General features: G+C 74.7%; 32 protein-coding genes and 1 pseudogene. 19 read left to right on the plus strand and 14 right to left on the minus strand.

Going from position 1 to position 44,429, the window contains the following annotated elements:
- On the plus strand, window positions 1–1,379 hold a 1,379-nt coding region (locus tag AB0E83_RS24465; RefSeq protein WP_362115674.1), incomplete at its 5' end, for a hypothetical protein.
- A gap of 30 nt (window positions 1,380–1,409) precedes the next feature.
- Here the strand turns inward: AB0E83_RS24465 and AB0E83_RS24470 are convergent.
- Window positions 1,410–1,988: a TetR family transcriptional regulator gene (locus AB0E83_RS24470; RefSeq protein WP_362115677.1), complete on the minus strand. Its 579-nt coding sequence runs from the start codon at window positions 1,986–1,988 to the stop codon at window positions 1,410–1,412.
- A gap of 147 nt (window positions 1,989–2,135) precedes the next feature.
- On the opposite strand from AB0E83_RS24470, the gene AB0E83_RS24475 reads away from it, so the two are divergent.
- Window positions 2,136–2,792, plus strand: coding sequence for a dihydrofolate reductase family protein (locus AB0E83_RS24475; protein ID WP_362115680.1), 657 nt, complete (start codon window positions 2,136–2,138; stop codon window positions 2,790–2,792).
- A 27-nt stretch (window positions 2,793–2,819) separates the two neighbouring features.
- Here AB0E83_RS24475 and AB0E83_RS24480 read toward each other — a convergent pair whose 3' ends face one another.
- A complete protein-coding gene (locus AB0E83_RS24480) occupies window positions 2,820–3,452 on the minus strand; it encodes a class I SAM-dependent methyltransferase (protein WP_362115683.1) in 633 nt (210 codons plus the stop codon).
- A gap of 149 nt (window positions 3,453–3,601) precedes the next feature.
- The gene (locus AB0E83_RS24485; RefSeq protein WP_362115686.1) at window positions 3,602–4,198 is read right to left on the minus strand and encodes a DUF1349 domain-containing protein; all 597 of its coding nucleotides are present in this window, start codon (window positions 4,196–4,198) and stop codon (window positions 3,602–3,604) included.
- Between the two features lie 328 nt (window positions 4,199–4,526).
- Here AB0E83_RS24485 and AB0E83_RS24490 point away from each other — a divergent pair, with 328 nt between their 5' ends.
- Both AB0E83_RS24490 and AB0E83_RS24495 read left to right on the plus strand, forming a co-directional pair.
- Entirely contained in the window at window positions 4,527–4,952 is a 426-nt protein-coding gene (locus AB0E83_RS24490; RefSeq protein ID WP_362115689.1) for a hypothetical protein, read from the plus strand.
- Window positions 4,953–5,069: 117 nt separating this feature from the next.
- A complete protein-coding gene (locus AB0E83_RS24495) occupies window positions 5,070–6,212 on the plus strand; it encodes a hypothetical protein (protein ID WP_362115691.1) in 1,143 nt (380 codons plus the stop codon).
- Window positions 6,213–6,312: 100 nt separating this feature from the next.
- Here the strand turns inward: AB0E83_RS24495 and AB0E83_RS24500 are convergent, their stop codons facing one another.
- The 4 genes from AB0E83_RS24500 to AB0E83_RS24515 form a co-directional block, all read right to left on the minus strand.
- Window positions 6,313–7,098, minus strand: coding sequence for an ABC transporter permease (locus AB0E83_RS24500; RefSeq protein WP_362115694.1), 786 nt, complete (start codon window positions 7,096–7,098; stop codon window positions 6,313–6,315).
- Entirely contained in the window at window positions 7,095–8,060 is a 966-nt protein-coding gene (locus AB0E83_RS24505; protein ID WP_362115696.1) for an ATP-binding cassette domain-containing protein, read from the minus strand. The genes AB0E83_RS24500 and AB0E83_RS24505 overlap by 4 nt, the downstream gene beginning before the upstream one ends.
- Window positions 8,061–8,144: 84 nt before the next feature.
- Window positions 8,145–8,987, minus strand: coding sequence for a DUF4097 family beta strand repeat-containing protein (locus AB0E83_RS24510; protein ID WP_362115699.1), 843 nt, complete (start codon window positions 8,985–8,987; stop codon window positions 8,145–8,147).
- A gap of 88 nt (window positions 8,988–9,075) precedes the next feature.
- Window positions 9,076–9,600, minus strand: coding sequence for a hypothetical protein (locus AB0E83_RS24515; RefSeq protein WP_362115702.1), 525 nt, complete (start codon window positions 9,598–9,600; stop codon window positions 9,076–9,078).
- Between the two features lie 318 nt (window positions 9,601–9,918).
- Between AB0E83_RS24515 and AB0E83_RS24520 the strand changes: the two genes are divergently transcribed.
- From AB0E83_RS24520 to AB0E83_RS24560, 9 genes are all read left to right on the plus strand, one after another.
- The gene (locus tag AB0E83_RS24520; RefSeq protein WP_362115705.1) at window positions 9,919–10,986 is read left to right on the plus strand and encodes a chitinase; all 1,068 of its coding nucleotides are present in this window, start codon (window positions 9,919–9,921) and stop codon (window positions 10,984–10,986) included.
- Between the two features lie 95 nt (window positions 10,987–11,081).
- Complete coding sequence (locus tag AB0E83_RS24525; RefSeq protein WP_362115708.1) at window positions 11,082–12,491, plus strand: amidase; 1,410 nt, start codon at window positions 11,082–11,084, stop codon at window positions 12,489–12,491.
- Between the two features lie 176 nt (window positions 12,492–12,667).
- On the plus strand, window positions 12,668–13,678 hold the full coding sequence (locus tag AB0E83_RS24530) for a LacI family DNA-binding transcriptional regulator (protein WP_362115711.1): 1,011 nt from the start codon (window positions 12,668–12,670) through the stop codon (window positions 13,676–13,678).
- Window positions 13,679–13,887: 209 nt separating this feature from the next.
- Window positions 13,888–17,259: a CARDB domain-containing protein gene (locus AB0E83_RS24535; RefSeq protein ID WP_362115714.1), complete on the plus strand. Its 3,372-nt coding sequence runs from the start codon at window positions 13,888–13,890 to the stop codon at window positions 17,257–17,259.
- Between the two features lie 204 nt (window positions 17,260–17,463).
- Complete coding sequence (locus AB0E83_RS24540) at window positions 17,464–21,750, plus strand: discoidin domain-containing protein (protein ID WP_362115717.1); 4,287 nt, start codon at window positions 17,464–17,466, stop codon at window positions 21,748–21,750.
- A gap of 209 nt (window positions 21,751–21,959) precedes the next feature.
- Entirely contained in the window at window positions 21,960–23,375 is a 1,416-nt protein-coding gene (locus AB0E83_RS24545) for an extracellular solute-binding protein (protein ID WP_362115720.1), read from the plus strand.
- Window positions 23,376–23,457: 82 nt separating this feature from the next.
- Entirely contained in the window at window positions 23,458–24,399 is a 942-nt protein-coding gene (locus AB0E83_RS24550; protein WP_362115723.1) for a sugar ABC transporter permease, read from the plus strand.
- 17 nt (window positions 24,400–24,416) lie between these two features.
- A complete protein-coding gene (locus AB0E83_RS24555) occupies window positions 24,417–25,292 on the plus strand; it encodes a carbohydrate ABC transporter permease (RefSeq protein WP_362115726.1) in 876 nt (291 codons plus the stop codon).
- A gap of 61 nt (window positions 25,293–25,353) precedes the next feature.
- A complete protein-coding gene (locus AB0E83_RS24560) occupies window positions 25,354–26,964 on the plus strand; it encodes a glycoside hydrolase family 13 protein (protein WP_362115729.1) in 1,611 nt (536 codons plus the stop codon).
- A gap of 40 nt (window positions 26,965–27,004) precedes the next feature.
- Here AB0E83_RS24560 and AB0E83_RS24565 read toward each other — a convergent pair whose 3' ends face one another.
- The 3 genes from AB0E83_RS24565 to AB0E83_RS24575 form a co-directional block, all read right to left on the minus strand.
- Window positions 27,005–27,256: an EF-hand domain-containing protein gene (locus tag AB0E83_RS24565; RefSeq protein ID WP_362115732.1), complete on the minus strand. Its 252-nt coding sequence runs from the start codon at window positions 27,254–27,256 to the stop codon at window positions 27,005–27,007.
- A gap of 568 nt (window positions 27,257–27,824) precedes the next feature.
- Window positions 27,825–28,724: a DUF817 domain-containing protein gene (locus AB0E83_RS24570; RefSeq protein WP_362115735.1), complete on the minus strand. Its 900-nt coding sequence runs from the start codon at window positions 28,722–28,724 to the stop codon at window positions 27,825–27,827.
- Between the two features lie 62 nt (window positions 28,725–28,786).
- Window positions 28,787–29,500 (minus strand): DUF2470 domain-containing protein, encoded by a 714-nt coding sequence (locus AB0E83_RS24575; protein ID WP_362115738.1) that lies wholly within the window; start codon window positions 29,498–29,500, stop codon window positions 28,787–28,789.
- Window positions 29,501–29,655: 155 nt separating this feature from the next.
- Here AB0E83_RS24575 and AB0E83_RS24580 point away from each other — a divergent pair, with 155 nt between their 5' ends.
- From AB0E83_RS24580 to AB0E83_RS24605, 6 genes are all read left to right on the plus strand, one after another.
- The gene (locus tag AB0E83_RS24580) at window positions 29,656–33,288 is read left to right on the plus strand and encodes a DUF4132 domain-containing protein (RefSeq protein ID WP_362115741.1); all 3,633 of its coding nucleotides are present in this window, start codon (window positions 29,656–29,658) and stop codon (window positions 33,286–33,288) included.
- On the plus strand, window positions 33,285–34,370 hold the full coding sequence (locus AB0E83_RS24585) for an AAA family ATPase (protein ID WP_362115744.1): 1,086 nt from the start codon (window positions 33,285–33,287) through the stop codon (window positions 34,368–34,370). The genes AB0E83_RS24580 and AB0E83_RS24585 overlap by 4 nt, the downstream gene beginning before the upstream one ends.
- A complete protein-coding gene (locus AB0E83_RS24590; protein ID WP_362115747.1) occupies window positions 34,370–36,721 on the plus strand; it encodes a DUF5682 family protein in 2,352 nt (783 codons plus the stop codon). Before AB0E83_RS24585 ends, AB0E83_RS24590 begins: the two co-directional genes overlap by 1 nt.
- Complete coding sequence (locus AB0E83_RS24595) at window positions 36,718–37,857, plus strand: VWA domain-containing protein (RefSeq protein WP_362115750.1); 1,140 nt, start codon at window positions 36,718–36,720, stop codon at window positions 37,855–37,857. The genes AB0E83_RS24590 and AB0E83_RS24595 overlap by 4 nt, the downstream gene beginning before the upstream one ends.
- Complete coding sequence (locus AB0E83_RS24600) at window positions 37,854–39,854, plus strand: hypothetical protein (protein WP_362115752.1); 2,001 nt, start codon at window positions 37,854–37,856, stop codon at window positions 39,852–39,854. The genes AB0E83_RS24595 and AB0E83_RS24600 overlap by 4 nt, the downstream gene beginning before the upstream one ends.
- Window positions 39,855–39,957: 103 nt before the next feature.
- Window positions 39,958–41,808, plus strand: coding sequence for a BCCT family transporter (locus AB0E83_RS24605; protein ID WP_362115755.1), 1,851 nt, complete (start codon window positions 39,958–39,960; stop codon window positions 41,806–41,808).
- A 61-nt stretch (window positions 41,809–41,869) separates the two neighbouring features.
- Here AB0E83_RS24605 and AB0E83_RS24610 read toward each other — a convergent pair whose 3' ends face one another.
- The 4 genes and pseudogenes from AB0E83_RS24610 to AB0E83_RS24625 all read right to left on the minus strand — a co-directional run.
- Window positions 41,870–42,460, minus strand: a complete 591-nt coding sequence (locus AB0E83_RS24610; protein ID WP_362115758.1) for a TetR/AcrR family transcriptional regulator — start codon at window positions 42,458–42,460, stop codon at window positions 41,870–41,872.
- 161 nt (window positions 42,461–42,621) lie between these two features.
- Window positions 42,622–42,867, minus strand: a complete 246-nt coding sequence (locus AB0E83_RS24615; protein ID WP_362115764.1) for a metal-sensitive transcriptional regulator — start codon at window positions 42,865–42,867, stop codon at window positions 42,622–42,624.
- A 101-nt stretch (window positions 42,868–42,968) separates the two neighbouring features.
- The gene (locus AB0E83_RS24620; RefSeq protein WP_362115761.1) at window positions 42,969–43,838 is read right to left on the minus strand and encodes a sulfite exporter TauE/SafE family protein; all 870 of its coding nucleotides are present in this window, start codon (window positions 43,836–43,838) and stop codon (window positions 42,969–42,971) included.
- Window positions 43,835–44,341, minus strand: a pseudogene (locus AB0E83_RS24625) (rhodanese-like domain-containing protein); the annotation flags it as partial. The pseudogene AB0E83_RS24625 and the gene AB0E83_RS24620, both read right to left, overlap by 4 nt.
- Window positions 44,342–44,429: the final 88 nt, after the last annotated feature.

Here is a 44,429-nt window from a genome sequence, read left to right on the forward strand (position 1 = left end):
TCGCGGGGCCGCGGGCGCGGGCCGGGGGGCCCGCGCGCGACATCGCCGGGTACGGCGCCCTCCTCCTGGCCCCGGGGGCCGACGGGGCCCGGCGGGGCCTGCGCGCCCGCCTCTCCCTCGGCGCCGCGGTCCGCCGCCTGGCGCTGCCGCTCGCCGTGGTGCTGCTCGCCGCGCCCGTCGGCGGCGCCGTCGCCTACGGCTCCGCCCACGCGGACGCCCGCGAGGAGGCCCGCCAGCAGGCCCTGCTCGCCCGGCTCGCCGCCGCCGACGCGCTGGTGGCCGCGCACGAGGGCCAGGACTTCGGGAGCTCCCAGGCGGACTACCGCAAGGCGCTGGAGGAGTACGAGGACCTCGGCACCCGGCACGCCGGCTCGCGCGCCGGGAAGCTGGTGCCGGCCCGGCTCGACGCGTACTACGAGGCGGTCGCCGCGCCGTACGCGCGCAAGAGCTACTGCGAGGCGCTGACCCCGCTCAAGCACCTGCGCGCCCTCCCCGGCACCGTCGACAAGGCCCTCCTCGGCGACCGCCCCGCCGGCGTCGAGGAGCCGCTGGCCCACTCGCTGTACGAGTGCGGCGCGGCCGCCCTCGGCCGGGAGTCCGCGCCGACCGCCGAGAGCCACCTCGGCGAACTCGCCTCGGACTTCCCGGGGTCGCCGTACACCGCGAAGGCCGGACCGGCCGTCCGGGACGCGGTCCGCACCCGGGTGGCCTCGCTCACCGCCGCCGGCGGCGGCGACCGCTGCTCCACCACGGAGCAGCTGCGCGTCCTGCGGACCACCGCCGGCGCGCTCGACGCGCTGAAGCTGGAGGCGACGCGGGCGGAGGCGGACCGGGGCGTCCGGCGGGGCGTCTTCGCCTGCGGCACCCAGCAGTTCGGCGACGAGCAGTTCGCCAAGGCCGCCGCGACCATGGACCGGTACCTCAAGGACTACCCGGACGACGACCGGGCGGCCCACGCCCGCGCGATCTCCATCGCCGCGCGGATCGCCGAGGAGGAGCCGGAGGCCGGGAAGAAGCTGCCCCCGGCGGAGGCGCCCGGCGGCGCCCGCATGACCATGGTGGTCAGCAACGACGCCCCGGACCCGGTCGAACTCCTCTACACCGGCCCGGTCACCGGGAAGATCACGATCCCGGCCTGCGCCGGCTGCCGCAAGTACAGCCGGCTCGACACCGTCCTCGCGGGCTTCAAGCCCTGCTCCGGCCCGTCCTCGAAGTACCCGAAGGAGACGCTCTCACTGCCCGCGGGGAAGTACCACCTGCTGCAGAAGCGGGCCGGCACCGGCTTCTCCACGGCCGGCGACACCAAGACCAGCAAGGCGACCATCGAGCCCGGCTACAGCTACACCAACTGCCTCTACGTGACCACGTTCCTGTACTGAGCCCCCCGGGACGGGACCCCGCCCCGGGGCTCAGCCCGCGAAGACGATCCGGTCCACGGCGGCGGCCACCAGGGCGTCGCGCTCCTCCTCGGAGAAGACGTCGGGGAGGGTCAGCTGCTCCACGATCAGCCAGTTCAGGGTGAGGATCAGCAGCTTGACGGCGGTGGCGTCGCCGGGGAGGCCGGACGCCTCGTGGAAGGTCACGTTCTGCTCGACGTCGGCCCGTACCCGCTCGGTGAGGATCGAGCGGAGCGCGGGCCGGCGGGTGGCCTCCAGGCGCAGTTCGAGCAGGGCGAGGTAGCCGGTGCGGAAGGCGGAGATCCGTCCGACCAGCTCCCGCATCAACCGGGTGTACGCCGCCTTGTCGTGCGGCGCGGTCCGGGTCCCCTCCACGGTCGCCTCGTCGGGCTGGAGCCGCTCGTAGACCCGGGCGCCGGCCTGGGTGAGGAGGTCGTCCCGGTTGGCGAAGTAGTTGGAGGCGGTCCCGGTGGGCACCCCGGCCTCGGTGTCCACCGCCCGGAAGGTCAGCCCCCGGGCCCCCTCGCGGGCCAGCACCTCGATCGCGGCGTCCACGAGCGCGGCGCGCCGTTCGTCGTTCCGTCTCGCCACAGGAGACCACTCCGTTCGTAGTACTACAGTCGGACCCCTTCGCGTAGCCTACCGGCGGACGGGAGAAATCTCCCCGGGCGATGAGTTCCGGCGGCCCGGACGGTCGACACTGGCATCGGAGCAACCGCCGTACGACCGGGAGAGCGCGTGACCACCCAGAAACCCCAGCTGCTGAAGGTCCAGAACTTCAACGTCTCCGCCGACGGCGTGGCCGCCGGCGAGAACCAGTCCCTGGAGCGGCCCTTCGGCCACGTCGACCCGGGCCGCCTCTTCGCCTGGGGCGGCGCCACCGCGAGCTGGCCCACCCGCACCGACCCCGGCGGCACCCGCGGCCTCGACGACCACCTCGTCCGCGACTTCTCGCACAACATCGGCGCCGAGATCATGGGCCGCAACAAGTTCGGCCCCCAGCGCGGCCCCTGGCAGGACGAGGAGTGGAAGGGCTGGTGGGGCGAGGAGCCGCCGTTCCACACCCCCGTCTTCGTCCTCACCCACCACCCCCGCCCCTCCTTCACCCTCTCCGACACCACGTTCCACTTCGTCGACGGCGACCCGGCGACCGTGCTGGAGCGCGCCAAGGAGGCGGCGGAGGGCAAGGACGTCCGCCTCGGCGGCGGGGTGACGACGATCCGGGCGTTCCTCGACGCCGGCCTCGTCGACACCCTCCACGTCGCCGTCTCCCCGGAGAAGCTCGGCACCGGCCTCAAGCTCTGGGACTCGCCCGAGGAGCTGACCGACCGCTACCACCTGGACGTCGTCCCCAGCCCGAGCGGGGTCACCCACCACCTCTTCTGGCGGAAGTGACGCCCGGGGCGCCGGGGGAGCGGGGCGTCAGGCGGTCCGGCGCAGCACCCGCAGCGAGTCCGTGACCGAGACCTCCTCGAAGGCGCCGGACTCCAGCGCGCGCAGGTAGATCCGGTACGGCGCCTGGCCGCCGTCCGCCGGGTCCGGGAAGACGTCGTGGATCACCAGCAGGCCCCCGGGGGCGACCCTGGGGGCCCAGCCCTCGTAGTCGTTGGTCGCGTGCTCGTCCGTGTGCCCGCCGTCGATGAAGACGAGCCCGAGCTCCCCGCCCCACACCCGCGCGACCTGCGGGCTCCGCCCGACCACCGCGATCACGTGCTCCTCCAGGCCCGCCTTCCGCAGCGTCCGCCGGAAGGTCGGCAGCGTGTCCATCACGCCGACCTCCGGGTCCACCACGGTCGGGTCGTGGTACTCCCACCCCGGCTGCTGCTCCTCGCTGCCCCGGTGGTGGTCCACGGTCACCGCGACCGTCCCCGCCCGCCGGGCCGCGTCCGCGAGCAGGATCGTCGACCGCCCGCAGTACGTGCCCACCTCCAGGAGCGGCAGCCCGAGCTTCGCGGCCTCGGCCGCCGCCGCGTACAGCGCCAGGCCCTCTCCGGCGGGCATGAACCCCTTCGCGGCCTCGAAGGCGGCGAGGATCTCGGCACTGGGCTCGGACATGGCGGTCTCCTACTGGCGAGTAGTACGTCGGTACGGGCGCCCATCGTGCCCTACGCGTCGCCCTCGAACCACACCGTCGTCCCGCCCCTCCGCTCTGCCGCCCCCACCGGTCCGCCACGCCCTCCACCGGCACGGGCCCCCGCCCGGCGTCACCGTCCGTCGAACAGGTGCGCCAGGGTCGTCGGGGTGAGGCGGAGGTGGTCGAAGTCGGCCCGGCAGCCCTCCCCGACGGGCGACTGCGCCCCGATCCCGGCCCGGACGGGACCGGGGGCGCCCAGCGCGAACTGCCGGACCAGGCGCCAGGCGTGGCCGTCCTCGGAGGAGTGGAAGGCGAACCGCTCGCCGGTCCGGCTGATCCGCAGCCACAGGGCGTCCGCCGCGACGGCGCCGGCGACCGCGTCGTCGGAACGGCCCCGGGTCACCACCGAGTAGACGCCCGGCGTCCCGTCGGGCGCCCGCTCGAAGGTGAGCTTCGCCCAGTGGTCGTCGCCGGCGTGCACGACGAGCCCGCCCGCGTCCCAGGTGCCGGCGAACCCGACCCGCAGCCGGGCCGTCAGCTGCCAGTCGCCGTCCGGCGGCACGGTCAGCGCGAGCGCCGCGTCCCGCCGCCGGGCGCCGTCCAGCGGGTCGGTGAACAGATCGGTGCGGGCGGCGGCGGTGACGCTCAGGACGTCGCCGTCGAGGGACCAGGAGGCGGGCGCGGTCACCCACTCCAGGGAGAGGGGAAGGGCGGCTTCGGCGTTCATCCCGCCATGATCACGCCTCGCCGGCCCCGGTGGCGCACCGCCGCCCGAGGATCCAACAACCCGCGCGGAAGTCCAAGCGGTCCCCGGTCCGCCCCCTGTTCGTCCGCCGGTCCGGCCCCGTCCGCCCCGGGTTCGCCCCGTCCGCCCCCGGCCCCTCCTCCTGTCTGTCCCCCGTCCGCCCCCGGCCCCTCCTCCTGTCTGTCCCCCGTCCGCCCCCGGTCCCTCCCCCTGTCTGCCCCCGGTTCGCCCCCGGCCCGTCCCTGTCCGTCCCCGTCCGGCGCTCCGGGGCTCGGACCGGGTGTCGGACCGGCGTGCGAGCATCCCGGGCATGAGCAGCCACCCCGACTTCGACCTGCCGCCCCTCGCCCCGCCCGGGACCCTCGCCGCGTGGGACGACCTGGCCGACCGGGTCTGCCGCGCACTGGTCCGCGCCGGACTGCCCGCCCACCGGGGCGACCGCGACGGCGGCCCGGCGTCCCGGCCCGGGGCGGAGGTCCACGTGGACCGCCTCGCCGGCGGCGGCGTGCACGTGGACTGGACGGTGGACGCCGGACTGCGGACCGCCGCGCTCGAACTCTTCGAGCGGGGCGTCGACTTCGCGGACCCGCCGCCGCTCCTGCGCCACCACGGCACCGTCCGCGCGCTCATGCGGGACGCCCTGTCGGGGATCCTCGCCTCGGCCGGCTTCGAGGTCGAGGAGCCGGACCCGCACACGTACGGAACGGCGGTGCACGTGAAGGGCGACCGCCCCTGACCCCCTGTCCGGCCGGCACGCCCCGCGGTCTCCGCACCCCCGAGCCTCCGCACCCCCGCCTTCCCCTCAGGTGTCGTTATCGTGGCACCACCCACTGACAACCCGGGGAGGAGCACCGTGAGCACGGAGGGGAGCGGGTCCGGCATACGGCGCGTCCTGCGCGGCCGAGGCGTGCGGACCGCCGTGGTCGCGGGGCTGGTCGGCGCCCTGCTGGGCGCCGGCGTGACGGCCTGGAGCACCGGCGCGCTCGACCGGGAGGCGGAGGCGGCGCCGTGCTGGGGAGCCCTCCGGGAGGAGACCCTCACCGCGCTCTTCGGCGAGCAGCGGCTCCGCTCCGAGGAGCAGGAGCTGACCCGGGGCCTCGGGGAGCTGACGTACGGCACCTGCCGGGTCACCGGGCAGCGGAAGCACGGCATCGGGCACCAGCTCACCGTCCGCGTCCACGAGCTCGACGGGCTCCACGGGACGGACGCCCACCGCTGGCCGGGCGAGTTCCTCACCCCGGACATGACCCCGCTCGGGAAGGACCTCCCGGGCATGGCCTCCACCGAGCGCGCCTGGCTGGCGCTGCCCCCCTCCTGCACGGGAAGGCTCCGCGGCACCGACGCGGCGACCGTCGTCGACCTGGCCGTGGGCCGGGCGGGGCGGGTGCGCGAGGGCATGCGGGGCACCGACGCCGAGCGCCGGAACGCGTTGGCCCGCGCCGTCGTCGACACCGCCGGGGCCGTGCTCCGGTCCTTCGGCTGCTCCGCCTCCCTCCCGGCCCCGCCCGGGGAACTCGGCCACGCCACCGTCGAGGACCGCGCGCCCGGCGCACCGCTGTGCGGCGTCGAGGGGCTGCGCCCGCCCGCGGCGTACCGGGCGGAGTCGTCCGGCGGGCGCGTGCCCCTGGCCTGGCACCGTACGAACGCCGCGGACGGCCCGGCCCGGGTGTGCGACGCGGGCACGCACGTCTGGGAGCCACAGGTGAAGCTGACCACCGTCACCCACCCCGGACTGGTGAGCGTCTTCTCCGCGAGCACCCTGCGCGGCGGCACGCGGGTCACCGGCTCCCGGGGCTTCGGCTCGGTGAGCGCCGACCGGGCCGCCTACCGCGCCGACTGCCCCTCCGGGCCGGTGGTCTTCCTGGTGGAACAGATCCGGAACGTCGACGGCCACCCCTACGACCTCACCGCCGCCCTCCTCCCCGGCTACGTGGCGGCCGAGGCGGAGCGGATCGGCTGCGGCCCGCTGCGGATCCGGGTCGGCGCGGAGGGCTGAGGGCCCCGGGAACGCCGGCGGGGCGGCGCGCTCCGGCGTGGTGCCGGAACGGGCCGCCCCGGGGGTGGGACGCGGGTGCCGGGGGCGGCCGGCACGGCGGCTACTTCGGATCCTTGGCGAAGGTCTTCGTCGACCAGACGTGGCCGAGGACGGCCAGGCCGGCGCACCAGGCCACGGCGAGCCAGCCGTTGTGGCCGATCCCGGTGCCGAGGAGGAGGCCGCGGAGGGTCTCGATGGCGGGGGTGAAGGGCTGGTACTCGGCGATCGGCCGGAACCATCCGGGCATGGAGTCGATCGGGACGAAGGCGCTGGAGATCAGCGGGAGGACGACCAGCGGGAGGGCGTTGTTGGAGGCCGCCTCCGCGTTGGGGGAGACGAGCCCCATGCCGACGGCGATCCAGGTCAGCGCGAAGGCGACCAGGGCCGTCAGCCCGAAGGCGGCGAGCCATTCGAGGGCGGTCGCGCCGGTGGAGCGGAACCCGATGGCGACGGCGACGGCGCCGACCAGGAGGACGCTCATGAGGCACTGGAGGACGCTGCCGGTGACGTGGCCGATCAGGATCGAGGGCCGGTGGATGGCCATGGTGCGGAAGCGGGCGACGATCCCCTCGGTCATGTCGTTGGAGACGGAGACCGCGGTCCCCACCACCGTGCCGCCGACGGTCATCATGAGGATGCCGGGGACGAGGTAGGCGATGTACGCGGCCCGGTCCGCGCCGCCCATGCCGGCGCTCATCACGTCACCGAAGACGTAGACGAAGAGCAGCAGCATCATCACGGGGGTGAGGAGCAGGTTCAGCGTGAGGGAGGGGTAGCGGCGGGCGTGCAGGAGGTTGCGGCGGAGCATCGTGGACGAGTCGCGGACGGCGAGGGAGAGGGCGCTCATCGGGAGACCTCCTGGGTGAGGGCGAAGAAGACGTCGTCGAGGTCGGGGGTGTGGACGGTGAGTTCGTCGGCCTCGATGCCGGCGGCGTCCAGCCAGTCGAGGAGGGACCGCAGTTCGCGCTGGCTGCCGCCGCTGGGGATCTGGAGGGTGAGGGCCTCGTCGTCCCGGGTGGCCACCTGGAGGGTCGCGACCGCGGTCCGGTACAGGGCGGGGTCGGTGAAGCGGAGGCGGACGTGGCCGCCGGGGATCTGGCGTTTGAGCTGGTCGGGGGTGCCTTCGGCGGCGATCTTGCCGCCGTTGAGGACGGCGATGCGGTCGGCGAGTTGGTCGGCTTCTTCGAGGTACTGGGTGGTGAGGAGGACGGTGACGCCGTCGGCGACGAGTGCGCGGATGATCTGCCACATGGTGTGGCGGGAGCGGGGGTCGAGGCCGGTGGTGGGTTCGTCGAGGAAGATGACGCGGGGGGCGCCGACCAGGGTCATGGCGATGTCGAGGCGGCGCTTCATGCCGCCGGAGTAGGTGGAGGCGGGCTTCTTCGCGGCGTCCAGGAGGTCGAAGCGTGCGAGGAGGTCGGCGGTGACGCGGCGGGCTTCGGCCGGGGGCAGGTGGTGGAGGTCGGCCATGAGGCGCATGTTCTCCTCGCCGGTGAGCAGGCCGTCGACGGCGGAGAACTGGCCGGTGACGCCGATGGCGGCGCGCAGGTGGTGGGGGTGGGTGGCCAGGTCGTGGCCGGCGACGCGGACCTGGCCGTGGTCGGGGGTGACGAGGGTGGAGAGGATCTTGACGGCGGTGGTCTTGCCGGCGCCGTTGGGGCCGAGCAGGGCGAGGACGGTTCCTTCGGGGGCGGTCAGGTCGATGCCGTCGAGGACGACCTTGTCGCCGTACGACTTGCGCAGACCGGACACCTCGATGGCGGGGGACGCGGTGCGGCCGGTCCCCTGACCGGGCACAGAACTGGACATGGGCATGACAGAAGAAGGCATGGGGGCCTCCGATCGAAGGCTGAGGTGGGCGGGGAGGGGAGGGGAGGGGTGGTGCGAGGAGGGTCAGACGCGGGCGCGGCGGATGTCGATGTTGCCGTGGCGGGTGCGGGCGCGGACCTTGACGGACTCCTCGGTCTCCCCCGGGGCGTCGGAGGGGGTGAGTCCGTTGCGGACCTGGCCGGAGCCCGAGTCGGCGTCGAGCCACGCGGCCGTGCCCTCGCGGACGCCGACGTCGATGGCGCCGTAGTTCGTCTCCAGCCGGACGGTTCCGCGCGCGACTTCGCCGATGCGCACGGTGCCGTGCGCGGTGGTGGCGGTCACCGAGTCCTCGGCGCGGTCGACCGTGATGTCGCCGTGCGCCCCGCTCACCCGCAGTTCGCCGGTGACGGCGCCGACGGTGGTGGTGCCGTGCGAGTTCTTCAGGACGCCGGTGCCGTCGATCAGGCCGACGCGCACGCTGCCGGAGCTGGTGGTGATCTCGGTCGGCCCCTCGACCCGGTCCACGCTGATCGACCCGTGCGAGGCGGTCAGGTGGAGCGGTCCCGTGGTGTCGAACCGGGCGTCGCCGGCGGAGGTCTTCACGCGGACCCCGCCGAGCCGGCCCTCGCCGAGGACCTGGGTCCAGGCGCCGTCCACCTCGACCCGCGAGCCCGCCGGCAGCTCGACCGTCACGTCGACGACGCCGGTGCGGCCGAACAGGTTCGACTTGGGCGTCCGGATGGTCAGGGTGCCGTTCGCGTACGCGACCTCGGTCTGGTCGGCCGTCCGGACGTCCAGGTCCTTCTTGGCGTTGCGCGGCAGCACCTCGACGGTGGTGTCCGCGCGGTCGCCGGCGACGAACTGGAGGGAGCCGGCCTCGACGCGGGCCGTGACGGAGATCGGTGCGGGAGTGTCGAAAGAAGGCATGGCTGTCCCGTCCTCTTGAGTCTCTGGGGCGTCCCCGCAGGTGGGACGTGGTGGGGTGGAACCGGGGTGGTGCGGGTGGCGGGCGGGGTCAGCGCACCCAGCCCGTGATGCTCTGTCCGATGGTCCGGGGCTTCTCCGCGGCGCGCGGCCGGGCGCCGCCGCCGTCGACCGCCGCCGACACCGCCCGTACCAGCCAGGCGTTGACCGACAGCCCCTCGCGGCTCGCGGCCTCCTCGGCCCGGGCCTTGAGGTGGGCCGGCAGCCGCAGGTTGACGCGGGCGACGGCGCCCTCGTCCCCTTCCGGCACCACCGGCGCCGGGACCGGCTCGGCCGGCGCCTCCGGCGCCACGGGGGCGACACCGCTGTCGGCGGGCGGCCGTGACACCACGAAGTCCGGGTCGAGGCCGCGGAGCCGTACGTCGACCGAGCCGGGGGCGAGTTCGCGGGTGATCTCGTCCGTCGCGGCGGAGAGCACGTTGAGCATGGTCAGGCGGGCCGCCGACTCCAGGGGAGCGGTGAGCCGCTCGGCCAGCTCGCGTGCCGCGTCGCCACCGGCTTCGGCGGCCACCGCGAGTTCGCGGCGGAGGCTGTCGACATACGGGGTGAGGTCCATGACGCCATCATGGCATCACTATGGCGCCATGCGCAAGTAGTGGCACCACTGAATGGCATCACGTGGCGTCGCGTGGCGCCACGGGTGGCACCTCGTGGCGCCTGAGGGTGTCCAGTGGTGCCAGAGGGGGGCGGAGGGGGCCGCGAGGTGCCGGGCGGCGCCGCGTGGCACCCTGCGTCGCCGCCTCGCCCCGCTCGCCCGGCATCACGTCATGTCCCGTACCGGGAAGGGATGTTGACGGTAGGTCTGGACCAATCTACGGTCTGCTGGAGCGCGCGCCACGCCCCGGACCGACCCCCCACGTCCCAAGGAGCACGCATGCCAGGCTCACGGATCGCCCGCGCCCTCGGAGCGGGCCTGACCGCCCTGCTCGCGGCCCTCGCCGCCGTCCCCGCCCAGGCGGTCCCCGTCCCCGCCGACGCCACCGCCGACACCTGTGCCCTCAAGCCCCGCCCCGCCGGCAAGGTGCTCCAGGGCTACTGGGAGAACTGGGACGGCGCCGCCAACGGCGTCCACCCGCCCTTCGGCTGGGCGCCCATCGACGACCCGCGCTTCGCCGCCCACGGCTACAACGTCCTCAACGCCGCCTTCCCCGTGATCCGCTCGGACGGCACGGTGCTGTGGGAGGACGGCATGGACAACACCGTCCGCGTCCCCACCCCGGCCGAGATGTGCCGGGCCAAGGCCGCCGGGGCCACGATCCTGATGTCGATCGGCGGGGCCGCCGCCGGCATCGACCTCAGCTCCCCGGCCGTCGCCGACCGGTTCGTCGCGACGATCGTGCCGATCCTCCAGAAGTACAACTTCGACGGCATCGACATCGACATCGAGACCGGCCTCGTCGGCAGTGGCAGCATCACCACCCTCTCCGCCTCCCAGGCCAACCTGGTCCGCATCATCGACGGCGTCCTCGCCCGGATGCCGGCGGGCTTCGGCCTGACCATGGCGCCCGAGACCGCGTACGTCACCGGCGGCAGCGTCGCGTACGGCTCCATCTGGGGCGCGTACCTGCCGATCGTGAAGAAGTACGCCGACAACGGGCGCCTGTGGTGGCTCAACATGCAGTACTACAACGGCAGCATGTACGGCTGCTCCGGCGACTCCTACGCCGCCGGCACCGTCGCCGGCTTCACCGCCCAGACCGACTGCCTCGACCGCGGCCTCGTCGTCCAGGGCACCACCGTCCGCGTCCCCCACGACAAGCAGGTCCCCGGCCTCCCCGCCCAGCCCGGCGCGGGCGGCGGCCACATGGCGCCCTCCCTCGTGGCCCAGGCGTGGAACCACTACGGGGGCCGGCTCAAGGGCCTGATGACCTGGTCGGCGAATTGGGACGGGTCGAAGAACTGGACCTTCGGCGACAACGTCAAGCGGCTCCAGGGCCGTTAGACGCACCGCGCGCCCGCCCGGCCCTCGCGTGTTACCGATGGGTACGTCATGATGACGGCAACCATCCACGACCGACCCCGGGGGCTGAGGCAGCGGTGACGATCGAGAAGCGGACCAGGGTGCACGCGTTCCGGGACGACTCCCTCGGGGAGCACGACGCCGTCGGCCTGGCCGAGGCGATCCGGCGGCGCGAGGTGAGCCCCGCCGAGGCCGCCCGGGACGCGGTCGCCCGCCTCCGGGCGGTCGGGGAACTGCACGCGGTCCAGACCCCGCTCGACCCGCCGGAGCTGCGCGGCGGCACCGACGGGGTCTTCGCGGGCGTCCCCACCCTGATCAAGGACAACACCGACTACGCGGGCCTGCCCACCGGCCACGGCAGCGCCGCCTTCACCCCCCGGCCGGCCCGCCGGCACGCGCCCTTCGTCCGGCAGTTCCTCAGCACCGGCGTCACCGTCCTCGGCAAGTCCCGGCTGCCCGAGTTCGGCTTCAGCCCGGCCACCGAGTACGAGGACGCCGAACCGGTCCGCAACCCCTGGCACACCGGGTACTCCGCGGGCGGCTCCTCCGGCGGCGCCGCCGCGCTCGTCGCCGCCGGCGCCGTCCCGCTCGCCCACGCCAACGACGGCGGCGGCTCCATCCGGATCCCCGCCGCCTGCTGCGGACTCGTCGGCCTCAAGCCCACCCGGGGCCGGGTCGTCGCCAACGACCAGAGCCGCCGGCTGCCCCTCGACATCGTCGCCGACGGCGTCGTCACCCGCACGGTCCGGGACTCCGCCGCCTTCCTCGCCGCCGCCGAACGCTACCGCCGCGACCCGAAGCTGCCGCCCGTCGGCCTCGTCGAGGGCCCCTCGGACCGCCGGCTGCGCATCGGCTTCCTGCTCGACTCCCCCAACGGCGTCCGCTGCGACGACGACACCCGCGCCGCCGTCACCGGCACCGCCGACACCCTCCGGCGGCTCGGCCACACCGTCGAACCCGTCGGCATGGACCTCGACCCCCGCTTCACCGAGGACTTCCTCACCTACTGGGGCATGCTCTCCTTCCTCCTCGGCGCCACCGGCCGCACCCTCGGCGCCGACTTCGACCGCCACCGCATGGACGGTCTCAGCCGCGGCCTGCGCGAGGAGTACCTGAAGCGCTGGCGGGACACCCCCGGCGTGGTGCGCCGGCTGCGGCGCACCAGGGAGGCGTACGCGGCGGCCTTCCGCGGCCTCGACCTCGTCCTCACCCCGGTCCTCGCCCACACCACGCCCCCGATCGGGCACCTCCGCCCGGACGTCCCGTACCCGGTCCTGGTCGGGCGGATCCTGGAGTACGTCGCCTACACCCCGGTCGACAACGTGGTGGGCACTCCGTCGCTCTCGCTCCCCAGCGGCCGCACCACCGCCGAGGGCCTGCCGGTCGGCGTCCTCCTCTCCGGCCGCCCCGGCAGCGAACGCACCCTCCTGGAGGCCGCGTTCGCCCTGGAGGCGGAGCGCCCCTTCCGCCGCGTCCAGGACGTGTGACGGGCGGACCCCCGGCGGCGGCGGGCGCCCGGCCGCGCCCGCGGCCCTCCCGTGCCGTCGGGCCGTGCGGGCGGAAGGCACGGCCCGACGGGACGCTCCGGCGCGGAGGAGCCCGCTTGCGCGGGAACTGCAAAGGGACGTCATTCTCTTGCGGTACTTGCGCTAGTCTTGCGCGCATGACGCGACGACTTGCTCAGGTGGCGAAGAAGGTGGGGGTCAGCGAGGCGACGGTCAGCCGGGTCCTCAACGGCAAGCCCGGGGTGTCCGAGGCGACCCGGCAGTCCGTGCTCACCGCCCTGGACGTCCTCGGCTACGAGCGCCCCACCCAGCTCAGGGGCGAGCGCGCCCGGCTCGTCGGACTCGTCCTGCCCGAGCTGCAGAACCCCATCTTCCCGGCCTTCGCCGAGGTCATCGGGGGCGCCCTCGCCCAGCAGGGGCTCACCCCCGTCCTCTGCACCCAGACCAAGGGCGGCGTCTCCGAGGCCGACTACGTGGACCTCCTCCTCCAGCAGCAGGTCTCCGGCGTGGTCTTCGCCGGCGGGCTCTTCGCCCAGGCCGACGCCCCGCACGACCACTACCACCAGCTCGCCGAGCGCAACATCCCGGTCGTCCTCGTCAACGCCTCCATCGAGGGCCTGGACTTCCCCTGCGTCTCCTGCGACGATGCCGTCGCCGTCGAGCAGGCCTGGCGCCACCTCGCCTCCCTCGGCCACGAGAAGATCGGGATGCTGCTCGGCCCCGCCGACCACGTGCCCTCCCGCCGCAAGCTCGACGCCGCGCGGGCCGCCGCCGAGGCGGCCGGCACCCCGCTCCCCGACGCGCACGTCGTCCGCTCGATCTTCTCCCTCGAAGGCGGCCAGGCCGCCGCCAACCGCCTCCTCGAACAGGGCGTCACCGGCATCGTCTGCGCCAGCGACCCGCTCGCCCTCGGCGCCATCCGGGCCGCCCGCCGGCGCGGCCTCGCCGTCCCCGGCGACGTCTCGGTGGTCGGCTTCGACGACTCGGCGTTCATGAACTGCACCGAACCCCCGCTCTCCACCGTCCGCCAGCCCATCGAGGCCATGGGCCGGGCCGCCGTCGAGCTGCTCTGCGCCCAGATCCAGGGCGTCCACTCCCACCCGGGCGAACTGCTCTTCGAGCCCGAACTGGTGGTGCGCGGCTCCACCGCCCCGCCGCCGGCCCGCTAGCGGAAGCCCGTACCGCTCCCGCCCCTCCAGGCACCGGTTCCTCCCGCTGCCCCGCGCGGCCGGGCGGACCGGTGCCTTCGTCATTTCTGTGCGCCCTCCGTTGACAAGACCGTCATCCGGTAGAAACCTGTGCCCGCAACGACCGCAAAACTTTGACTGAATCACTCAAAAACCATGCGAGTCCTGCGTCAGGCTCTTGGAGGGCCCCGATGACACCCCTACGCCACGGCCTGCGGCTGACGATCGGCCTGCTGATCGCCGCCCTGGTCGCCCTCGGGCTGCTGCCCGTCCCCGCGTCCGCCACCGCCGCGGCGGCTCCCGACCTCGCCCTCGGCAGACCCGCCACCGCCTCCGGCGCCCACGGCGCCCATCCGGCGGGCAACCTCACCGACGGCGGCCAGGCCAGCTACTGGGAGGGCCCGGCCGGCGCCTTCCCGCAGTGGGCCCAGGTGGACCTCGGCGCCGCCGTCGCCGTCGACCGCGTCGTCCTGAAGCTCCCCACCGGCTGGGAGGCCCGGGACCAGACCCTCGCCGTCCTCGGCTCCACCGACGGCAGCGCCTTCACCACCCTGGCCGGAGCCCAGGTCCGCCGCTTCGACCCGGCCGCCGCCAACGCGGTCACCCTCGACCTGACCGGAGGTCAGCTCCGTTACGTACGGATCCAGATCACCGCCAACACCGGCTGGAACGCGGCCCAGCTCTCCGCCGTCGAGGTGTACGGCGAGCCCGGCACCGCCGAACCGCCCGTCGAGGGCACCGACCTGGCCCGCGGCAAGCCGGTCGAGGCGACCTCGGTCACCCAGAACTACCAGGCCGCGAACGCCAACGACGGCTCCACCGCCACCTACTGGGAGTCGGCCGGCTTCCCCGCGGGCCTCACGGTGAGGCTCGGCGCGGACGCCGACCTCGCCGGCGTCGTCGTCAAGCTCAACCCCGACCCGGCGTGGGGGCCGCGCACCCAGTCCTTCGAGATCCAGGGCCGCCCGGCCGGCGCCACCGCCTTCACCACCCTGAAGCCGCGCGCCGACCACGCCTTCAGCCCGTCCTCCGGGCAGAACACCGTGACCGTCCCGGTCACCGCCCGGATCGCGGACCTCCGGCTCGTCTTCCACGCCAACACCGGCGCCCCCGGCGCCCAGGTCGCCGAGCTCCAGGTCCTCGGCACCGCCGCCCCCGCCCCCGACCTCGTCGTCACCGACCTCACCTGGACCCCGGCCGCCCCCAGCGAGACCGACGACGTCACCGTCCGCGCCACCGTCCGCAACGCCGGCACCGCCGCGGCCCCCGCCGCCACCGTGCGCGTCAGCGTCGAGGGCGCCGTCGCGGGCACCGCCCCCACCGCCTCCCTCCCGGCCGGGGCCTCCACCACCGTCGACCTCCCGGTCGGCCGCCGGCCCGTGGGCGCGTACACCGTGTCCGCCGCCGTCGACCCGGCGAACGCCGTGCCCGAGCTCGACGACTCCAACAACAGCCGCACCGCCGCCTCGAAACTGACCGTCGGCCAGAGCCCCGGCCCCGACCTGATGGTCACCGGCATCACCACCGCCCCCTCGGCCCCGGCCGCCGGCGCGCCGGTCTCCTTCACCGTCGCCGTCCACAACCGCGGCACCACCGCGGTCGCCGCCGGCACCGTCACCCGGCTCACCGCCGGCACCACCACCCTGAACGGCACCACCGGAGCCGTCGCCGCCGGCCAGACCGTCAACGTCGCGGTCCCCGGCACCTGGACCGCCACCAGCGGCGGCACCACCCTGACCGCCACCGCCGACGCCACCGGCGCCCTCACCGAGACCGACGAGAACAACAACGTCCTCACCCGCTCGATGGTCGTCGGGCGCGGCGCCGCCGTCCCGTACACCGAGTACGAGGCGGAGGACGCCCGCTACCGGGGCACCCTGCTCACGGCCGACCGGCTGCGCACCTTCGGGCACACCAACTTCGCCACCGAGTCCTCCGGGCGCGCGTCGGTCCGGCTCGACGCGAGCGGCCAGTACGTCGAGTTCACCTCGGTCAACCAGGCCAACGCCCTCACCGTCCGCAACTCGGTCCCGGACGCGGCGGCCGGCGGGGGAGCGGAGCACACCCTCAGCCTCTACGCGAACGACGTCTTCGTGCGGAAGCTGACCCTCTCCTCCAAGCACTCCTGGCTGTACGGCACCACCGACGACCCGGAGGGGCTGACCAACCGGCCCGGCGGTGACGCCCGCCGGCTCTTCGACGAGTCGCACACGCTCCTGGAGCGGTCCTACCCGCCGGGCACCCGCTTCCGCCTCCAGCGCGACGCGGGCGACACCGCCGCCTTCTACGTCCTCGACCTGATCGACCTGGAGCAGGTGGCCCCGGCCGCCGCGCAGCCGGCCGGCTGCGTCTCCATCACCGAGTACGGGGCCGTGCCCAACGACGGCCTCGACGACACCGACGCGATCCAGCGGGCCGTCACCGCCGACCAGAAGGGCGAGATCGGCTGCGTCTGGATCCCGGCCGGACAGTGGCGCCAGGAGCAGAAGATCCTCACCGACGACCCGCTGAACCGGGGGCAGTACAACCAGGTCGGCATCCGGGACGTCACCGTCCGCGGCGCCGGCATGTGGCACTCCCAGCTGTACACGCTGACCCCGCCGCACCAGGCCGGCGGCATCAACCACCCGCACGAGGGCAACTTCGGCTTCGACATCGACGCCAACACCCAGATCTCCGACCTCGCCATCTTCGGCTCCGGCACCATCCGGGGCGGCGACGGCGGCGCCGAGGGCGGTGTCGGCCTCAACGGGCGCTTTGGCAAGGGCACGAAGATCCGCAACGTCTGGATCGAGCACGCCAACGTCGGCGTCTGGGTGGGCCGCGACTACGCCAACATCCCGGAGCTGTGGGGGCCGGGCGACGGCCTGGAGTTCAGCGGCATGCGGATCCGCAACACCTACGCCGACGGCATCAACTTCGCCAACGGCACCCGCAACTCCACCGTCCACGACTCCTCCTTCCGCAACACCGGCGACGACGCCCTCGCCGTCTGGGCCAGCAAGTACGTCAAGGACACCTCGGTCGACATCGGCCACGACAACCACTTCCGCAACAACACGGTCCAGCTGCCCTGGCGGGCCAACGGCATCGCGATCTACGGCGGATACGGCAACACCATCGAGAACAACGTGATCGCCGACACCATGAACTACCCGGGGATCATGCTGGCCACCGACCACGACCCGCTGCCCTTCTCCGGCCAGACCCTGATCGCGAACAACGCCCTGCACCGCACCGGCGGCGCCTTCTGGAACGAGGACCAGGAGTTCGGCGCGATCACCCTCTTCGCGCAGGGGCCCGACATCCCCGGCGTCACCATCCGCGACACCGACATCCTCGACTCGACCTATGACGCCATCCAGTTCAAGACGGGCGGCGGGGCCATGCCCGGCGTGCGGATCAGCGACGTCCGCGTCGACGGCACGGTGAACGGCGCCGGGATCCTCGCCATGGGCGGCGCCCGCGGCAGCGCCACCCTCACCGGAGTCACCTTCGCGAACACGGCCGAGGGGGACGTCGTCGTCGAACCCGGCTCGCAGTTCACGGTGGACCGGGGCTGACCCGCCCCGCCGGAACGGCGGTCCGCACCCCGCGGACCGCCGCTCCGGCATGCCCGCGCGGCCCTCCTGACGCCGACGCGACCCGCTCCGCCGGGCCTGTAGACGGTCCGACGATCCTCTGGAACTCTCTGAGCGTCCCACGCAAGGAACAGACATTCCCGCGTGATTTCTGGACGTTCACCCTTTCGCAGAGAACGAGGAGCGATGAGCATCCGCGACTGGAGACCACGGTGCCTGAGCGCCGTGATCGCGACGAGCCTGCTGGCGCTGGGCGGTCCCCTGACGACCGCCGAGGCCGCCGGAGGCCCCAACCTCGCCCTGGGCGACACCGCCGGGGCGAGCAGCGCGCACGCCGAGTACGGCGCCGCGCACATCACCGACGGCGACCAGGGCACGTACTGGCAGAGCGCCGGCTCCGCCTTCCCCCAGTGGGTGCAGGCCGACCTCGGCACCGCCACCCGCGTCGACGAGGTGGTGCTGAAGCTGCCCGCCGGCTGGGAGAGCCGCAGCCAGACCCTCTCCGTGCAGGGCAGCGCCGACGGCACGAGCTTCACCACCCTGAAGTCCTCGGCCGCCTACGCCTTCACCCCGGGCGCCGGGAACACCGTCACCATCGCCTTCCCGGCCGCCCAGACCCGTTTCGTACGGGTCGACATCACCGCCAACACGGGCTGGCAGGCCGCCCAGCTCTCCGAACTGGAGGTGCACGGCGCCGACGGCGCCTCCCCGAACCTCGCCGCCGGCAAGACCCTCACCGCCAGCGGCCACACCCAGACGTACGCGGCCGCCCACGCCAACGACGGCAACCGCGCCACCTACTGGGAGAGCCCCGGCGGCGCCTTCCCGCAGTGGTTCCGGGCCGACCTCGGGGCCGCCCTGCGCGTCGACCGGGTCGTGCTGCGGCTGCCCGACGGCTGGGAGCCCCGCAGCCAGACCCTGAAGATCCAGGGCAGTACCGACGGCACCGCGTTCACCGACCTGACCGCCGCCCGGGCGTACGCCTTCGACGCGGCGAGCGGACGCAGCGCGACGGTCTCCTTCGGCGCCACCACCACCCGGTACGTCCGCGTCCTCGTCACCGCCAACACGGTGCAGAACGCCGCCCAGATCTCCGAACTGGAGGTCTACGGGCCGGCGGGCGGCGACACCCGGGCGCCCACGGCCCCCGCGGACCTGGCGTACACGGAGCCCGCCTCCGGCCAGATCCGCTTCACCTGGAGCGCGGCCACCGACGACACCGGCGTCACCGCGTACGACGTCTACGCCGACGGCGCCCTGCTGACCACCGTCGCCGGGGACGTCACCACGTACACCGACACCCGGCCCGCGAACCGGACGGTGACCTACAAGGTCAGGGCCCGGGACGCGGCCGGCAACCAGTCCGCCGACTCCAACGCCGTGACCAGGACCGGGGACACCGGCGACACCCAGGCGCCGACGGCCCCCGCGAACCTGGCGTACACGGAGCCCGGCTCCGACCGGATCCGGCTCGCCTGGACCGCCTCCACCGACGACACGGGCGTCACCGGCTACGAGATCCACGCGAACGGCACCCTGCGCGCCACCGTCGCCGGGGACGTCACCACCTACACCGACACCCAGCCCGCCTCCGCGACCGTCACCTACCGCGTACGGGCCAGGGACGCGGCGGGCAACCGGTCCGGCGACAGCAACGGCGTCACCCGCGTCGGCAGCGGCGGCACCGGCTCCGACCTCGCCGTGGCCAAGCCGATCAGCGCCTCGTCCACGGTCCACACCTACGCCGCCGCGAACGCCAATGACAACGACACGGCCACCTACTGGGAAGGCGCCGGCGGCAGCTACCCGAACACCCTCACCGTCCGGCTCGGCGCGAACGCCGACCTCGACCGGCTGGTCCTGAAGCTCGACCCCGGCACCGCCTGGAGCGCCCGGTCCCAGACGATCGAGGTCCTCGGCCGCGCCCAGGACGCCACCGGCTTCACGAGCCTCGTCGCCGCGAAGAGCCACACCTTCGACCCCGCGACCGGCAACCAGGTGACGATCCCGGTGACCGCCCGGGTGGCCGACGTGCAGCTGCGGATCACCGCCAACACCGGCGCCCCCGCCGGACAGATCGCCGAGTTCCAGGTGATCGGCGTCCCGGCGCCCAACCCCGACCTGCGGGTCACCGGGCTGACCGTCTCGCCCGCCTCGCCCGTCGAGTCGGACCCGATCACGGTCGCCGCCACCGTCCGCAACGACGGCACCGCCGCCGCCCCCGCCAGTGGCCTCGCCGTCCGTCTGGGCGGCACGAAGGTCGCCACGGCGGCGGTCGGCGCGCTCGCCGCCGGGGCCCAGACCACGGTCACGGCCTCGATCGGGGCCCGCGACGCCGGTTCGTACGAGCTGAGCGCGGTCGCCGACGAGGGCGGGGCGGTCGTCGAGCAGAACGAGACCGACAACACGTACACCAGCCCCACCGCGCTGGTGGTGCGGCCGGTGGACAGCTCCGACCCGGTCACCGACTCGGTCACCACCTCGCCGTCCAGCCCCTCGGCCGGCGACGCGGTCACCTTCAAGGCGGTCGTCCGCAACCAGGGCACCGTGGCCACCGCCTCCGGCGCCCACCCGGTGACCCTCACGCTCCTGGACGAGCGGGGCGGCACCGTGAAGACCCTCACCGGCTCCTCCACCGGGCCGCTGGCGGCCGGGGCGCGGACGGAGGTGAGCCTCGGGCCGTGGACGGCCGCCGACGGCTCGTACACCGTCCGCACGGTCCTCGCCGACGACCCGAACGAGCTGCCGGTGAAGCGGGCGAACAACACCGCCACCCAGCCGCTCTTCGTCGGGCGCGGCGCGAACATGCCGTACGACATGTACGAGGCGGAGGACGGCACCCCGGGCGGCGGCGCGACCGTCGTCGGGCCCAACCGCACCGTCGGCGACGTCGCGGGCGAGGCGTCCGGCCGCAGGGCGGTGAACCTGGACGCGACCGGCGAGTACGTCGAGTTCACCACCCGGGCCCCGACCAACACCCTGGTCACCCGCTTCTCGATCCCGGACGCCCCGGGCGGCGGCGGGATCGACTCGACCCTGAACGTCTACGTCGACGGCGTCTTCCGGAAGGCCCTGCCGCTGACGTCGAAGTACGCCTGGCTGTACGGCTCCGAGACCGCGCCCGGCAACTCCCCGGGCGCCGGCGGGCCGCGGCACATCTACGACGAGGCGCACCTGATGCTCGGCGGGACCGTGCCGGCCGGCAGCCGGATCCGGCTCCAGAAGGACGCCGCGAACACCTCCACGTACGCGATCGACTTCGTGAACCTGGAGCAGGTCGCGCCGGTGGCGAACCCGGACCCGGCGGCGTACGCCGTCCCGGCGGGCTTCGGCCACCAGGACGTGCAGAACGCCCTCGACCGGGTCCGGATGGACACCACGGGCACCCTGACCGGCGTCTACCTGCCGCCGGGAGAGTACCGGACGTCGGGCAAGTTCCAGGTGTACGGCAAGGCCGTGAAGGTGGTCGGCGCCGGGCCCTGGTACACCCGGTTCCACGCGCCCCCGACGCAGGAGAACACCGACGTCGGCTTCCGGGCCGAGGCGACCGCGAAGGGCTCGCTCTTCAAGGGCTTCGCCTACTTCGGCAACTACACCTCGCGGATCGACGGACCGGGCAAGGTCTTCGACTTCGCGAACGTGTCGGACGTCGTCATCGACGACATCTGGAACGAGCACATGGTGTGCCTCTACTGGGGCGCCGACACCGACCGGATCACCATCAGGAACTCCCGCATCCGGAACATGTTCGCCGACGGGATCAACATGACCAACGGGTCGACGGACAACCTGGTGGCCAACAACGACGCCCGGGCCACCGGCGACGACAGCTTCGCGCTGTTCTCGGCCGTCGACGCGGGCGGCGCGGACATGAAGAACAACGTCTACGAGAACCTGACCAGCACGCTCACCTGGCGGGCGGCGGGCGTGGCCGTCTACGGCGGCTACGACAACACCTTCCGCAACATCCACATCGCCGACACCCTGGTCTACTCGGGGATCACGATCTCCTCGCTGGACTTCGGGTATCCGATGAACGGATTCGGAACCGGACCGACGACCTTCGAGAACATCTCGATCGTGCGGGCCGGCGGCCACTTCTGGGGCTCCCAGACCTTCCCCGGGATCTGGGTCTTCTCCGCCTCGAAGGTCTTCCAGGGGATCCGGGTGAACCACGTCGACATCGTCGACCCCACCTACAGCGGGGTGATGTTCCAGACGAACTACGTCGGCGGGCAGCCGCAGTTCCCCATCAAGGACACGGTGTTCACCGACGTCTCGATCACCGGGGCGCGCAGGTCCGGTGACGCCTTCGACGCGAAGTCCGGCTTCGGCCTGTGGGCGAACGAGCAGCCCGAGGCGGGCCAGGGCCCGGCCGTGGGCGAGGTGACCTTCAACGGGCTGCGGATGAGCGGCAACGCCGTCGACGTCCGCAACACCACCTCCACCTTCAGGATCCACCTCAACCCCTGACCGCAAGGGCCCCGGTGAGGCCGGTGCGAGCCGCTTCGGGCGGTTTGCGCCGGCCTTACCCACCGACGTGATTGCGCTTCACTGTCGAGGTTTTACGAAATCAGCGCGATATCTTGCGTTCACTTGTCGGGGATGGTTGAGTGTGCCGCGCCCCGCCCGCGCAGCACCGCCGGGGCCACCTCCACGCCGATGCCCGAAGGGGACCACTCATGAGAAGTGCCCGGCTCCGCCGTACCCGCAGACCGGCCGCAGTCGCCCTCGTCTCCGCCCTCGCGCTCACCGCGCTCGCCGCCTGCGGCACCAGCAGCAGCGCCGACAACGGCGACGGGGGCGGGCGGAGCGGCTCCTCCGACCCGACGATCCCGCTCGACCCCGGGACGAAGGTGACGCTCACCATCGACTGCATGCCGCCCGCGGCGAAGGCGGCCGAGCTCAAGGAGTGGAAGGAGGACGTCGCCGAGTTCAACAAGACGTATCCGAACGTCACCATCGAGGGCCGCTCCACCCCCGGCCAGTGCCTGGAGCCCCCGCGCTTCACCGCGATGCTCAAGGCCAAGTCGCAGCCGGACGTCTTCTACACCTACTTCACCGACCTGCCGCAGGTCCTCGCCGAGGACGGCGCCGCCGACATCAGCGCCTACGTCAGCCCCAAGACCGTCCCGCTCCTCAAGGACATCGACCCGGACGTCCTCGACTCCCTCAAGCACCAGGGCAACCTCTACGGCCTGCCCACCAGCAACTACACGATGGGCCTGCTGATCAACCGCAAGCTCTTCAAGGACGCCGGACTCGACCCCGACGCCCCGCCGCGCACCTGGGAGGAGGTCCGCGCCGCCGCCAAGAAGATCGCCGCCCTCGGCGACGGCATCGCCGGCTTCGGCGAGTACTCCGCCGGCAACACCGGCGGCTGGCACTTCACCGCCCAGATGTACAGCCTCGGCGGCGACGTCGTCGACGCGAGCGGCACCAAGGCCGCCTTCAACGACGAGATCGGCAAGCGGGTCGCGAAGAACCTCCACGCCATGCGGTGGGAGGACGACAGCATGGGCAAGACCCAGCTGCTCAAGTGGGGCGACCTCCAGAAGCAGATCGCCACCGACAAGCTCGGCATGTTCCTCGCCGCCCCCGACGACATCGCCTACATGGTCCAGCAGCTCGGCGCGACGTACGAGAACTTCGGCATGGGCCCCATCCCCGGCGGCAGGAACACCCTCGCCGGCGGCAACAACTACATGGTCAAGAAGGGCATCTCGCCCGACAAGATCAAGGCCGCCGTCGCCTGGCTCAACTTCAAGAACCTCACCGTCGGCAAGGGCCAGTTCGACTGGGCCCGCGCCAAGGCCGACGGCCTCCCGGTCGGCGTCCCGCAGCCCAACTTCTGGATGAACGAGTCCAAGACCGAGGACGACGCCGCCCGCGCCCGGCACGCCACCATGCCGGTCGCCAACTTCAAGACCTTCATGGACAACCCCGTCCCCGGCAAGGCCGAGCCGCCGAAGGCCCAGGAGGTCTACAAGGTGCTCGACAACCTGATGTCCGGCCTCCTCACCGACGAGGACGCCGACATCGACAAGCTCCTGGCCACCGCCGAGACCCAGGTCAACCAGGTCCTGGCCGACCAGTGACCCGGCGGGTGGGGCGGACCGGCCCGGTCCGCCCCACCCGCCGGCACCCCCAGCAGCGGCAGCACAGCACCAAGGAGCGACGATGCCGGCCCTCACCACCGCCCCGCGCCCCACGGCGCCCCCTCGCACCGAACCGCCGGCCAAGACGGCCCCCTTCGCCACGGCCCTGCGGCGCAACCTGACCGCCCACGGCTTCCTCATCGGAGCCGTCCTCTGCTTCGCGGTCTTCTCCTGGTACCCGATGGTCAGGGAGTTCCTGCTCGCCTTCCAGAAGACCGAGGGCGGCCGCACCACCTGGGTCGGCCTCGACAACTTCCGCACCGTCGCGAACGACCCGGCCTTCTGGCAGGCGTGGGGCAACACCCTCCTCTACACCGCCCTCGCCCTGCTCCTCGGCTTCGCCGTCCCCTTCGCCGCCGCCCTCGTCATCAACGAGTTCCGCCACGGACAGGGCTACCTCCGGCTCCTCGTCTACCTCCCGGTGATGCTGCCGCCGGTCGCCGCCGTCCTCCTCTTCAAGTACCTCTACGACCCCGGCTACGGCCTCCTCAACGAACTCCTCCGCTTCCTCGGCCTGCCCGAACAGCAGTGGCTCCAGGACCCGGACATCTCGCTGCTCGCCGTCGTCATCGCCTCCACCTGGATGAACATGGGCGGCGCCACCCTGATCTACCTCGCCGCGCTCCAGTCCATCCCCGGCGAGCTGTACGAGGCCGCCGAGCTCGACGGCGCCGGCCTGCTCCGCAAGATCTGGCACGTGACGATCCCGCAGACCCGGCTCGTCCTCTCGCTGATGCTCCTCATGCAGGTCATCGCCACCATGCAGGTCTTCGTCGAACCGTTCCTGCTCACCGGCGGCGCCGGTCCCGAAGGGTCCACCACCACCGTCGTGTACCTCATCTACCAGTACGCCTTCAACTTCAACGACTACGGCGCCGCGGCCGCCCTCGGCCTCCTGCTGCTCGTGCTCCTCGCCGGATTCTCGGCGGCGTACGTCAAGCTCAGCCGCGCCGAGGACGAGTAGGACCGGGGGAGTCACACATGTCCACACGCACGCTCATCTCACCGGCCCGGCTCGCCCGGCCCCGCGGCAGGGCCGCTTACCGGGCCGTCCTCGTCCTGGTCCTCGTCCTCTTCACCCTGGTTTTCCTCGGCCCCCTCTACTGGCTCGCCTCCAGCGGCTTCAAGGACGCCCAGGAGGTCGTCCGGACCCCGCCCACCCTGATCCCCGGCACCTTCGAACCGGAGAACTACACCCGGGCCTGGGAGGTCATGGACCTCGCCACCCTCCTCCTCAACACCCTCTACTACGCCTTCGGCGCGCTCGCCTTCCAGCTCGTCCTCGACGTCGCCGCCGCCTACGCGCTCTCCAAGCTGCGCCCCGTGCTCGGCAAGGCGATCCTCGGCATGATGCTCGCCACCCTGATGATCCCGGCGACCGTCCTCGTCGTCCCCCAGTACCTCACCGTGCTCGACGTGCCGATCGTCGAACGCAACCTGCTCGACAGCCCCTGGGCGATCTGGCTGCCGTCCGTCACCAACGCCTTCAACATCTTCCTGCTGAAGCGGTTCTTCGACTCCATCCCCCAGGAACTGCTCTCCGCCGCCGCCCTGGACGGCGCCGGCCCCCTGCGGATCCTGTGGTCGATCGTCCTGCCGGTCTCCCGGCCGATCCTCGGCGTCGTGTCGATCTTCGCGGTCGTCGGGGTCTGGAAGGACTTCCTCTGGCCGATGCTCACCCTCCCCGACCCGGCGAAGCAGACCCTCAACGTGGGCATCTACTCGCTCTCCAACGGGGTCCCGGTCAACGTCCTCGTCGCCGCCCTCGCCATCGCCTCGCTGCCGACCCTCCTCGTCTTCCTGGTCTTCCAGCGCAACATCATGGGCGGCCTCACCGCCGGCGGCCTCAAGGGCTGACCCGCCCGCCACCCCTCCGCCCCCTCCCACCGCCCTCCTCCCCGCCCGAAAGGACCGTCACGTGGCAGCCCCCCTCCCGACCCGCACCGCCGACTGGTGGCGCGACGCCGTCATCTACCAGGTCTACCCGCGCAGCTTCGCCGACGGCGACGGGGACGGCACCGGTGACCTCGCGGGCGTCCGGGCGCGCCTGCCCCACCTCGCCGGACTCGGCGTCGACGCCGTCTGGTTCACCCCCTGGTACGCCTCCCCGATGGTCGACGGCGGCTACGACGTCGCCGACTACCGCGCCGTCGACCCCGCCTTCGGCACCCTCGACGAGGCCGAGAAGCTGATCGCGGAGGCCGCCGAACTCGGCCTGCGCGTCATCGTCGACATCGTCCCCAACCACGTCTCCGACCAGCACGCCTGGTTCCGGGAGGCGCTCGCCGCCGGCCCCGGCAGCCCCGAGCGCGCCCGCTTCCACTTCCGCCCGGGCCGCGGCGAGCACGGCGAACTCCCGCCCAACGACTGGCCCTCCCAGTTCTCCGGCACCACCTGGACCCGGGTGCCCGACGGCGAGTGGTACCTCCACCTCTTCACCCCCGAACAGCCCGACCTCAACTGGGCCCACCCCGACGTCCGCCGCGAGCACGAGGAGGTCCTGCGCTTCTGGTTCGAACGCGGCGTCGCCGGCGTCCGCGTCGACTCCGCCGCCCTCCTCGCCAAGGACCCGGAGCTGCGGGACTTCACCGAGGGCGTCGACCCCCACCCGTACATCGACCTCGACGAGATCCACGACGTCTACCGCTCCTGGCGGGCGGTGGCCGACGAGTACGGCGGCGTCTTCGTCGGCGAGGTCTGGCTCCCCGACGCCGAGCGCTTCGCCCGCTACCTCCGCCCCGACGAGCTCCACACCGCCTTCAACTTCGCCTTCCTCGCCTGCCCCTGGGAACCGGACCGGCTGCGCCGCGCCGTCGACGACACCCTCGCCGAACACGCCCCCGTCCACGCCCCCGCCACCTGGGTCCTCTGCAACCACGACGTCACCCGCACCGTCACCCGCTACGGCCGCGCCGACACCGCCTTCGACTTCGCGAAGAAGCGCTTCGGCACCCCCACCGACCTGGAGCTCGGCACCCGCCGCGCCCGCGCCGCCGCCCTCCTCACCCTCGCCCTCCCCGGCTCCGTCTACCTCTACCAGGGCGAGGAACTGGGCCTTCCCGAGGCCGACGTCCCGACCGACCGCATCCAGGACCCCATGCACTTCCGCTCCGGCGGCACCGACCCCGGCCGCGACGGCTGCCGGGTCCCCCTCCCCTGGGAGGCCGACGCGCCCGCGTACGGCTTCGGCACCCGGCCCGGCACGGACCCCTGGCTGCCGCAGCCCGCCGACTGGGGCCGCTACGCGGTCGACCGGCAGAGCGCCGACCCCGCCTCCATGCTCAGCCTCTACCGCACCGCCCTCCGCCTGCGCCGCGCCGAACCCGGCTTCGGCGACGGACCGCTCACCTGGCTCCCGGCCGCCGACGGCGTCCTCGCCTTCGCCCGCGACCACGGCCTGATCTGCGTCGTCAACCTCTCCGGCGGCCCGGTGGACCTCCCCGCCCACCGCGAACGGCTCCTCGCCAGCGGCCCCCTCGGCCCCGCCGGCACCCTCCCGCCGGACACGGCGGTCTGGCTGCGCGCCTGAGCCGCTCCCGCGCCCCGGACCTGACCCCGGGGCGCGGGAGTCACCACCCGAAGCGGCGGTCCACGACGGCGGCGAACTCCTCGAAGCTGAGGACCCGGTCGCCGTTCTGGTCCGCCGCGTCGAAGAGCGCGGCGGAGCCGTCGTCGCCGACGACGCCCCAGAAGGGGATCACGCCCCGCGCCGCCAGGGTGGGCCCCTTCTCCCGCAGGGCCCGGATGACCTCGGCGCGGGTCAGCGCGCCGTCGTGGTCGAGGTCGAGCGCGTCGAAGAGGACGCGGGCCTTGTCGCTCATCAGCTGTCCTTGGTCGGTCGGAGGTCGGAACCGGATCGGTACGGGGAAGGACGCCGCGACCGCCGTACGGGTTGCCTAGGCTCTCTCCCATGGCGACCCCTTCCTCCCCCGACCTGCTCGTCCTGCACGCCGTACGGCTGCGGGGCATGACCACCGAGACGGAGGCCGCGGCGCGCTTCGGCCTCGACCCGGACGCCGTCGGCGAGCTGCTGCTGGACCTCCAGGCGTACGGCCGGGTCTCCCGGAGCTCCTTCGCCGGCACCTCCGGCTGGAGCCTGACCGACGCGGGCCGGGCGGAGGGCGAGCGGCTGCTCGCCGAGGAGCTGGCGCGGACCGGGCTCGGCCCGTACGTCCGCGAGCGGTACGCCGCCTTCCTCGCGTACAACGCCCGCTGCCTGACGGCCTGCACCGACTGGCAGCTGCGGCCCGACGGCACCGGGCGGCTCGCCGTGAACACCCACGGCGACACGGCCTGGGACGCCCGGATCCTCGACGAGCTGACCGTCCTCGGCGGCGTCCTGGACACCCTCTCCGCCGAACTCGGCGTCCGGCTCGCCCGCTTCGCCGGCTACGGCGACCGCTTCGCCGCCGCCCTCTCCCGGGTCCGGCGGGGCGAGTTCTCCTGGGTGGACCGCCCGCGCGCCGACTCCTGCCACACCGTCTGGATGGAGTTCCACGAGGACCTCCTCGCCAGCCTCGGCATCCGCAGGGGCGAGGAGCCCGCCCCGTAGACCAGGACGAAGGTGACGGTGATCAGCAGCGACCAGGCGCCGAACTTGGCGACGGAGACGGGCTGCCAGCCGTCGAGCTGGTCCGGATAGCTCCAGGCGCCCGCGTAGGTGGCGGCGTTCTCGGCGATCCAGAGGAAGAAGCCGATGAGGACGAAGGAGAGGGCGAGCGGCATCCGGTGGTCCCGCTCGCCGACCCGGAAGCGGACCCAGGTGCCGGCGGTGGCGAGGAGCAGCAGCGCGGCGAGGACCCAGCGGGCGTCGGGCAGCCAGTGGTGGCTGAAGAAGTTGACGTAGACCGCCGCGGCGAGGACCGCCATGGCCCGGGGCCGGTAGCCGGTCAGGCGCAGGTCGAACAGGCGCCAGGCGCGGCAGACGTAGCTGCCGACGGCCGCGTACAGGAAGCCGCCGTAGAGGGGGACGCCGCCGATCTTGGTGACCGCCTCCTCCGGATAGCTCCAGGACCCCATCCGGACCTTGACCAGTTCGAAGAGCAGGCCGATGAGGTGGCAGACGGCGATGACCGCGACGTCCCGCCCGCTGTCCCAGCCGAGCCGCCGGGCCAGGACGGTGAGCGCGATCCCGTAGCCGAGCAGCAGGTCGTAGCGGGCGACGGGCAGTTCGGGCAGGAGCGCCGAGACCGCGATGCCGCCGACGAGCGCCACGGCGAAGGCGCAGCAGCGCGCCTCCAGGAGCGCGAAGCGCAGGAGCTGGCGGAGACCGTGTGTGATCCGGTTCATGGGGGAGGGGACGCCCCCGTCCGTCTGTTCGGTTTCCCGGCGGCCGCCGCCCGCCGGACCGGTCAGCGGTGGTCGTGGTGGTGGGCGCAGCGCGGGGCGGTGAGCAGGCGGCGGACCATGTCGCCGGCGGTGGCGGCGTCGCGGGCCTCGGCGGGGAAGAGGAGGCGGAGGTCGCAGTGGCCCTCGCCGTACTCGCAGCGCAGGGAGACGGCGTGCCGGTCCATGGCGAGCGGGAGGGCGCGGACGAGCCCGTGCGGGAGGCGGGAGCCGGCGAGGACGACCAGCTCCGAGACGAGGTCGGCGTGGGCGTCGGCGAGGTGGGTGAGGAGCGCGGCCTCGTCGAGGGCGAGCGGGTCGGGGGCGGCGAGGGCGTACGCGGCGGGGTCGACGTCCTCGGTCCCGGCGCCGGTGCGGAGGGTGACGCGGGCGAGGTCGAGGCGGAGCGCGCCGGGGTCGCCCGGGACGGCGGGGACGAGCCGGCCGGTGAGCGCGACCCGGGCGCGGACCCGGTCGCGCAGCGCGGTGGGGGCGATGTCGGTGAGGTCGACGCGGACGCCGGGCGCCTCGAACGGGGCGCGGGCGAGGTGTGCGGAGAGCGGGGTGTCGGCGGGCGGGTGGAGGGTGATCCGGCCGCGGGCGCCGACGGTGTGCGCGCCGAGCAGGTCGTAGGTCTGTCCGTCGACGGTGAGGGAGAGGGAGATGGCCCGGGCCAGGACGGAGCGGACCTGCTCCGCGGCGGTCTGCTGGGGCAGGGCGGGGGAGGGGGCGGCGCGCACGGTGACTCTCCTCGGTCGAATTTTAGGTAAGGCTAACCTAACCATCCCTGGCGCGGCGCTGTCCAGGACCCCGGAAGCGGAAGGATTTCGGGCGTTGTCGGTGGGCCCCGCTACTGTGCAGACCACTGATCGGACGAGGGACAACGGGAGGGGCCGTGCGCCGCTGGGAGCACGCCGGGGACGGCGCGGGGAAGTTCTGGGAGGCCGGTGCCGAAGGCACCGCGGTGACCGTCCGGTTCGGGCGGATCGGCACGGCGGGACAGACCCGGCGCAAGGAGTTCGACACGCCCGGGGCGGCGGAGGCGTACCTGCTCAAGACCATCGGGGAGAAGGAGCGCAAGGGGTACGCCGCGGCCGGCGCCGCCGCGCCCGCCCCCGCCGCGGCCCCCCGCGCCGCCGCGACCCCCGCCGCCGCGCCCGCCCCCGCCGCCGAAGTCCCCCTGGAGGAAGGGGCGGAGGGCCCCGTCGTCCGGCCCGACGAGACCACCTTCGTCCTGCCGGAGGCGTGGAAGCGGAACCTGCGGCCGCGCCGCGGCGGCACCCCCGTCCCGGTCGCCCCGCCCGAGCCGAAGGCCCCCGCCCTGCTCGCCGAGTGGCGCGCCCGGTTCACGGTGGAGGTCGACCGCGCCCTCGACGCCGCGCGGAGCGACGCCTCCCTCGTCGAGGCCGCCCGCGCCCACGACGCCGGCAGCCCCGACCCGATCGGCGCCGCCGTCCTCGCCGCCCTCCTCCCGTCCGAGGCCGGGCGGCGCACCGTCGCCGACGCCTGGACCGTCGCGCACGGACTGCCCTTCGCCGCCGTCGCCGCCGTCGAACTCCTCGAATGCCGCCGCGTCTGGGTCCAGGCCGCCCGGGGCAACGCCGTCGGCGGCATCGACATCGCCGCCGAGGACGAGCGGGGCTGGGAGCGCGGCGATTCCTACGCGGCCCTCGACCGGGTCCGCGCCCTCCTCGCCGTCACCGACGACGGGACGTACGCGGCCGCCGTCGCCGCCCTCGCCCGCCACCGGACCACGCCCCGCCGCCGCGTCGCCGTCTCCTACCTGGTGCCCACCGAACGGGCCTGGACCGACGCGTGCCTGGCCGACCCCGCCACCCGCGAACACCCCCAGGTCGCCGTCCGGGACATGCTGGTCTGCTCCCTCACCGCCGACCAGGCCGCCACCCTCACCGGCCGCGTCGACCTCGGCTGGCGCGGCTGGGGCGCGGCCACCGTCGCCACCGTCGCGGACGGCGCCGGCACCGCGCTCGCCCCCTTCCTCGTCGCCGAGACCGGCCGCCAGTACCTCGGCACCGACGACCTCAAGGCGTTCGCCGCCGCCCTCGCCGAACTCCCCTCCGACGAGGCCTTCCAGGGCCTCCTCGACCGCGTCGGCGACAAGCACGTCCGCGCCGAACTGGTCGCGGCCGCCCGCCGCTTCCCGGTCCGCGCCCTCCGGCTCCTCGCCCCCGCCGCCCGCGAACTCACCGGCGACTCCCCGCTGGTCCGCCGGATGCTCGCCGGCCACGTCGCCTCCCACCGCGCCCTCACCCTCGACGTCCTGCCCGAACTCCCCGCGGACGTCGCCGAGATCGTGGAGCCGCTCACCCGCGCCCAGGACACCGCCGAGGACGCCCCCCTCGCCGGCCTCCCCGCCCTCCTCACCAGCCCCCCGTGGACGGCGCGCCGCCGGGCGGCCGAGCCCCGCGTCGTCACCGGCCTCGCCGCGCCGTCCGGCACCCGGACCGTCTGGCGGGACGGGGAGCGGCGGAGCTGGGCCACCACCGAGTCCTGGGTGACCGGCTGGCAGCCGTACGAGCCCCTGGACGTCCTCGTCGACAAGCTCCTCGCCGGCAACCTGCACGGCTGGCACACCGTCGGCGTCCTCGTCAACGGCCCCGCCGAGCGCGTCCGCCCCTACCTCGCCGACTGGGACGGCATGGAGCACTGCTACGACGGCGCCGAGGTCTTCAAGCCGCTCGTCGCCGCCCACGAGGACGCCGCCCTGCCGCCGCTCCTGCGCATGGCGGCCCAGCACCCCGCCACCATGGCCGAGGTGCTGCTGCCCTACCTCGACGTCCGGGTGGCCCGCCTGATGGCGGACTGGCTGCACCGCCTCAAGACCGCCGGCCGCACCGCCCGCGCCTGGCTGCTGCGCCACGGCACCGAAGCGGCCCGGCTCCTCGTCCCCGACGCCGTCGGCCCCACCGGCCCCGAGCGGATCGCCGCCGAGGGCGCCCTCCGGGCGCTCGTCGCCGCCCAGGGCCCCGACGGCGTCCGCGCCGCCGCCGGGGAGTACGGCGAGGAGGCCGCGCGGGCCGTCGGGGAACTGCTCGCCACCGACCCGCTGGTGACCGCCCTGCCCGCCCGGATGCCGCAGGCCGCCGCCTGGATCGAGCCCCGCGTGCTGCCCCGGATCCGGCTGCGGACCGGCGGCGCCCTGCCCGTGTCCGCCGTCGCCCACGTCCTCACCATGCTCTCCGTCTCCAAGCCGGGCGCCCCCTACCCCGGCCTCGCCCAGGTCCGGGAGCTGTGCACGCCCGCCTCGCTCGCCGAGTTCGCCTGGGGCCTCTTCGAGGAGTGGCGGATCGTCGGCATGCCGCCCAAGGAGGCGTGGACCCTGCACGCCCTCGCCTGGTTCGGGGACGACGCCACCGTCCGCGCGCTCACCCCCGTCGTCCGCGCCTGGCCCGGCGAGGGCGCCCACCACCGGGCCGTCGAGGCGCTCGACGTCCTCGCCGCCATCGGCACCGACAGCGCCCTCCTCCACCTCCACGGCATCTCCCAGCGCGTCAAGTTCAAGGCCCTCAAGCAGCGCGCCCAGGAGAAGATCGCCGAGGTCGCCGACGGCCTCGGCCTCACCGCCGAACAGCTCGCCGACCGGCTCGTGCCCGACCTCGGCCTCGACGCCGACGGCAGCACCGTCGTCGACTACGGCACCCGCCGCTTCACCGTCGGTTTCGACGAGGCCCTCAAGCCCTTCGTCCGCGACGCCGAGGGCCGCCGCCTCAAGGACCTCCCCAAGCCCGGCGCCCGCGACGAGACCGAACGCGCCACCGCCGAACGCAAGCGGTTCCTCGCCCTGAAGAAGGACGTCCGCGCCATCGCCGCCGACCAGGTCCGCCGCCTGGAGGCCGCCATGGTCGACGGCCGCTCCTGGACCGGCGCCGAGTTCCGGCGGCTGTTCGTCGAGCACCCCCTCGTCCGGCACCTCGCCCGCCGCCTCGTCTGGCAGGCCGAACAGGACGGCACCACCACCTCCTTCCGGGTCGCCGAGGACCAGACCTACGCCGACGCCGGCGACGAACTGCTCACCGTCGCCGACGACGCCACCGTCACCCTCCCGCACCCCCTCCACCTCACCGCCGAACTCGGCACCTGGGCCGAGCTCCTCGCCGACTACGAGATCGTCCAGCCCTTCCCGCAGCTCGGCCGGCAGCTCCACGTCCCCGCCGAGGAGGACACCGCGGGCGCCCGCCTCACCCGCTTCGAGGGCGTCACCGTCCCCGTCGGCCGCCTCCTCGGTCTCCAGAAGCGCGGCTGGGAGCGCGGCTCCCCGGAGGACAACGGCGTCGAGCGCTGGTTCTCCCGCCGCCTCGCCCCCGAGCGCCACCTCGTCATCCAGCTCGACCCCGGCATCGCCGTCGGCATGATCGACGAGTTCCCCGAGCAGACCCTGGAGACCGTCTGGCTCGACACCCGGCCCGGCGACCACTGGGGAAGCCGCACCTACCCGCTGCGCCTCGCCGACCTCGACCCGGTGACCGTCTCCGAACTCCTCGCCGACCTCACGGAGCTGACCTCGTGACCGCCCCCGAGCCGCTCCAGCGGCCCCCCGCCGAAGTCCGGTACGCCGACGAACTGGCCGCCCTGCGCGCCTCCGACACCGACCCGCGCCCGCCCGGCTGGCGGCTCAGCCTGCGCGCCGCCCGCCGGTTCGTCGTCGGCGACGAGGAGACCGGCGTCAGCCGCAAGTTCGTCGGCGACACCGCCCTCGTCGAGCGGGCCCTCGTCGCCCTCGCCACCAACCGCGGCCTGATGCTCGTCGGTGAACCCGGCACCGCCAAGTCCCTCCTCTCGGAACTGATCGCGGCCGCCGTCTCCGGCGACTCCACCCTCGTCGTCCAGGGCGGCGCCGCCACCACCGAGGACCACATCAAGTACTCCTGGAACTACGCCCTCCTCGTCTCCGAGGGCCCCTCCGAGCGGGCCCTCGTCCCCGCCCCCGTGCTCAAGGGCATGGCCGAGGGCCGGCTCGTCCGCTTCGAGGAGATCACCCGCTGCCCCCTGGAGGTCCAGGACTCCCTCCTCTCCCTCCTCTCCGAACGGGTCGTCGCCGTCCCCGAACTCGACGGCCCCGCCGGCATGGTCTTCGCCCGCCAGGGCTTCAACGTCATCGCCACCGCCAACACCCGCGACCGGGGCGTCAACGAGATGAGCGCCGCCCTCAAACGGCGCTTCACCTTCGAGACCGTCTTCCCCATCCCCGACCTCGACACCGAACTCGCCCTCGTCGAGGCCGAGGCCACCGCCCTGCTGCGCCGCTCCGGCGTCCCCGTCGCCCCCGACCGGGACGTCCTCACCGTCCTCGTCACCACCTTCCGCGAACTCCGCTCCGGCGGCGACGGCGCCCCCGGCGACCGCCTCTCGTCGGTCATGAGCACCGCCGAGGCCGTCTCCGTCGCCCACGCCGTCGGCGTCCGCGGCTGGTTCCTGCGCGGCGGCCCCGGCGACGCCGCCGACCTCGTCACCTGCCTCGCCGGCACCGCCGCCAAGGACAGCCCCGAGGACCTGGCGCGCCTGCGCCGCTACCTCGAACAGCGCGTCGCCGTCCGCGGCGGCCCCCACTGGAAGGCCCTGCACGCGGCCCGCCACCTGCTGGCCGGCTGATGACCGTCACGTACCTCGGCGTCCGCCACCACTCGCCCGCCTGCGCCCGGCTCGTCGCCCGCGCCGTCGAGCGGCTGCGCCCCGCGTACGTGCTCGTCGAAGGCCCGAGCGACCTGAACGGACGCCTCGACGAGCTGCTGCTCGGCCACGACCTGCCCGTCGCCGTCTTCAGCCACTACCGCGACGACGAGCGGTCCGCGACCTCCTGGACCCCGCTGTGCGCCTACTCGCCCGAGTGGATCGCGCTCACGGCGGGCCGGGCGGCCGGCGCCGAGGTGCGCCTCGTCGACCTGCCCGCCTGGCACCCCGCCTTCGCCGGCCGCGCCAACCGGTACGCCGACGCCGAGGCCCGCTACGCCGAGGCCACCGCCCGGCTCCGGCGGCGCTTCGCCGTCGACTCCGCCGACGCCCTGTGGGACCGCATGATCGAGGCCGACCCCGGCGCCCCGGACCTCGCGGAGCGCCTGGAGACCTACTTCGACGCGGTCCGCGGCGACACCGCCGCCGACCCCTCGGACCAGGCCCGCGAGGCGTACATGGCCGACTGGATCCGCGCCGCCCGCGCCGCCGCCGGCGACCGCCCGGTCCTCGTCGTCACCGGCGGCTTCCACCGCCCGGCGCTGCGCCGGCTGGTGGAGGACGACCCCGGCGGCGGGACCGGCCGGCCCGCCTGGCCCGCCGTGCCCGCGCCGCCCGAGGGGGCGCTCAGCGGCAGCTTCCTCGTCCCGTACTCCTTCCGGCAGCTCGACGCCTTCGCCGGGTACGAGTCCGGGATGCCGTCCCCCGCCTACCACCAGTGGCTGTGGGAGGACGGCCCCGAGGCCGCCGGCCGGCGGCTCGTCCGCACCGTCGCCGCCCGGCTCCGCGACCGCGGCCACCCCGTCTCCACGGCCTCCCTCGTCGCCGCCCGGGCCTCCGCCACCGCCCTCGCCGCCCTGCGCGGCCACCCCGTCCCCGGCCGCCTCGACCTCCTCGACGCCCTCGCCGGCGCCCTCGTCACCGAGGCCCTCGACGAACCCCTGCCGTGGACCCGGCGCGGCCCCCTGCGGCCCGGGACGCACCCGGCCGTCGTGGAGATGGTCGCGGCCTGCGGCGGCGACCGCACCGGCCGGCTCCACCCCGACACCCCCGCCCCGCCCCTCGTCCACGACGTCACCGCCCGCCTCGCCGCCCTCGGCCTCGACGGCACCGGCCCCGTGACGCTCCGTCTCACCACGCCGTCCGGCCTGGAGCGCAGCCGCGTCCTGCACCGGCTGCGCGTCCTCGGCGTCCCCGGGTACGAGCGGGTCGCCGGCCCGGCCGACGGCACCGACCCGGTGGCCGAGGAGCGCTGGGAGCCCCGCCCGGCGGCGGGCCGCGACGCCGCCCTGGTCGAGGCGGGCGCGTACGGCGCGCGGCTGGACGACGCGGCCGTCGTCGCCCTCGGCGACCGCGCCCGCGCCGCCGCGGACGACTGCGCGGCCCTCGCCCGCGTCCTCTTCGACACCGTCGTCTGCGGCGCCACCGACCTCGCGGGCCCCCTCGTCACCCGCCTCCGCGAGGGGCTCGCCTCGGCCACCGCGCCCGGCCCGCTGGGCGCCGCGCTCGCCACCGCCCTCGGCCTGTGGCGGCACGACCGCGTCTACGGCGTCGCCCGCGACCCGCTGCTCGCCGCCGCCGTCGACACCGCCGTCACCCGGATGCTGTGGCTGGTCGAGGGCGCCGGGGCCGGCCCGGCCGGCCCCGACCGGGCCGGGCTCCGCGCCCTCGTCGCCGTCCGCGACGCCCTGCTCCACGCCGGACCGCTGCTCTCCGTCCCCCGGGACGCCGCCGAGGCCGTCTTCCGCCGCGTCGCGGCCGACCCGGCCGCCCCGCCCGGCCTCCGCGGCGCCGCCTTCGGCCTGACCCGCGTCCTCGCCCGCGGACCGGAGACCGGTGCCGCCGGCCCGGCGACCGCGGCCGACGGGACCGCGGACGCCGGGATCGCCGGGGCCGTACGGGCCGTCGCCGCGCCCGCCGTGCTCGGCGACTGGCTCGCCGGGCTCTTCGCCGTCGCCCGCGAAGAGGTGACCGCCGGGACGCCGGACGGCGACGCGGGACCGCTCGTCGGCGTCCTCGACGACCTGGTCGCGGCCATGACCGAGACCGACTTCCTCGTCGCCCTGCCCGCCCTGCGCGAGGCCTTCGCCTGGTTCCCGCCCCTCGAACGCGAACGGATCGCCGCCCGCCTCATCGAACGGCGCGGACTGCGCGGCTCGGCCCGCGCCCTGCTCCGCACCACCGCGGATCCGCTGGAGCTCGCCCGGGCCCGCGCACTGGAGGACCACGTGTCACGCACCCTCGACGGCCTCGGCCTGGGAGCCGCCCGATGACCGCCCCGCACACCCCCGACCCCGGACTCGAACGGTGGCGGCTCGTCCTCGGCGCCCCCGCCGAACGCCACACCGGCCCCCTCGGCCCCGAGGCCGCCGCCCGCGACGCCGCGCTCGACTGGCTCTACGGCCGCGACCCCGAGCGGGCCCGGCGCGGCGTGCGCCCCACCGGCCGCGAGGGCGGCGACGGCGCCTCCGCCGTGACCCCCGTCGACTGGCTCGACGACGTGCACCGGCTCTTCCCCCGCGAGACGATCGAGCGGCTCGAACGGGACGCGGTCGAGCGGTTCGAGATCCACGAGATCGTCACCGACCCCGCCGTCCTGGAGCGGATCGAACCCGACCAGACCCTCCTCCGCGCCGTCCTGCGCACCAAGCACCTCATGAACCCCGAGGTGCTGCGGCTCGCCCGCCGCATCGTCGAGACCGTCGTCCGCCGGCTCATGGAGCGCCTGCGGCCCGAGCTGCGCCGCGCCCTCCACGGCACCCGCTCGCGCCGTCCCGCCCGGCTGCCGCTCGCCCGCGACTTCGACTTCCGCGGCACCGTCCGCGCCAACCTCGCCCACTACCGGCCCGAGGAGCGCCGGCTCCTCATCGAGCGGCCCCGCTTCCACTCCCGGACCCGCCGGCACGTCGAGCGCCGGCAGCTGATCCTCCTCGTCGACCAGTCCGGCTCCATGGTCGACTCGGTCATCCACTCCGCCGTGACGGCCGCCTGCCTGTGGGGCCTGCCCGGCCTGACCACCCATCTCGTCGCCTTCGACACCTCGGTGGTGGACCTGACGAGCGACGTCTCCGACCCGGTGGAACTCCTCATGCGGGTCCAGCTCGGCGGCGGCACCGACATCGCCCGTGCCGTCGCCTACGCCACCGGCCTGGTGGACAACCCGCGCCGCGCGATCGTCGTCGTCATCAGCGACTTCTACGAGGGCGGCGACCGCTACCGGCTGGTGCGGGGCGTGCGGGCGCTGGTCGAGCAGGGCACGGTCGTCCTCGGCCTCGCCGCGCTCGACGAGGAGGCCCGCCCCGCCTACGACCGCGAACTCGGGCAGCTCCTCGCCGACGCCGGTGCCCACGTCGGCGCCATGACCCCGGGGCAGCTCGCGGAGTTCGTCGCCGAGAGGCTGGGCCGATGACCCGGACCGACCTCCTCGCCCTGGACGACGGGACGCTCGCCGCCCTCACCAACCGGGGCCTCGTCAAACGCGCCGCGAAGGAACTGGCCGCGGGGGCGGGCGCGTCGGTGACGGAGGGCCCGGACACCACGCTCACCGGCGCCTTTCCCGACGGCGCCACCGCCTCCCTCGCCCCCGGCGCCGGACTCGACCGCGGCACCTGCACCTGCGGCGCCCCCGGTGTCTGCCGCCACCTCGTCGGCCTGGTCCTCGCCCACCGGCGGGCCGCGCGGGACACCACCGCCCCCGCCGGAGCCGACCCCGATCCCGGCCCCGGCCGGTGGTCCTGGTCGCCCGGGGACACCGACGACGAGGCGCTGACGGCCGCCGTCGGAGCGCGGGCGGTGGCCGCGGCGCGCCGGACGCTGGCCCGGGGGTACACCGCGCGGCTGACCCACCCCGGCCCCGAGACGCCCGTCGCCCGCGCCGAACTGCCCACCTGCACCGTCCGTTTCCCGGTCCGGGACGCGGTGGCGCACGCCGTCACGGACGCGGCCGACGCCGTGCGGGGCGAGGCCGTCGCGCTCGCCGTGTGGGCGTTCCGCGCGGCCGTCGGGGCGGATCCCGTCCACCCGCCCGAGCGGGTCGACGTCGGCGGGGCCGCCCCCGGCCGGCCGGGGGCCGCCGCGCTCGCCCGGTGCGGTCCGCTCCTGGCCGAACTGCTGCTCGACGGCGCCGCGCACACCGGCCCGGTCCTCGCCGGGACCCTGGGACGGCTGCGGGACGAGCTCACCGCCGGCGCGCTGCACTGGCCGGCCGGGGTCCTCACCGACGTCCTCGGCCAACTCGCCGCGTACGAGGGGAGGGACGCCCGCTTCCGCGCCGAGGAGCTGGCCGCGCTGCTCGGCGAGGCCGACGGGCGGGCCCGGGCCCGGGGCCTGCCCGGCGCGGTCCTCGGCAGCGGCGAGCACGGCGACACCCCGCTGCGGCGGGTCCGGCTCACCGCCCTCGGCTGCCGGATCTCCGGCACCGCCGGCGACCGCACCGCCGAGGTCCACCTCGCGCACGGCGGCGCGGGCATCGCGCTGGTCCTGCGCCGCCGCTGGGCCGTCGCGGAGGACGCCGGGCCCACCGGGCCGGTCCTGGCCCGGCGCCGGATCGCGGGCAGCACGCTGGGCGCGCTCGCCGTGGGGAACGTGGTGAGCGAGGTCGCCTCCCGCACCCCCGGCCGGACCGTGACGCTCGGCACCTCCCGGGTCGCCGCCACCGGCGTCACCCCCGTCGGCGACGCGTGGGCGGAGCTGCCCGAGCCGCTGCTCGTACGGGACTTCGCGGCGCACGCGCGGGTCCTGCGCCGCCGCCCGCCGCGCTTCGCCCGTCCCCGCGTCGAGGCGGAGTCGGTGCACGTCCTGGCGGTCGAGGCGGTGGAGGAGTGGGGGTACGACCCCGCGCGGCAGGAGCTGCGGGCCACCGTGCGCGACGCCCGGGGCACGGCGGCGCGGGTGGTCGCCCCGTACAACCCCCTCGCCCCCGGCGGCCTCGACGTCCTGGCCGAAGCCCTGCGCGGCGGCCCGGGGGAGGGGCGGGCCGGCCCCCTGCTGCTGAGCGGCTTCGTCCGGGTCACCGGGGAGGGCCTGGTGGTGGACCCGCTCGGGGTCCGTACCGGCGCCGGCACCGTCGTCCCCGATCTGGCGCCGCCGCCCCGGCGGCCCGCCGCGCTGCCGCCGGCCGGGCCCGCGCTCCCCGACGACCCGGTCGCCCTCGCGCTGCACGGCGCCCTGTCCGCGCTCGCCACCGTCACCGTGCACGGCCTGCGCCGGCTGCCGGCCGGGGCCCGGGCCGCGCTCGCGGACGCGGCCGACGCCCTCGCCCGGCGCGGCCTGGCCGTCTCGGCGGAGCAGCTCCGACGGGTGCCGGAGGCGCTGGCGGGGGAGGGCCCGGAGGCGGCGGTGCGGCCCTGGCTCGACGCCCAGGTGCGCCTGCTCACCGCCGCCGAGCTGCACGCGCGCGGGGACTGAACCCGCCCCCCGCCGCCCGTCGGGCCGGGCCCGGCCCCGCCTGCGGTCCCGCCCCGCCCGGACATGAGATGTTTGTCCCGTTTGGCGGAAAAAGGGGTTTTGCATGACGAAAGTCGTAGGGGATCCGGGCGATCGGCGGGAGGACGACGGCGGCCGGGGCGCGGGCGGGCAAGGCTCCGGCGGCCGGGGCGGCGGCCGGGGCGGGACCGGGCGCGGCGCCTCGCGGGTGACGGCGGACCTGCCCGATCACGCGGGCCGCCACCCCGCCCGCACCGATCCGGTCGTCTTCGGCGTCACCGCCGTCCTCACGCTCGCCTTCGTCGTCTGGGGCGCGACGGCCACGGACAGCCTGGAGTCCGTCTCCAGCAGCCTCCTGGACGGCCTGATCCGGGACGGCGGCTGGGCGTTCATGCTGGCCGCGTCCGGGTTCGTCGTCTTCGCGCTGTGGCTGGCGATCAGCCGCTACGGCCGGATCACCCTCGGCCAGGAGGGCGAGGGGCCGGAGTTCCGCACGGTCTCGTGGATCGCCATGATGTTCAGCGCCGGCATGGGCATCGGCCTGATGTTCTACGGCGTGAGCGAACCGCTCGCGCACTACGGCACCCCGCCGCCCGGCACCTCCCCGGCCGACCCGGCCGAGCGGATGGGGACCGCGATGGCCACCACGCTCTTCCACTGGACGCTCCACCCGTGGGCGATCTACGCCGTCGTCGGCCTGGCCATCGCCTACTCGACCTTCCGCCGCCGGCGCCGGCAGACCATCAGCGCCGTCTTCGTGCCGCTGCTGGGGGAGCGCCGGGCGTTCGGCGGCCCCGGACGGGTCATCGACATCCTCGCCATCTTCGCCACCCTCTTCGGCTCGGCGGCCTCGCTCGGTCTCGGCGCGCTCCAGATCGGCAGCGGCGTGGAGGAGCTGGGCTGGCTGGAGAGGACCGGCACCGGCCTGCTCGTCGGCATCATCGCCGTGCTCACCGTGGCCTTCGTGCTGTCCGCCGTCTCCGGCGTGGAGAAGGGCATCCAGTGGCTCTCCAACATCAACATGGTGCTGGCGCTGCTCCTCGCCCTCTTCGTCTTCGTCGCCGGCCCCACCGTCATCGTCCTCGACCTGCTGCCGACCTCCCTCGCCGCCTACATCGGCGACCTGCCCCAGCTGGCCGGCCGCACCGAGGCCACCAGCGGCGACGACATCCACGCGTGGCTGGGCAGCTGGACCGTCTTCTACTGGGCGTGGTGGATCTCCTGGACGCCCTTCGTCGGCATGTTCATCGCCCGCATCAGCCGGGGCCGGACGATCCGTCAGTTCATCGGCGGCGTCATCCTGGTGCCGAGCACGGTCAGCCTCGTCTGGTTCGCGATCTTCGGCGGCACGGCGATGCGCCTGGCCGAGCGGGGCGAGCTGAGGGGCGAGACCACCCCGGAGGGACAGCTCTTCGGGCTGCTCCAGGAGTTCCCGCTGACGGGCGTGATGAGTCTGCTCGTCATGGTCCTCGTCGGCATCTTCTTCGTCTCCGGTGCCGACGCCGCCTCCATCGTCATGGGCACCCTCTCGCAGCGCGGGGCGATGGAGCCGACCCGCCCGGTGGTGGTCTTCTGGGGCGTGGTCACCGGCGCCGTCGCCGCGATCATGCTGCTCATCGGCGACGGCCAGGGCGACGCCCTGGCGGGCCTGCAGAACCTGACGATCCTCGTGGCCGCCCCGTTCGTCCTCGTCATGATCGGCATGTGCGTGGCGCTCATGCGGGACCTGCGCGAGGACCCGCTGATCGTGCGCGGCGAGGTGGGCGAGGAGGTCGTCGAACTGGCCGTGATCGCCGGCCACGAGAAGTACGACGGCGACTTCGAGCTCCGCATCGGACCGGGCACCGCCGACGGCCTTCCGGAGACCCCGGAGACCCCGGAGACCCCGGAGGCTCCGGATGCCCCGGGCGCTCCCGCGGGGCCGGGGACCCGCTGACGGGACCGGCCCTCCGGCCCCCGCCCCTGTCTCCCGGCACCCGGCCCGACGGGAGCCGGGGTCAGGGGGCGACCGAGCGCCAGATGCGGTCGGGGAGGAGGCGGTCGGCCTCTTCGAGGTCGACGTCGCCCAGGGTGAGCCAGCGGCGGGCCATGCCGACGACCGGGCCCAGGACGAGGCTCTCGATCACCGGGGTGGGGAGGTCGGCCAGTTCGCCGGCCTTGCGGCGGTCGTCGAGCCAGTGCTCGATCGGGGTGAGCCGCGCCTCCTGGTTGTCGCGGATCTCGGCGGCGCGGGCCGAGCCCTGCTGGTCGGCGAAGGGGGAGTGCAGCAGGCGCGCGGCGGCCGGCTGGGTGCGGACGAAGTCCAGATAGGTGTGGACGACCGCCTCGATGCCGGAGCGGGCGTCCTGATGGGAGGTCAGGGCGCCGGCCAGGTCGCCGAGGAGGCGGCCGAGCCAGCGCAGGGCGAGGGCGCTGATCACTCCGTGGAGGTTGCCGAAGTGGTGGTAGACGCTGCCGGTGCTGACTCCGCTCACCCGGGTCAGGGCGGAGACGGTGAGCCCTGCCTCCCCCTCGCGCGCGTAGAGGTCGAGCGCGGCGTCGAGGACGCGTTCGACGGTGACTTCTCCGCGCTGCTGCTTCCGGCTCATCGAGCGGGGTGCCCCTTCGGTCCGTGCCGTCCCCGGCCTGGTTCTTCCGTACCTGGTCAGCATAGGAGGCGCGGACGGCCGCAGGCCCCCGCGCGGTGGTCCGAGGGTCCCCGCGCGGCGGCCGGACGGGGGTGCCGGGCCGGCCGGGCCCGGCGGCGGGCTCAGGCCAGGGCCAGGAAGAGCTTCTCCAGCTCCGCCTCCGTCATCGGGGGAGCGTCCGCCGCGTCGTCGGCGAGGCACTGCCGCATCCCGCTCGCCACGATCTTGAAACCGGCCCGGTCCAGGGCCCGGGAGACGGCGGCCAGTTGCGTCACCACGTCCTTGCAGTCGCGGCCCGACTCGACCATCGCGATCACCCCGGCCAGCTGTCCCTGGGCGCGCCGCAAGCGGTTCAGCACCGGCGTCATCGCCGCTTCGTCGACCTGCACGGCGGTCCTCCTCGCTCTCGTCCCCCTCCCCATAGGATACCCGGTGGGGTATTAAATCGCCCGGTATCGGACCGGGCCGCTCATTCGCGGACCGGGGCGGTGCGGTGCAGGGCCCGCCGCACCCTCGGCGCGGCCACCGCCACCGCTCCGGCCGCGCCGAGCGCCGCCCAGACGGCGGGACGGGTCCAGAGGGCGGTGTCGAGCTGCCGGACGAGCACGAAGACGCCCATGACGACGACGAACCAGCCGAACGCCCTGCGCAGCGCGTCCTGCGGGACGCGTCCGGCGAGGCGGACGCCGATCAGGCTGCCGGCCACGGCCGCCGCGGTCACCGTCAGGGCGAGGCCCCGGTCGACGGACGCCCCGGAGAGGTGCCCGGCCAGGCCGGCGAAGGAGTTCGCCGCGATGACGAGGAGCGAGGTGCCGACCGCGACGCCCATCGGCAGTCCGCCGAGGAGCGCGAGGGCGGGGACGACGAGGAACCCGCCGCCGGAACCGACCAGACCGGTCACGGCACCGACGGCCAGGCCCTGGGCGGCGACGCGCGTGAGCGGCAGGTCGCGGCGGGCGGGCCCGGCCGTCCTCTGCGCGCCGCCACGCGGCTTCCGGAGCATCGCGAAGGCGGTGGCGAGCATCATCAGCGCGAACGCGACGAGCAGGACCGTGCCGGGGACGTACGCGGCGAGCCGTCCGCCGCCGTACGCGCCCGCCATGCCGAAGGCGCCGAAGAACAGGCCGGTCCGCCACCGCACCCGGCGGGCGCGGGCGTGCGGGACCAGGGCGGCGAGGCTGGTGACGCCCACGACGAACAGGGAGGTGGCGATCGCCTCCTCGGCGTCCTGCCCGGCGAGGTGGACCAGGATCGGGACGGTGAGGAGGGAGCCCCCGCCGCCGAGGATCCCGAGGCTGACGCCGACGAGGAGGGAGGCCGCGACGATCAGGACGGTCACGACGCGCTCCGCAGCTCCGCGATCACGGCGCGGAGGTCGGTCCGGGGGCCGCGGTTGTAGGGGAGCTTGGAGAGCAGGACGCCCAGGGCGCAGGAGTTGCTCAGCGCGGCGTAGGTCAGGCCGGCGCCGACGGCGGTGCCGACGAGGTGGGCGCCGGGGACCAGGAGGCCCACCAGGCCGGTGACCAGGACGACGGAGCCGGCCACCAGGCGGACCTGGCGCTCCATGTCCCAGCGCTCGGCGCCCCGCTCCACCGGGGCGCCGACGGCCTCCCAGGCGTTCACGCCGCCCTCCAGGACGCGCAGGCCCGGCAGGCCGGCCCGGGCGAGGGCCTGCTCGGCCTCCCGGGCGCGCCCGCCGGAGCGGCAGACGAGCACGACCTCCTCGTCCAGGTGCGGGACCAGTTCCGCGCGGTGCTCGCGCAGGGTGTGCAGCGGGACGTTGTACGCGCCGGGGATGTGGACGGCGCGGAACTCGGCGGGGGTGCGCACGTCGAGCACCCGCGCCCACCCGCTGCCCGAACCGGTCCTCGGCCACTCCGACTACCAGGCCGACCCGGCCTTCGCGGTCTGCCGGGCCGCGCTCCTGGAC

This window comes from Streptomyces sp. NPDC035033, assembly GCF_040636735.1.
Taxonomy (GTDB): domain Bacteria; phylum Actinomycetota; class Actinomycetes; order Streptomycetales; family Streptomycetaceae; genus Streptomyces.

Bases quoted from the DNA above. Each gene is read 5' to 3' on its own strand.
- AB0E83_RS24480 (WP_362115683.1), bottom strand. From the start codon at position 3,452: ATGTCCGAGCCCAGTGCCGAGATCCTCGCCGCCTTCGAGGCCGCGAAG.
- AB0E83_RS24485 (WP_362115686.1), bottom strand. From the start codon at position 4,198: ATGAACGCCGAAGCCGCCCTTCCCCTCTCCCTGGAGTGGGTGACCGCG.
- AB0E83_RS24490 (WP_362115689.1), top strand. From the start codon at position 4,527: ATGAGCAGCCACCCCGACTTCGACCTGCCGCCCCTCGCCCCGCCCGGG.
- AB0E83_RS24500 (WP_362115694.1), bottom strand. From the start codon at position 7,098: ATGAGCGCCCTCTCCCTCGCCGTCCGCGACTCGTCCACGATGCTCCGC.
- AB0E83_RS24505 (WP_362115696.1), bottom strand. From the start codon at position 8,060: ATGTCCAGTTCTGTGCCCGGTCAGGGGACCGGCCGCACCGCGTCCCCC.
- AB0E83_RS24510 (WP_362115699.1), bottom strand. From the start codon at position 8,987: ATGCCTTCTTTCGACACTCCCGCACCGATCTCCGTCACGGCCCGCGTC.
- AB0E83_RS24515 (WP_362115702.1), bottom strand. From the start codon at position 9,600: ATGGACCTCACCCCGTATGTCGACAGCCTCCGCCGCGAACTCGCGGTG.
- AB0E83_RS24520 (WP_362115705.1), top strand. From the start codon at position 9,919: ATGCCAGGCTCACGGATCGCCCGCGCCCTCGGAGCGGGCCTGACCGCC.
- AB0E83_RS24530 (WP_362115711.1), top strand. From the start codon at position 12,668: ATGACGCGACGACTTGCTCAGGTGGCGAAGAAGGTGGGGGTCAGCGAG.
- AB0E83_RS24535 (WP_362115714.1), top strand. From the start codon at position 13,888: ATGACACCCCTACGCCACGGCCTGCGGCTGACGATCGGCCTGCTGATC.
- AB0E83_RS24540 (WP_362115717.1), top strand. From the start codon at position 17,464: ATGAGCATCCGCGACTGGAGACCACGGTGCCTGAGCGCCGTGATCGCG.
- AB0E83_RS24545 (WP_362115720.1), top strand. From the start codon at position 21,960: ATGAGAAGTGCCCGGCTCCGCCGTACCCGCAGACCGGCCGCAGTCGCC.
- AB0E83_RS24550 (WP_362115723.1), top strand. From the start codon at position 23,458: ATGCCGGCCCTCACCACCGCCCCGCGCCCCACGGCGCCCCCTCGCACC.
- AB0E83_RS24555 (WP_362115726.1), top strand. From the start codon at position 24,417: ATGTCCACACGCACGCTCATCTCACCGGCCCGGCTCGCCCGGCCCCGC.
- AB0E83_RS24565 (WP_362115732.1), bottom strand. From the start codon at position 27,256: ATGAGCGACAAGGCCCGCGTCCTCTTCGACGCGCTCGACCTCGACCAC.
- AB0E83_RS24570 (WP_362115735.1), bottom strand. From the start codon at position 28,724: ATGAACCGGATCACACACGGTCTCCGCCAGCTCCTGCGCTTCGCGCTC.
- AB0E83_RS24590 (WP_362115747.1), top strand. From the start codon at position 34,370: ATGACCGTCACGTACCTCGGCGTCCGCCACCACTCGCCCGCCTGCGCC.
- AB0E83_RS24595 (WP_362115750.1), top strand. From the start codon at position 36,718: ATGACCGCCCCGCACACCCCCGACCCCGGACTCGAACGGTGGCGGCTC.
- AB0E83_RS24600 (WP_362115752.1), top strand. From the start codon at position 37,854: ATGACCCGGACCGACCTCCTCGCCCTGGACGACGGGACGCTCGCCGCC.
- AB0E83_RS24605 (WP_362115755.1), top strand. From the start codon at position 39,958: ATGACGAAAGTCGTAGGGGATCCGGGCGATCGGCGGGAGGACGACGGC.
- AB0E83_RS24610 (WP_362115758.1), bottom strand. From the start codon at position 42,460: ATGAGCCGGAAGCAGCAGCGCGGAGAAGTCACCGTCGAACGCGTCCTC.
- AB0E83_RS24615 (WP_362115764.1), bottom strand. From the start codon at position 42,867: ATGACGCCGGTGCTGAACCGCTTGCGGCGCGCCCAGGGACAGCTGGCC.